At 73.5% G+C, this 57441-nt stretch carries 50 protein-coding genes and 1 pseudogene (1 of these 51 running past the window's edge); 29 read left to right on the top strand and 22 right to left on the bottom strand.

Annotation, left to right across the window (positions count from 1 at the left end; translation table 11 throughout):
* From Q6348_RS14475 to Q6348_RS14495, 5 genes are all read right to left on the bottom strand, one after another.
* On the bottom strand, positions 1 to 376 hold a 376-nt coding region (locus Q6348_RS14475; RefSeq protein WP_491535521.1), incomplete at its 3' end, for an ABC transporter permease family protein.
* Between the two features lies 1 nt (position 377).
* A complete protein-coding gene (locus Q6348_RS14480) occupies positions 378 to 1346 on the bottom strand; it encodes a carbohydrate ABC transporter permease (RefSeq protein WP_304602104.1) in 969 nt (322 codons plus the stop codon).
* Positions 1347 to 1402: 56 nt separating this feature from the next.
* On the bottom strand, positions 1403 to 2731 hold the full coding sequence (locus tag Q6348_RS14485) for an ABC transporter substrate-binding protein (protein ID WP_304602105.1): 1329 nt from the start codon (positions 2729 to 2731) through the stop codon (positions 1403 to 1405).
* Positions 2732 to 2847: 116 nt separating this feature from the next.
* Complete coding sequence (locus tag Q6348_RS14490; protein ID WP_304602106.1) at positions 2848 to 3876, bottom strand: LacI family DNA-binding transcriptional regulator; 1029 nt, start codon at positions 3874 to 3876, stop codon at positions 2848 to 2850.
* Positions 3877 to 3987: 111 nt separating this feature from the next.
* The gene (locus Q6348_RS14495; RefSeq protein WP_304602107.1) at positions 3988 to 4824 is read right to left on the bottom strand and encodes a phosphatase PAP2 family protein; all 837 of its coding nucleotides are present in this window, start codon (positions 4822 to 4824) and stop codon (positions 3988 to 3990) included.
* A gap of 1117 nt (positions 4825 to 5941) precedes the next feature.
* Between Q6348_RS14495 and Q6348_RS14500 the strand changes: the two genes are divergently transcribed.
* Positions 5942 to 6892, top strand: a complete 951-nt coding sequence (locus Q6348_RS14500; RefSeq protein WP_304602108.1) for a VldE C-terminal domain-containing protein — start codon at positions 5942 to 5944, stop codon at positions 6890 to 6892.
* Between the two features lie 101 nt (positions 6893 to 6993).
* On the opposite strand, the gene Q6348_RS14505 is transcribed toward Q6348_RS14500, so the two are convergent.
* Positions 6994 to 7926, bottom strand: coding sequence for an aldo/keto reductase (locus tag Q6348_RS14505; RefSeq protein WP_304602109.1), 933 nt, complete (start codon positions 7924 to 7926; stop codon positions 6994 to 6996).
* Positions 7927 to 7949: 23 nt separating this feature from the next.
* Positions 7950 to 8807 carry an aldo/keto reductase gene (locus Q6348_RS14510; RefSeq protein ID WP_304602330.1) on the bottom strand — a complete coding sequence of 286 codons (858 nt, stop codon included), beginning with the start codon at positions 8805 to 8807 and terminating at the stop codon, positions 7950 to 7952.
* Between the two features lie 111 nt (positions 8808 to 8918).
* Between Q6348_RS14510 and Q6348_RS14515 the strand changes: the two genes are divergently transcribed.
* From Q6348_RS14515 to Q6348_RS14540, 6 genes are all read left to right on the top strand, one after another.
* Positions 8919 to 9893 (top strand): LysR family transcriptional regulator, encoded by a 975-nt coding sequence (locus tag Q6348_RS14515; RefSeq protein ID WP_304602110.1) that lies wholly within the window; start codon positions 8919 to 8921, stop codon positions 9891 to 9893.
* A 52-nt stretch (positions 9894 to 9945) separates the two neighbouring features.
* On the top strand, positions 9946 to 10986 hold the full coding sequence (locus tag Q6348_RS14520) for an alcohol dehydrogenase catalytic domain-containing protein (RefSeq protein ID WP_304602111.1): 1041 nt from the start codon (positions 9946 to 9948) through the stop codon (positions 10984 to 10986).
* Positions 10987 to 11067: 81 nt separating this feature from the next.
* Positions 11068 to 12033, top strand: coding sequence for an alpha/beta hydrolase (locus Q6348_RS14525; RefSeq protein ID WP_304602112.1), 966 nt, complete (start codon positions 11068 to 11070; stop codon positions 12031 to 12033).
* A 13-nt stretch (positions 12034 to 12046) separates the two neighbouring features.
* The gene (locus Q6348_RS14530; protein ID WP_304602113.1) at positions 12047 to 12817 is read left to right on the top strand and encodes a (Fe-S)-binding protein; all 771 of its coding nucleotides are present in this window, start codon (positions 12047 to 12049) and stop codon (positions 12815 to 12817) included.
* 14 nt (positions 12818 to 12831) lie between these two features.
* The gene (locus Q6348_RS14535; RefSeq protein WP_304602331.1) at positions 12832 to 14316 is read left to right on the top strand and encodes a lactate utilization protein B; all 1485 of its coding nucleotides are present in this window, start codon (positions 12832 to 12834) and stop codon (positions 14314 to 14316) included.
* Complete coding sequence (locus Q6348_RS14540; RefSeq protein WP_304602114.1) at positions 14313 to 14942, top strand: LutC/YkgG family protein; 630 nt, start codon at positions 14313 to 14315, stop codon at positions 14940 to 14942. The genes Q6348_RS14535 and Q6348_RS14540 overlap by 4 nt, the downstream gene beginning before the upstream one ends.
* Before the next feature lie 44 nt (positions 14943 to 14986).
* Here Q6348_RS14540 and moaC read toward each other — a convergent pair whose 3' ends face one another.
* Positions 14987 to 16048, bottom strand: a complete 1062-nt coding sequence (moaC, locus tag Q6348_RS15720) for a cyclic pyranopterin monophosphate synthase MoaC (RefSeq protein ID WP_434061968.1) — start codon at positions 16046 to 16048, stop codon at positions 14987 to 14989.
* Between the two features lie 130 nt (positions 16049 to 16178).
* Here moaC and Q6348_RS14555 point away from each other — a divergent pair, with 130 nt between their 5' ends.
* The 4 genes from Q6348_RS14555 (at position 16179) to Q6348_RS14570 (ending at position 22218) form a co-directional block, all read left to right on the top strand.
* Positions 16179 to 18419 carry a putative bifunctional diguanylate cyclase/phosphodiesterase gene (locus tag Q6348_RS14555; protein ID WP_304602115.1) on the top strand — a complete coding sequence of 747 codons (2241 nt, stop codon included), beginning with the start codon at positions 16179 to 16181 and terminating at the stop codon, positions 18417 to 18419.
* A 73-nt stretch (positions 18420 to 18492) separates the two neighbouring features.
* Positions 18493 to 19743: a glycosyltransferase gene (locus Q6348_RS14560; protein ID WP_304602116.1), complete on the top strand. Its 1251-nt coding sequence runs from the start codon at positions 18493 to 18495 to the stop codon at positions 19741 to 19743.
* On the top strand, positions 19740 to 21728 hold the full coding sequence (locus Q6348_RS14565) for a glycosyltransferase family 39 protein (protein WP_304602117.1): 1989 nt from the start codon (positions 19740 to 19742) through the stop codon (positions 21726 to 21728). Before Q6348_RS14560 ends, Q6348_RS14565 begins: the two co-directional genes overlap by 4 nt.
* A gap of 28 nt (positions 21729 to 21756) precedes the next feature.
* Entirely contained in the window at positions 21757 to 22218 is a 462-nt protein-coding gene (locus Q6348_RS14570) for a PPOX class F420-dependent oxidoreductase (protein ID WP_304602118.1), read from the top strand.
* Between the two features lie 432 nt (positions 22219 to 22650).
* Here Q6348_RS14570 and Q6348_RS15705 read toward each other — a convergent pair.
* A pseudogene (locus Q6348_RS15705) lies at positions 22651 to 23775 on the bottom strand (DUF222 domain-containing protein); the annotation flags it as partial.
* A gap of 250 nt (positions 23776 to 24025) precedes the next feature.
* Here Q6348_RS15705 and Q6348_RS14575 point away from each other — a divergent pair.
* The 7 genes from Q6348_RS14575 (at position 24026) to Q6348_RS14605 (ending at position 34903) form a co-directional block, all read left to right on the top strand.
* Positions 24026 to 24697, top strand: a complete 672-nt coding sequence (locus tag Q6348_RS14575; RefSeq protein ID WP_304602119.1) for a TetR/AcrR family transcriptional regulator — start codon at positions 24026 to 24028, stop codon at positions 24695 to 24697.
* A gap of 115 nt (positions 24698 to 24812) precedes the next feature.
* Positions 24813 to 26300, top strand: coding sequence for an APC family permease (locus tag Q6348_RS14580; protein ID WP_304602120.1), 1488 nt, complete (start codon positions 24813 to 24815; stop codon positions 26298 to 26300).
* Positions 26301 to 26311: 11 nt separating this feature from the next.
* Positions 26312 to 27409, top strand: a complete 1098-nt coding sequence (gene aguA / locus Q6348_RS14585; RefSeq protein WP_304602121.1) for an agmatine deiminase — start codon at positions 26312 to 26314, stop codon at positions 27407 to 27409.
* Positions 27410 to 27545: 136 nt separating this feature from the next.
* Complete coding sequence (gene ptcA, locus Q6348_RS14590) at positions 27546 to 28553, top strand: putrescine carbamoyltransferase (protein WP_304602122.1); 1008 nt, start codon at positions 27546 to 27548, stop codon at positions 28551 to 28553.
* 9 nt (positions 28554 to 28562) lie between these two features.
* Positions 28563 to 29549: a carbamate kinase gene (gene arcC / locus Q6348_RS14595; RefSeq protein ID WP_304602123.1), complete on the top strand. Its 987-nt coding sequence runs from the start codon at positions 28563 to 28565 to the stop codon at positions 29547 to 29549.
* Between the two features lie 57 nt (positions 29550 to 29606).
* Positions 29607 to 31094: a sucrose phosphorylase gene (gtfA, locus tag Q6348_RS14600; protein ID WP_304602124.1), complete on the top strand. Its 1488-nt coding sequence runs from the start codon at positions 29607 to 29609 to the stop codon at positions 31092 to 31094.
* A 113-nt stretch (positions 31095 to 31207) separates the two neighbouring features.
* Positions 31208 to 34903: an nSTAND1 domain-containing NTPase gene (locus Q6348_RS14605; protein WP_304602125.1), complete on the top strand. Its 3696-nt coding sequence runs from the start codon at positions 31208 to 31210 to the stop codon at positions 34901 to 34903.
* Positions 34904 to 34917: 14 nt separating this feature from the next.
* Here the strand turns inward: Q6348_RS14605 and Q6348_RS14610 are convergent, their stop codons facing one another.
* Positions 34918 to 35466, bottom strand: coding sequence for a hypothetical protein (locus tag Q6348_RS14610; RefSeq protein ID WP_304602126.1), 549 nt, complete (start codon positions 35464 to 35466; stop codon positions 34918 to 34920).
* Positions 35467 to 35821: 355 nt separating this feature from the next.
* Between Q6348_RS14610 and Q6348_RS14615 the strand changes: the two genes are divergently transcribed.
* From Q6348_RS14615 to Q6348_RS14625, 3 genes are all read left to right on the top strand, one after another.
* Entirely contained in the window at positions 35822 to 36472 is a 651-nt protein-coding gene (locus tag Q6348_RS14615; RefSeq protein ID WP_304602127.1) for a response regulator transcription factor, read from the top strand.
* 5 nt (positions 36473 to 36477) lie between these two features.
* Positions 36478 to 38664: a sensor histidine kinase gene (locus Q6348_RS14620; RefSeq protein WP_304602128.1), complete on the top strand. Its 2187-nt coding sequence runs from the start codon at positions 36478 to 36480 to the stop codon at positions 38662 to 38664.
* 64 nt (positions 38665 to 38728) lie between these two features.
* A complete protein-coding gene (locus Q6348_RS14625; RefSeq protein WP_304602129.1) occupies positions 38729 to 39682 on the top strand; it encodes an aldo/keto reductase in 954 nt (317 codons plus the stop codon).
* Between the two features lie 40 nt (positions 39683 to 39722).
* Here the strand turns inward: Q6348_RS14625 and Q6348_RS14630 are convergent, their stop codons facing one another.
* The 4 genes from Q6348_RS14630 to Q6348_RS14645 form a co-directional block, all read right to left on the bottom strand.
* Positions 39723 to 40268, bottom strand: coding sequence for a signal peptidase I (locus Q6348_RS14630; protein ID WP_304602130.1), 546 nt, complete (start codon positions 40266 to 40268; stop codon positions 39723 to 39725).
* Positions 40269 to 40330: 62 nt separating this feature from the next.
* Positions 40331 to 41020: a hypothetical protein gene (locus tag Q6348_RS14635; protein WP_304602131.1), complete on the bottom strand. Its 690-nt coding sequence runs from the start codon at positions 41018 to 41020 to the stop codon at positions 40331 to 40333.
* 256 nt (positions 41021 to 41276) lie between these two features.
* Positions 41277 to 42098 (bottom strand): phosphoenolpyruvate hydrolase family protein, encoded by an 822-nt coding sequence (locus Q6348_RS14640; protein WP_304602132.1) that lies wholly within the window; start codon positions 42096 to 42098, stop codon positions 41277 to 41279.
* 1 nt (position 42099) lies between these two features.
* Complete coding sequence (locus tag Q6348_RS14645) at positions 42100 to 43329, bottom strand: Tm-1-like ATP-binding domain-containing protein (protein ID WP_304602133.1); 1230 nt, start codon at positions 43327 to 43329, stop codon at positions 42100 to 42102.
* Between the two features lie 144 nt (positions 43330 to 43473).
* Between Q6348_RS14645 and Q6348_RS14650 the strand changes: the two genes are divergently transcribed.
* The 4 genes from Q6348_RS14650 to Q6348_RS14665 all read left to right on the top strand — a co-directional run bounded on the left by Q6348_RS14650 (position 43474) and on the right by Q6348_RS14665 (position 48848).
* Positions 43474 to 44859, top strand: coding sequence for an aminotransferase-like domain-containing protein (locus tag Q6348_RS14650; RefSeq protein WP_304602134.1), 1386 nt, complete (start codon positions 43474 to 43476; stop codon positions 44857 to 44859).
* An 82-nt stretch (positions 44860 to 44941) separates the two neighbouring features.
* The gene (locus Q6348_RS14655) at positions 44942 to 46936 is read left to right on the top strand and encodes a S9 family peptidase (RefSeq protein WP_304602135.1); all 1995 of its coding nucleotides are present in this window, start codon (positions 44942 to 44944) and stop codon (positions 46934 to 46936) included.
* Complete coding sequence (locus Q6348_RS14660) at positions 46933 to 47634, top strand: winged helix-turn-helix domain-containing protein (RefSeq protein ID WP_304602136.1); 702 nt, start codon at positions 46933 to 46935, stop codon at positions 47632 to 47634. Before Q6348_RS14655 ends, Q6348_RS14660 begins: the two co-directional genes overlap by 4 nt.
* Positions 47631 to 48848, top strand: a complete 1218-nt coding sequence (locus Q6348_RS14665) for a sensor histidine kinase (protein ID WP_304602137.1) — start codon at positions 47631 to 47633, stop codon at positions 48846 to 48848. The genes Q6348_RS14660 and Q6348_RS14665 overlap by 4 nt, the downstream gene beginning before the upstream one ends.
* A 31-nt stretch (positions 48849 to 48879) precedes the next feature.
* Here Q6348_RS14665 and Q6348_RS14670 read toward each other — a convergent pair whose 3' ends face one another.
* Entirely contained in the window at positions 48880 to 49161 is a 282-nt protein-coding gene (locus Q6348_RS14670; RefSeq protein ID WP_304602138.1) for a hypothetical protein, read from the bottom strand.
* On the opposite strand from Q6348_RS14670, the gene Q6348_RS14675 reads away from it, so the two are divergent.
* From Q6348_RS14675 to Q6348_RS14685, 3 genes are all read left to right on the top strand, one after another.
* On the top strand, positions 49151 to 49591 hold the full coding sequence (locus tag Q6348_RS14675) for a DUF4232 domain-containing protein (protein WP_304602139.1): 441 nt from the start codon (positions 49151 to 49153) through the stop codon (positions 49589 to 49591). The two genes, Q6348_RS14670 and Q6348_RS14675, sit on opposite strands and share 11 nt — an antisense overlap.
* Before the next feature lie 144 nt (positions 49592 to 49735).
* Positions 49736 to 51082, top strand: a complete 1347-nt coding sequence (locus tag Q6348_RS14680; protein ID WP_304602140.1) for an MFS transporter — start codon at positions 49736 to 49738, stop codon at positions 51080 to 51082.
* 32 nt (positions 51083 to 51114) lie between these two features.
* A complete protein-coding gene (locus Q6348_RS14685; RefSeq protein WP_304602141.1) occupies positions 51115 to 52035 on the top strand; it encodes an NAD(P)-dependent oxidoreductase in 921 nt (306 codons plus the stop codon).
* A 40-nt stretch (positions 52036 to 52075) separates the two neighbouring features.
* Here Q6348_RS14685 and Q6348_RS14690 read toward each other — a convergent pair whose 3' ends face one another.
* Together Q6348_RS14690 and arsM are read right to left on the bottom strand one after the other, a co-directional pair.
* Positions 52076 to 52264 (bottom strand): hypothetical protein, encoded by a 189-nt coding sequence (locus Q6348_RS14690; protein WP_304602142.1) that lies wholly within the window; start codon positions 52262 to 52264, stop codon positions 52076 to 52078.
* 29 nt (positions 52265 to 52293) lie between these two features.
* Positions 52294 to 53094: an arsenite methyltransferase gene (gene arsM, locus Q6348_RS14695; protein ID WP_304602143.1), complete on the bottom strand. Its 801-nt coding sequence runs from the start codon at positions 53092 to 53094 to the stop codon at positions 52294 to 52296.
* Positions 53095 to 53196: 102 nt separating this feature from the next.
* Between arsM and Q6348_RS14700 the strand changes: the two genes are divergently transcribed.
* Complete coding sequence (locus Q6348_RS14700; RefSeq protein WP_304602144.1) at positions 53197 to 53553, top strand: ArsR/SmtB family transcription factor; 357 nt, start codon at positions 53197 to 53199, stop codon at positions 53551 to 53553.
* Between the two features lie 112 nt (positions 53554 to 53665).
* Here Q6348_RS14700 and Q6348_RS14705 read toward each other — a convergent pair whose 3' ends face one another.
* The 5 genes from Q6348_RS14705 to Q6348_RS14725 all read right to left on the bottom strand — a co-directional run.
* Positions 53666 to 54403, bottom strand: coding sequence for a GntR family transcriptional regulator (locus Q6348_RS14705; protein ID WP_304602145.1), 738 nt, complete (start codon positions 54401 to 54403; stop codon positions 53666 to 53668).
* Positions 54404 to 54542: 139 nt separating this feature from the next.
* Positions 54543 to 55538, bottom strand: coding sequence for a dihydroxyacetone kinase subunit DhaK (gene dhaK, locus Q6348_RS14710; RefSeq protein WP_304602146.1), 996 nt, complete (start codon positions 55536 to 55538; stop codon positions 54543 to 54545).
* A gap of 102 nt (positions 55539 to 55640) precedes the next feature.
* On the bottom strand, positions 55641 to 56270 hold the full coding sequence (gene dhaL / locus Q6348_RS14715; RefSeq protein ID WP_304602147.1) for a dihydroxyacetone kinase subunit DhaL: 630 nt from the start codon (positions 56268 to 56270) through the stop codon (positions 55641 to 55643).
* Positions 56271 to 56274: 4 nt separating this feature from the next.
* Positions 56275 to 57057: an HAD-IA family hydrolase gene (locus Q6348_RS14720; RefSeq protein WP_304602148.1), complete on the bottom strand. Its 783-nt coding sequence runs from the start codon at positions 57055 to 57057 to the stop codon at positions 56275 to 56277.
* Positions 57054 to 57441: the 3' portion of a class II fructose-bisphosphate aldolase gene (locus Q6348_RS14725; protein ID WP_304602149.1), read on the bottom strand. Its footprint extends 482 nt past the window's final position; only the last 388 of its 870 coding nucleotides appear in the window; its start codon lies off the right edge, out of view — the gene reads right to left on this strand; the stop codon is at positions 57054 to 57056. The genes Q6348_RS14720 and Q6348_RS14725 overlap by 4 nt, the downstream gene beginning before the upstream one ends.

Below are 57441 nucleotides of genomic sequence, written 5' to 3' on the forward strand. Positions count from 1 at the left end.
TCAGCCACGTGCGGCCCTTGACGCGGCCGATGCCGATCGCGAAGGCGTTCAGCACGGAGACGACCACGCCGAGGATCGCCACCATCGCGGAGATGAAGAACGAGTTCCACAGCGCGCGGGGGAAGTCCTTCTCGACCCAGAAGTTCACGATGCCATCGGTGTAGAACGACCGGGGGAAGTCCAGAGGACCGGAGGTCGAGTAGTCCGCGGGTGACTTGAACGCGTTCAGCAGGAGCATGAGCAGCGGGAAGGCGATGATCACGGCCAGCACGACCGCGAGGATCACGAGCACCCACTCACCGGTGGAGCGCCTGCGACGACGCTGCTGGACGGGGGCGGCCTGGGTCGTGGTCGGCGTCAGGGTGGTGGTCGCCATCTCAGGCCTCCCTCTGCTCGGCACGGCGCTGAGCGCGCAGGAACAGCAGGGCCACGACCGACACGACGATGGTGACCGAGGTGGCGATGGTCGCCGCGTAGCCCTTGTTCGTCGCGTTGCCGAAGAACTCGATGTAGGCGTAGTAGGACGGCACGTAGGTCGCCTTGTTCGGGCCGCCCTGGGTCATGATGAACACCGGCGCGAACACCTTCAGGGCCGCGATCGTCGTGGTGAGGGTGACGACGAAGACCTCGGGCCTGATCATCGGTCGGGTGATCGCCCCGAAGCGCCGGAACCACCCGGCGCCGTCCAGCTCCGCGGCCTCGTAGAGCTCGGGATCCACGCGCTGCAGGGCGGCCATGAAGATCACCACGGGGTAGCCGATCTGGATCCAGACCATCAGCAGCATGACCGAGAACAGCGCGGTCGCCCCGGTCCCGCCCACCCAGTTCACCGCGACGGCGTGCCCCGTGAGCGTGGAGAGGAACTGGTTGAGCACGCCGCTGGAGTCCGGGTAGAGCACCCACCCGAACAGCACGCCGGCCACCGCGATCGGGATCACCTGCGGCAGGTAGAACGTCGCACGCAGGAAGCTCGCCAGCCGTCCCGAGAACCGGCGCCCGATCACGTCGAAGAGCACCGCCGCGAGCACCAGGCCGACGAGCGTCGGGATGATCACCATCGCGACGATCATGTAGATGATGTTGCGGAACGACATCCAGAAGGCGGCGTCGTGCGCGAGCGCCACCCAGTTGTCCAGCCCGACGAACGTCGGGGTCGTGAAGCCGCCGCGCCAGGACGCGAAGCTGAGCCCGACGTTGTAGACGATCGGGTACACCACGACGAGGAGGGTGAGCAGGATGCCCGGGATGAAGTACAGCCAGTAGCCGAGGGAGCTCTTGCCCGGTTCGGGCATCCGGGGCAGGTCCTCGGGGGACCTGGTGCGGGGCGCGCGGGTTCTGGCGCTCATGGGGGTCTCCGTCCGTCCGGCGCCCGGACCCCGCTGGGTCCGGGCGCCGGCGCGTGTCAGCGGTACTGCGCGGTGCCGGTGTCGTAGTCGGACTGGAGCTGCTGCTCCGTCTGCTTGACGGTGAGCGAGCCGTTGATCAGCCCCTGCAGGCCGGCGTTGAGGTCGTCGTAGAACGTCGACGTCGGCCAGTCGGGGTAGAACGCCAGACCGTCACGGTCCAGCACCTTGTTGAACAGCGAGATGAGGTCCTGCGCCTTGGGGTCGGTGATGTCACCGGGGTTGGCCGCCACGGGGAGGCCACCGGCGTTGCCGAGGATCGCCTGGATCTCCGGGCGCATCGTGATGTCGATGAAGTACGCCGCCATGGCGGAGTGCTGGGAGTCGGTCACGGTGGGGATGACCCACAGGTTCCCGGAGCTGCCCGGCACCAGGGTCGAGCCGGGGAAGTCGGTGATCCCGAACGTGAAGTCCTTGATGTCCGTGAGGAACCGGCCGTACCACCACGAGCCCGAGAAGAAGAACGGCGACTTGCCGTTGATGAACGCCAGGCCGGCGTCCTCAGCGGTCATGCCGGTCGACGCCTTGTCGACGTAGCCCTTGGACACCCAGTCCGCGAGCGTCTGCGTGCCCGAGGCGATCGGGTCCTTGGTGAAGTCCACCGGGTTGTCGTACAGCTGGTAGTCGTTGACGAACTGACGGTCGGCGTTGTTGAGGACCAGCTGGTACCAGAGCTGGCCGGCCGGGTACTCCTGGGCGGCGGTGCTCAGCGGGGTGACGCCCTTGTCGACGAACGTCTGCATCTCGGACTCGAGCTCGGCCATCGTCGTGGGCGGCTTCAGGCCGTACTGGTCGAGCATGTCCTTGTTGTAGTAGAGGAACACGAACTCGCCGTAGTTGGGGACGCCGAAGTGGCTCCCGCTGCCCATGATGCCCTTGTCGCTGTACATGGTCGTGGTCTGCAGCGACGGCGCGAGCTTGTCGCCCCAGCCGTACTGGCTGTAGTAGCTGTCCAGGTTCTGCAGCACGCCCAGCGTCGACAGCGCGCCCGCGGTGCCGTTGCCCTTGTTGTACTCGGACAGGTCCGGGGCGTCGGAGGACGTGAACAGCTGACTCGCGGTGTTGCTGAGGTCCTCGAAGGCGGTGGTCTGGTAGTCGACCTTGGCGCCGGTCTCCTGCTCGAAGGTCTTGGCTGCGGCACGCCAGGCCTTGCCCATCGCCGACGTGTCGTTCTCGTAGACGAGGACGGACAGCGTCTGGCCGGAGAAGTCGTGGCCGGTGGGGGCTGCGGTGCTGCCGCTCTGGCCGGAGCCGCCGCCCGAGCACGCGGCGATCGACAGTGCCCCGACGGCGAGGACCGCCGCGAGACCGTGCTTGCGGTACTTCATGGTTCCTACCTCCTCGTAGTCGGCCCGAGGGCCTGTGGTGGTCGTGCTCGTCGGCCCTGTCGAAACGCTTCGTCGAAGCGCTTCGACAATGGGCGCGACGATGTGCCGATGACGCATCACACGACCTCGGTGGGGTGCGGCACGGGCGCGGGAGCGACCGAGCCGCGGGAGACGTGGGTGGGCGGCACGAGCGTGACGCCCCCCGGGCTTGTGGCACCCTCGATGAGGCCGACGAGCGTGTCGACGGCCACGGGGCAGGTCAGGGCCGGATCCAGCGGCAGGGAGTCGAACGGGAGCGGTGGCCGGCTCGGGTCGGCGGTCATGCCGACCGTGACCACGGAGAGGTCGTCGGGCACGCGCAGCCCGCGCCGGGACAGGCTCTCCGTCAGCGCCACGGCGACGGAGGTGGGCGTGCTCAGCACGATCGCCGTCACCTCGGGGAGCAGGCGAAGCAGGTCGTCGAGGACCGCGTGCGGCGCATCGAGATCCGGCCGCACCAGGGCATGGGTGAGGCCGAGCTCGTCGGCGCGCTCGGCGAAGGCCTGCTCGATGCGCAGCGGGTAGTTCGCCTCGCGGGCGATGACGTCCGCGGGTTGCGAGACCAGGCCGACGGTCCGGTGCCCGGCGGCGTGCAGGGTGTCGACCGCTTCGTGCGCTGCGGCGCGGAAGTCCAGGTCCACGCAGGTCAGGCCTCCGGTGTCGGCCGGCAGCCCGATGAACACCACCGGGCAGCCCAGGCTGCGCGCCAGGTCGGCGCGCTCGTCGTGCGCGGCCACGTCGAGCACGACGATCCCGTCCGCCAGCGACGTGGCGGCGGACCGGCGCATCCCCTCGAGCGCGTCGTCCTGGACCAGCAGCAGAGTGTCGTAGTCGTGGTCGCGCGCGGCGGTCGTGACTGCCATCGCGAAGGCCATGTGCGCGCTGTGGTCGGTGTCCGGGTGCAGGGGCGTGGTGACGGCGATGATCTGCGAGCGCCGGGCGGCCAGCGCTCGGGCCGCCGCCTTGGGCGCGTAGCCGAGGCGAGCGGCCGCGGCGAGCACCCGCACCCTGGTGTCCTCGGTGATGGAGCGCTTGCCGGACAGGGCGTACGACACGGTCGAGATCGAGACGCCTGCCTCGCGGGCGACATCTGCGATGGTTGCCATGTCCAGACCTCGTCGTGATGAACCGATGTCGAAGCGCTTCGACGTTTTCCAGGACGATAGGTGCCGACCCCGGTGGCGCGCAAGACCGCGTTACGGGATCGTGACCCGCGGTCAGCCGGCGGGCAGGACCTGGTCCGTCTCGGCGGGGGAGGAGGTCGGCTCCGACTCGTCGGCGCGGGGGTGGGGAACGGCCAGGCGCAACGACGCCCACGTCACCACCGCGACGAGCGCCCACCCGGCAAGGACGTCCAGGACCCAGTGGTTCCCGGTGACCACGACCACCACGGCGGTGATCACGGCATAGCTCCACGCTGCGACCCGCAGCGCGGTCGAGCTCGTCGCGGCCCAGGTGGCGAGCGCCACCCACAGCGCCCAGCCGCAGTGCATCGAGGGGAAGGCCGCCAGGTCGTTGGTCAGCGACGCCATCGCGGGCGGGACCGAGGCGTGACCGCCCCACCAGCCGTAGTCCGACGTCGTGGCGAGCACGTCGACGAACGGTGGCCCGACGAGCCGTGGCGGAGCAGTGGGCATCAGCAGGAAGCCGACCAGCGCCGCGCACGTCGCGACCAGCAGCCCCCGGCGGACCGGGGCGTACAGGTGGGGCCTGTGCCGGTAGATCGCCACCAGCACCAGGGGCGTGACGATGTAGTGCGCGGCGGAGTACCACACGCTCGCCGCGACGGCGGCGAGCTCCGAGTGCAGCAGGAGGTGGATCGCACCGGCCTCGACGTCCAGGCCGAGGCGTCGTTCGATCCCCAGCAGGTTCCCCGCCGCGTGTTGCGCCGGGGACAGGTCGGAGTCCGCGAACGAGCGCACGACGGTGTAGGCGACGTAGACGCCCACCAGCAGGCACAGCTCGCGCAGACCGCGGCGGGGCTGTCGCGCCGGCCCGCGACCGGCCTCCGGGAGCGCTGCCTGGAGATCGGTCTGTCCTGGAGCGGAGCTCATGCGCGATTCGTCCTCGTCGTTCCCAGCCGCCGACGATCACCCCCTCGTGTCGGGCGCCGTTCCATGGCGGAGCCGGCTGCAGCGCCGACGGTCGACCACTTGGTGTACCAGGTCAGGGTCGGCTGCGCACGCAAACGCCCCCCACGGCTCAAGATCGGGACCAACGTCCTCGCCGGCCGCCACGCCCACTCGCCTCGAACCGGCGGTCCGGGCCTTCCCGGGCACGGCCCGGAGGCGTAACGTCGCAGGAGATCGGCCGGGCCGAGGACCGGCACCTCCGGTGGACATCGGGGCGGACATGCGTCGAACCCTCAGGGCGGTTGGCGTGTCGCTGGCGACTGCCATGGTGCTGGCGAGTCCGATGGCAGCCGCCGCGCAGGAAGCGCCCAGCCCCGACGCGAGCCCCAGCGCTGCGCCGACAGGCGACGAGCAGACGGTCGAGACTCCGGGGCCGGACGCGGTCGACGAAGAGCTCGGGGATGCCGGCGGGTCCGAAACTTCCGACGGCACCGAACCCGCCGATGTGCCCGAGGCCGCTGAGGAGGGCGTCGAGTCCCCCGACGGTGCCGAGGAGGCTGACCCGACCGCGGAGGCTGACCCGACCGCCGGGGCTGAGCCGGTCGCGGAGGCTGGGCCGACCGCGGAGGGTGAGCCGGTCGCGGAGCCGGAGCCGACAACGGACGCCACGGGCGAGGTGGCCGAGCCTTCCCCGGGGTCTGAGGAGGCGGGGACGGATCAGGCTCCGGCGGACGAGCCCGGGGCTGGCGCCGAGCCGGCGGATGAGCCGACTGCACCGGAGCCTGGCGCCGAGCCGGCGGGCGAGCCGAGTGCACCGGAGCCTGGCGCCGAGCCGGCGGGCGAGCCGAGTGCACCGGAGCCTGGCGCCGAGCCGGCGGGCGAGCCCGGGGCGCCGGGGCACTCGCCGGGGGATGCCGGGGTGCCGGTGGACGAGCCGACGACGGAGCTCCCGGGGCCGCCCGCCAGCGATCCGGTGCCCGATCCCGCGGTTCCGGTGCCCGATCCTGCGGTTCCGGTGCCCGATCCGGGTTCTCCGCGGCGCGTACCGCCGTCCACGCCCGCACCTGCTTCGACACGGGTCGCCCCCAATGCGCCGGCGGTGCTCAGCACGATCCCGCACGGGCCCTCGCCGCTCGCGGTCGGGGCCGCCGCGCTGGGCTTCTTCCCCTCCTACCAGCCCCAGCTGTTCTGTGACCCGACCCCGAAGCCCGGGACGGCCTACCTGGCGCACCTCGCGCTCAGCTACTTCGGCCAGGGACACCTGGCGGGGATCAGCAGGGCGTGCACGGTGGGCGGCCGGAGCGAGCACAAGGAGGGTCGGGCGTTCGACTGGGCCGTGAGCGTCGACGTGCCGGCCCAGAAGGCGGCCGGGGACGCGTTCGTGCAGTGGCTGACCGCCGTCGGACCGGACGGGAAGGTCGGGTACAACGCCCGGCAGCTCGGCGTGATGTACATCATCTGGAACCGACACATCTGGCTCAACACCAGCGCGGACGCGGCGTGGCGGGACTACCACGGGCCGAGCCCGCACACGGATCACGTGCACGTCTCGTTGACCTGGGCCGGCGCGTACGAGCGGACGCCGTGGTACGGGAGCGACCCGGGTGCCTCCCGGGACCTGCCCGGCTACCTCGCGCGGGTCTGGGCGGGACTCGTCGCCGGCCGGCTGGACGAGACCAGGCTGGACGAGGGGTGGCCGGACGAGACGTGGCTCGGCGGGCCCGGGCGGAACGGGGCGTGGCTCGTCAGTGCCGGCTGGGACGGCTCGTGGCTCGCCCGGGCCGGGCAGGACGCGGCCTGGCTGGGCGGCGCTGGCTGGGACGGGCCCTGGCTCGGCGGAGCGGGCGGGGATGGGGCCTGGCTCAGCGCCTGGCTTGGCAGCCTGGTCGGCCCCGAGGGGTCGCCCCCGGTCGCCACCGAGACCGTGCTGGTCCACCGGGCCGCCGTCGCCGCGCGGGTGTACCGAGACCTCCGGGACCGGCTGGCCCAAGTCGCGCAGATGGAGTCCGCACCCCTCGACACTGGGGCAGGAGCTCCGAGCCTCCTCTGACAGCGCCCCCGCCGGCCGAAAGGCGCACCCGCAGGCGAGAGGCGCACCCCGGGGTACACCTCTCGCCTGGATGTGCACCCCTCACGCGGGTGCGGGTGTCGCTACGGCACGGCGTAACCGGCGGTGCGGAACAGCTCGTACCACTCGGCCCTGGTCAGCGGCACGTCGGACCCGGCGGCCGCGTCCGCGACCCGCTGCGGCGTCGTGGTGCCGAGCACGACCTGCATCTGCGCCGGGTGGCGGGTGATCCAGGCGATGGCGACGGCCAGCCGGGTGACGTCGTACTTCGCCGCGAGACGGTCGAGGACGGTGTTCAGCTCGGGGAACTGCGGCGAGTCGAGGAACGTGCCGGTGAAGAACCCGGCCTGGATGGGCGACCACGCCTGCAGCGTGATGTCGTGCAGCCGGCAGTAGTCGAGCGTGCCGGTGTCCCGGGCGACCGACTGGTCCAGGTCGGCCATGTTCGCGGCGACGCCCTGCGCCACCAGAGGGGCGTGCGTGATCGACAGCTGGACCTGGTTCGCCACGATCGGTTGGCGCACGTACCGGCGCAGCAGCTCGATCTGGCCCGGCGTGTGGTTGGACACCCCGAAGGCCCGGACCTTTCCGGCGCTGTGCAGCGCGTCGAAGGCCTCGGCGACCTCCTCGGGCTCGACCAGGGCGTCCGGGCGGTGCAGCAGCAGGATGTCCAGGTAGTCCGTGCCGAGGGCGGCCAGCGTGCCGTCGACCGCCTCGGTGAGATGGTCCGCGGAGAAGTCGAAGTACGGCCCCTCGCGCACGATGCCCGCCTTGGACTGCAGGGTCACCTTCTCGCGCTGCGAGGGGGTGAGCTGCATCGCCTCACCGAACCGGCTCTCGCAGCCGTGCAGGGACGAGCCGTACACGTCGGCGTGGTCGAAGAAGTCGATCCCGTGGTCCAGGGCGGTGCCGACCAGGGTGCGTACCTCCTGGTCGGACATCTCCTGGATCCGCATGAGGCCGAGGACGACGTTGGGGACGGTCGTCCCCGTGGTGGACAGCGGTACGCGGCGCACGGTGCGCTCCTTCGTGGTCGGGTTCAGGCCTGGGACAGGGTGGCGATCTCGTCGGCGGTCAGCACGAGGTCGGCCGCACCCGCGGAGTCGCGGATGCTCTCCGGGCGGGAGGCACCCGGGATCGGGATCACGACCGGTGCGAGTGCGAGCTCCCACGCGAGCGTCACCTGGTACACGCTGACGTCGTGGTCGGCCGCTACCCGGGCGAACGCCTCGTGGTTGGCCGCCAGGTCGCCGGACCGGGCGATGCCGCCGAGCGGGCTCCACGGCAGGAACGCGATGCCCCGCTGCGCGCAGTGCTCGAGCTCGCCCAGGCTGGAGCGGAACCGGGGGGAGAACTGGTTCTGCACGGAGACCAGCCGCCCGGACAGGATCTCGTGCGCCTGGTCGATCTGATCGACGTTCGCGTTGGAGATGCCAGCGCGGACGATGACTCCCTCGTCGAGCAGCTCGACCAGGGCGCCGATCGAGTCGGCGTACGGCACCTTCGGGTCGGGCCGGTGGAACTGGTAGAGCCCGATCGCCTCGACGCCGAGGCGCTTCGCCGAGGCCTTCGCGGCCTCCTTGAGGTAGGTCGGGTCGCCGTTCTGCGTCCAGCTGCCGTCGCCCGGACGCAGGTGGCCGCCCTTGGTCGCGACGATCACCTCGGAGGTGTCGCCGTACTCGCGCAGGGCGCGCGCGATGAGCTCCTCGTTGTGCCCGACCTCGCCCGCGTCGCGGTGGTAGGCGTCCGCGGTGTCGATCAGGGTGACACCCGCGTCCAGCGCGGCGTGGATAGTGGCGATCGAGCGAGCGGCGTCCGGCCGTCCCTCGATCGACATCGGCATGCCGCCGAGGCCGATCGCCGAGACCGTGCGGTCGCCAAGGGTGCGCTGCTGCATGGTGGTCCTCACGTCGGTGTTCCCCCGGTCGGGGCCGATCTCGACCCTAGGGAGCGTTAATCTACAAGTCCAACAACTGTCTGCGATGAAATTCAGAAGCGGGGCCGATCAATGGATCTGCGGCAGATGGAGTACCTCGTCGCGCTGTTCGAGGAGCGCCAGTTCACCCGGGCCGCGGCCCTGGCGGGAGTCTCGCAGTCCGGGCTGTCCGCCGCGATCCGGAGCCTCGAGGACGAGCTCGGCACGTCGCTGTTCACCCGGACCACCCGCCGGGTGGAGCCCACCGCCGCCGGCCAAGCCCTGCTGCCGCATGCCCTGGCCATGCTCGAGCAGGCGACCGCCGCGCGGGACGCGGTGGTGCGGGCGTCCCGCGAGCTGGCCGGCACGCTGCGGATCGGCGCCGAGCAGTGCCTGGGGATCGTCGACGTCGCGGCCCTGCTCGAGCGCTTCGGGCGGCGCTTCCCGCACGTGCGGGTCGAGTTCACCCAGGCCGGGTCGCACTCGTTGGTGGCGATGGTGCGCGACGACGAGCTGGACGTCGCGCTGGTCGCCACGACCGACCACCTCGGCGGGTTGGTCCAGACCGAGCTCGGCCGTGAGCCCCTCGTCGTCCTGCTGCCGCCCGAGCACCCGCTGGCGGGCCGCCCCCGGCTGGGGTGGCACGACCTGGCCGGCGAGTCGTTCATCGACGTCCACCCGTCCTGGGCGCTGCGGCCCCTCAACGACGGGGCGTGCACCGCTGCCGGGGTGCACCGCCGCGTCGCGCTGAGCGTCAACGACGTGCACACCCTGCTCGAGCTCGTCGACCGCGGGCTGGGCGTCGCGGTGGTCCCTCATCACGTCGCGGCCAAGCCCCAGGCCGCGCGCCTGGTGCGGGTGAGCCTGCCGGACCAGGCTGCGCCGGAGTGGGTGGTGTCCGCCGTCACTGCCGCGTGGGACCGGGCCGCGTCGCCTGCCCCGTACCTGCTCGAGCTCCTCGCCGATGCGCCGGCCTGCCCGACCCCCGCCACCCACCGCAGGGAGGTGGCGGCAGAGGTGTCCCTGGCCGATCGGTGCGCGCCGGGCTCTACTGGTGGGGTTGCCTGACGTGAGGTCCCGATCCACCCGTCGACCAGAACCCCAAGGAGACAGCACCCCGATGCGTGCCACAGTGATGTACGGCGCGGGCGACGTCCGCGTCGAGACCCTGCCCGACCCGGTGATCGTCGAGCCGACCGACGCGATCGTGCGCTCGGTGCGCGCCTGCATCTGCGGGTCGGACCTGCACCCGTACCACTCGCTGCCGCCCTTCCCGGCCGGCGCCCCGATGGGCCACGAGCTCATCGGCGTGGTCGAGGAGGTCGGCACGGACGTGACGACCGTCGCCGCGGGCGACTTCGTCGTCGTCCCGTTCGCGTTCTCGGACAACACCTGCCCGTACTGCCGGGAGGGTTTCCACACCGCCTGCCTGCACGGCGGGTTCTTCGGGCCCGGCATCGGTGGGCTCCAGGCGGAGCTCGCCCGGGTGCCGCAGGCCGACGGGACGCTCGTGAAGGTTCCCGACCTCGGTGACGCCGACGACGCGACGCTCGCCTCGCTGCTGGCCTTGTCCGACGTCTACCTCACCGGCTACCACGCGGCGCACATGGCCGACGTGCAGCCCGGCCAGATCGTCACGGTCATCGGCGACGGTGCTGTGGGTCTGTCCGCGGTGCTCGCCGCCAAGCGGAGGGGCGCCGAGCAGATCATCCTCATGGGTCGCCACGAGTCCCGGACCGACCTGGGCCGCGAGTGGGGTGCGACCGACGTCGTCGCCGAGCGCGGGGACGAGGGCGTGGCCAAGGTCGTCGAGCTCACCGGTGGGCTGGGCGCGCACGCGGTGCTCGAGGCCGTCGGGCACATGCCGGCCTACCAGCAGGCCTACGGCGTGGTGCGCCCCGGGGGGATCATCTCCCGCGTCGGCGTGCCGCAGTACGAGGAGGCGCCGGTGGGCTTCGGCTCGCTGTTCGCCAAGAACGCGCGCCTGGCCGGCGGTCCCGCGCCCGTGCGCGCCTACCTCGAGGAGGCCGTGGCCCAGGTCGTGGCAGGCGAGCTCGCCCCGGGCAAGGTCTTCGACCGCACGATCGGCATCGAGGACGTCCCGGACGGGTACCGCGCGATGGACGACCGTGAGGCGCTCAAGGTCATGATCGCGTTCTGACATCCTGGGCCCCTGCCGTCCCTGCGCGGGAGGGCCCCAGCCGACCCGCGGACGGCCCGTGGCCGGCGCGAAGGAGGACCGATGCCCCTCGAGCCCACGCTCGCCGCCCGCCTGCCCCTGCTCGATGACCTCACGACCTGGGATCCGCAGGACCCGAAGGACGTGGCGCGGATCCGCCAGTGGGAGCGCGACACCGAGCCCTACGAAGGGCCCGACGTCCCCACGCGCGACGTGCAGCTCACGGCCGGCGCATCGCACTTCCGCGTGCGGGTCTACGGCGCCGGGGCGGGCACCGACCCGTGCCTGGTCTGGGTGCACGGCGGGGCCTTCGCGTTCGGGGACCTCGAGATGAACGAGGCGGACCTGGTGTCCCGTGAGCTCGTCGCGCGGACCGGCGGCGTCGTCGTGTCCGTGGACTACTCGCTCGTCCCGCACGTGACCTACCCGGTCCCGCACCGGCAGGTCGCCGCCGCGGTCCGCTGGGCGGTCGAGCACGCCGCCGAGCTCGGGGTGGACCCGCGGCGGGTGTCGCTCGGTGGAGCGAGTGCGGGTGGTGCGCTGAGCCTGGCGGCTGCGCGCGAGCTGCATGCTGCCGGTGGTGTCGAGCCCGCCTGCCTGGTCCTGGCCTACCCGGTCGCCCACCACCGCTGGCGCACGGACCCCGAGCAGGAGCGCCTGATGACCGGGCTGCCGCCCCTGGTGCGGTTCCCGCCCGAGGCGATCGCCGGAATCAATGACGACTACGTCGCGTCGCACGACGACCCGCGGTGGGCGTTCGTAGACCTCGACCCCGACGGTCCTGTGGCCGCGGTCACGGGCCTGCCGCCGGCCCTGGTCCTGGTGTGCGAGTACGACGACCTGCGAACCAGCGCCGAGCTCCTGGTCGAGCAGGCGGCCGACGCCGGGTGGCCGGTCGAGCGCCGGCTCTGCGCCGGGATGCTGCACGGCCACCTCAACAGGACGCCGGTGCTCGACGAGGTCGCGGCGAGCCTGGACGCCATCGCCCGGGTGGTCCGCGAGGGCACGATCGACTCGCGTCGGGTCTGAGCCGGAGAGCGGCATGCGGATCGCGGTCTTCGCCACGTGCCTGGTCGGCACGGTCGCCCCGCGCGCGGCCACGGCGACCGTGCGGCTGCTCGAGCGGCTCGGCCACACCGTCGACATGCCCGCCGACCAGGCGTGCTGCGGCCAGATGCACGTCAACACCGGCTACGGGCCGGAGGCGATGGGCGTGATCCGCAACCACGTCCGCACGTTCGCCCCGGTCCTGGACGGGCGGTGGGACGCGATCGTGGCACCGTCCGGGTCCTGCGTGGGCTCGATCCGCCACCAGCAGGCGGACGTGGCACGCCGCAACGGTGACGACCGGCTCGCCCGCACCGCCGAGCAGGTGTCCGCGCGCACGTACGAGCTGTCCGAGCTGCTGGTCGACGTGCTCGGGGTCACCGATGTGGGCGCCTGGTTCCCGCACACCGTGACCTACCACCCGACCTGCCACTCGCTGCGGGTGCTGCGCGTGGGGGACCGGCCCCGGCAGCTGCTCGAGGCCGTGGAGGGGATCGAGCTGCGCGAGCTCGGTGAAGCCGAGCAGTGCTGCGGGTTCGGGGGGACCTTCTCGCTGAAGAACTCCGAGACGTCGGCAGCGATGGTGACGGACAAGGCCGACGAGGTGGTCGCGACGGGGGCCGAGGTGGTGGCCGCTGGGGACTGGTCCTGCCTGCTGAACATCTCCGGCGCGCTGGACCGGCGCCGTACCGGGGTCCGGGCCGCGCACCTCGCGGAGATCCTGGCGTCGACGCGCGACGAGCCGTGGCAGGGGGCTGACCTGTGAGCACGTTCCTGGGGATGCCCACCGTGCGCCCGCAGCCGTCCCGGCCGCCGCGGGACCCGCTGCGCTGGGGGGCGTCCTTCCCGCACGCCGCGCACGAGACGTTGGCTGACGGTCAGCTGCGCGCGAACCTGCGCACCGCCACCCGGACGATCCGCGACAAGCGGCGCCGGGTGACAGCCGAGCTGGACGACTGGGAGCAGCTGCGCGACGCGGGCGCGGCGATCAAGGCGTCGGCGATGGCACGGCTCCCGGACCTGCTGACCCAGCTCGAGGAGTCCGTCACGGCGCGCGGCGGCGTGGTGCACTGGGCGCGCGACGCCGCCGAGGCGAACGAGGTCGTCACGGGCATCGTGCGCGAGGCCGGGGCGCGCGAGGTCGTCAAGGTCAAGTCGATGGCCACCCAGGAGATCGGCCTCAACGAGGCGCTCGCCGAGGCGGGGATCGACGCCATCGAGACCGACCTGGCCGAGCGCATCGTGCAGCTCGCCGGCGACCAGCCGAGCCACATCCTGGTGCCCGCGATCCACCGCAACCGGGAGGAGATTCGGGAGATCTTCACCCATCGGATGGGCGACGCGCCGGAGGGGCTGTCCTCGGAACCACGCGAGCTCGCAATGGCCGCGCGGGCGCACCTGCGGGCCCGGTTCCTGCGTGCCGAGGTCGCGATCAGCGGCGCGAACATGGCGATCGCCGAGACCGGCACGGTCGCCGTCGTGGAGTCCGAGGGCAACGGCCGGATGTGCCTGACGCTGCCGCGCCTGCTGGTCACCGTGATGGGCATCGAGAAGGTGCTGCCCACGGCCCGCGACCTCGAGGTGTTCCTGCAGCTGCTGCCGCGGTCCTCGACGGGCGAGCGCATGAACCCTTACACGTCGATGTGGACCGGGGTCACGCCGGGTGACGGCCCCCAGGAGTTCCACCTGGTGCTGCTGGACAACGGCCGCACGCGGGCGTTGGCCGACGAGCTCGGCCGCCAGGCGCTGCACTGCATCCGGTGCTCGGCGTGCCTGAACGTGTGTCCCGTGTACGAGCACACCGGCGGGCACGCGTACGGGTCGGTGTACCCGGGGCCGATCGGCGCGATCCTCACCCCGCAGCTGCTCGGGGTGGGCGAACCGGGTGGCCCGGCAGGCGCGCACGACCCGACCGGGTCCCTGCCGTTCGCCTCGACGCTGTGCGGCGCATGCTTCGACGCCTGCCCGGTGAAGATCGACATCCCGGCGGCGCTGGTGCACCTGCGGGAGCGCTCGCTGCACCCGCCGGGCCCGCACGCGCCGTCGGCGACGGACGTCTCGATGCGGGTGGCCGCCCGGGTGCTGTCCTCGGGGCGCGCGCTGCGCTGGGCGGGGCGTGCCGTCGCCCTGGTGGGTCGGCTGACCGGCGGCCGGGCGATCCGGTGGCTGCCGTGGCCGGGTTCGTTGTGGACCCGGGTGCGCGACGCTCCGGTGCTGCCGGTGCGGTCCCTGGCGGCCTGGTGGGCAAGGAGGTCACTGCGATGACGGCACCGTCCACCGCGCGAGCGGAGATGCTCGGCCGGATCCGCCGCGCACTCGGGCAGAGCCGGTCCGTCGAGGTGGAGCGGCACTACCACCGCACGGGCGCACTGGTGGCGGGTTCCGGGGAGGTCCTCGACCTGCTCGCCGAGCGGCTCGAGGACTACCGGGCCACGGTGGTCCGCACGGACGCGTCGGCGGTGCCGCGCGTGGTGGCCGACCTGCTCGACGTGCCGAGCGTGGCGGTGCCGGACGGTGTACCGGCGCCATGGCTGGCCGAGCTGACCGCCGAGGTCCGTCGGGACGAGCCGGCGCTGACGCACGCGGAGCTCGACGACACGGCTGCGGTGCTGACCACCTGCCGGGTGGCGATCGCCGAGACCGGGACCGTGGTGCTCGACGGTGGCCCGGGGCAGGGGCGCCGTGCGCTGACGCTGCTGCCGGATCGGCACGTGGTGGTGGTCGAGGCGGACCAGGTCGTGCACAGCGTGCCGGATGCCATCGCGAGGCTGGACGTCACGAGGCCGCTGACCTGGATCTCCGGGCCGAGCGCGACGAGCGACGTCGAGCTGGTCCGGGTCGAGGGTGTGCACGGTCCTCGGGACCTGAGAGTGGTCCTCGTCGACGGCTGACGTTCGGCGCGCGGGTCCTCGGGCGTCCCGCGTCGGAGCCGCCGTCAGGCGGGAGCGTCCTCGGCCCGCCAGGTGCCCGACCGGCCCCCCGACTTGGCCACCACCCGCACGTCGGTCAGGGTGGCCCCGCGGTGCACGGCCTTGACCATGTCGATCAGGGCCAGGCCCGCGGCCGTGACGCTCGTGAGCGCCTCCATCTCGACCCCGGTGCGGTCGGCGGTCCGCACGGTCGCGGTGATCCCGACGGAGTCGGTACCGACCTCGAGGTCCACCACGACGCCGTGCACGGCGACCGGGTGGCACAGCGGCACGAGGTCGGGGGTGCGCTTGGCGGCAGCGATGCCGGCGATCCTCGCCACACCGAGGGCGTCGCCCTTGGGCAGCGCCCCGTCGGCGAGCAGCCGGATCACGTCGGGGGTCACGACGACGCGCCCGCTCGCCGTGGCGGTCCGCACGGTGACCTCCTTGTCCGCGACGTCCACCATGCGCGCGGCGCCGTGCTCGTCGACGTGCGTGAGGCGCGCACCGGTCGGGCGCGCCTCGTCCGCGGTCCCGGGGTGCGGGGCGTGGTGGCCGGCGTGCGCAGCGGCTGGGGTCTCGGCGGTGTCGGCGCGGTGGCCGCTGTGGTCCCCTCCGGTGTGGTCGCCTCCGGCCACCTGGTCGAGCAGGTGGCCGAGCAGCGGCACGACCACCTCGAGCCCGTCCCGGACCCCTCCGGTGCTGCCGGGCAGGTTCACCACGACCGCGCCTTCGGGCGTGACGCCGGCCAGTCCGCGGGACAGCACCGCCGTCGCGGGGCCGCCGGACCGTCGGATGGCCTCGGCCAGGCCGGGCAGCTCCCGGGCGAGGAGCGCGCGGGTGCCCTCCGGTGTGCGGTCCCGGGGCCCGACACCGGTGCCGCCGCTGGTGAGCACGACGCGGGCGCCGCGTGCGACGGCCGCGCTGATGGCCCCGCGGACGTTCTCGGCGCCGTCGGCCACGACCACCGCGTCGGGGGTGGAGAACCCGGCGTCGCGGAGCGCACGGACGGCGAACGGACCGGAACGGTCCTCGGCAAGCCCCTGGGCGCAACGGTCCGAGGCGACGATCACGGCAGCATCCGGCACGCCCACACGGTAGCGCCCCGGGACGACGGAGCCGCGCGGGTGAATCTGGGACGCCACCGCCGACTCGTCGGGCGTCAGACCGGGACCTTCGACCCAGAGGCGGATAGTGTCCGACGCGGGGGGTGGTTCGGTGGATCGGCGGCACGCGACGGCGCGGGAGTCGGACGATCAGGGTCGGTCCGAGCAGGGCAGCGGGCCCGCGCGAGGGGCGGAGGCGCCCGCGGCGCTCGGCGCGTCGGCATGGGACGAGCTCGCGGAGATGGAGCAACGCTGGGCGGCGCTGCTCGACTTCTCCCCGCACCCGGTCATGGTGGTGCGGGTGCCGGACGGGACCGTGCTGCTGGCGAACCCGGAGGCTCAGCGCTCCTTCGGGGCGTCGCAGGACCCCGTCGGTCGGCGGCTCGCCTCCCTGCTCGGCATCGAGTCCGCGCCCTCGCTCCAGGCCCGCCTCGAGGCGGTCGACGAGTCGGGCGAGGCCGAGGTCGTCCTCAAGCAGGCGGCCTGGCCGGGGCGGGGGAGCGTCCCGGTGGAGCTGCGCCTCGCCTCGGTCCGCTGGCACGGCGAACCGGCGGTGCTGGCCAAGGTCCGCGACCTGTCCGACCGGATGACCGTCGAGTACCAGGCCGAGCAGCTCCTGGCCGTCGAGCAGAAGTTCCGTCAGGCGTTCGAGGGGGCGGCGATCGGGATGGCGCTCGTGGCGGTGGGCCCGGTGCCCGCGGCCGGCGCGTTCCTCGAGGTCAACGAGGCTCTGTGCACCCTGCTCGGTCGCGACGCCGATGACCTCGTGGCCTGCACGTTCGCAGAGGTGTCCCACCCGGACGACGCCGGGATGGGCTACGAGGTGCTCCGGAGCGTGAGTGAGGGTGAGCTGGCGCGCGGGGTCGTGGAGCAGCGCTACCTGAGGCCCGACGGTCGCGTGGTCTGGGCGCGGGTGACGACCTCCGCCGTCCGGGGCAGCGACGGACAGGTCAGGCACCTGGTCTCCCAGGCGGAGGACATCACCGCACGCAAGGACGCCGAGGCACAGCTCGCGCACCAGGCGCTGCACGACTCGCTGACCTCGCTGCCCAACCGCGCCCACCTCATGGAGCACCTCCAGTCGGCCATCGCGCGTGCGACCCGCACCGCCCGTGTCGTCGGTGTGCTCCACCTGGACATCGACGACTTCAAGGACGTCAACGACTCGCTCGGGCACACGGCGGGGGACGCGGTGCTCGTCGAGATCGCCCGGCGGGTCACCGACCTGCTCCGCGACGGCGACGTGGCCGCCCGCCTCGGCGGCGACGAGCTCGTCGTCGTGTGCGATGACCTGACGGACCCGTCCGAGATCCAGGTGCTCGCCCAGCGTGTCGTGGACGCGGTCACCAGACCGATCGAGGCCGCCGGTCATGTGCTGCACCTCACGGCGAGCGTGGGCGTCGCCACGGGAGGGGTCGGGGCGACGCCCGTCCGGTTGGTCCGGGACGCCGACGCGGCGATGTACCGCGCCAAGCGGAGCGGCAAGGCACGTTACGAGATGGGCGACGACTCGCTCGCGGCGCTGGCCATCCGCCAGATCGAGATCTACGACGGCCTGCACCGCGCCCTGGAGCGCCACGAGCTACGGCTCGTCTACCAGCCGATCCTCGACCTGTCCGAGGACCGCGTCACCGGCGTCGAGGCCCTGCTGCGATGGGACCACCCCGAGCGCGGGGTGGTCGGGCCGGCCGAGTTCATCGACGTCGCCGAGAGCCGCGAGCTCATCGTGCCGATCGGGCGCTGGGTCCTGCACGAGGCGGTCCGGCAGGCCACCCTCTGGTTCAGTGAGTTCGGTGCCGACGCCCCCAGGATGTGGGTGAACATCTCCGACCGTCAGGTCGGCCGGCACGACCTCGCGGGCCTGGTCCGCGGTGCGCTGGACGACACGGGACTTCCGGTCGAGCTGCTCGGCCTCGAGCTCACGGAGCGGCAGGTGGTGCGCACCGGGCACTCGGTCCGCTCGGACCTCGCGGCGATCCGCGGCCTCGGCGTGGGGCTGGCGATCGACGACTTCGGGACGGGTCGGACCGGGATCGACTACCTGCGCGAGCTTCCGGTCTCGCACCTCAAGATCGACCGGACGTTCGTCTCGGGCCTGGGCCAGGACCGGACCAACACGGCGCTCACCGACGCGATCATCACGCTCGGTCGCGGGCTGGGTCTGACGGTCACCGCCGAGGGCGTGGAGACCTCCGACCAGCTCGGGCGGCTGCGCCAGGCGGGCTGCCACCGGGTGCAGGGCTACCTGCTCGGCCGCCCGCAGCCGCCCTCGGCCGTCGCGGCGACGTTCGGTGCTGGGTTCGGGGCGCCCACGGGCGCCGGCCCCGAGCAGGAGCAGCCGCCGGGCCCCTGAGCCGCGGGCGCGCCCCAGCAAACGTCCAGGTCGTCGTCGGCTTGCGCTCAGGTGATCGGATCACGATCCCGCCATGACAGTGGTCGCTGCACGGCGGACGGCGTCGCAGACGCACGCCCAGGACTCGACACCCGCACCGGTGGTGCTGGACCTCGTGATCCCGGTCTACAACGAGGTCCGAGGCCTGGAGGCGTCGGTGCGTCGGACCCGGGAGTTCCTGGACGCCGAGCTCGGGTACCCGACCCGGATCGTCATCGCGGACAACGCCTCGACGGACGGCACGGGCGAGCTCGCGACCCGGCTGGCGGCAGAGATCGCCGGTGTCACAGCCGTGCACCTGGACGCGAAGGGTCGGGGCCGCGCCCTGCGAGCCGCGTGGCAGGCCTCCGAGGCGCCCGTGCTGGCGTACATGGACGTCGACCTGTCCACCGACCTCGCCGCGCTGCTGCCACTGATCGCGCCGCTGCTGTCCGGCCACTCGCACGTCTCGATCGGCACGAGGCTCGCCCGGTCCTCCCGCGTGGTGCGCGGGCCGCGGCGGGAGCTGATCTCGCGGGCGTACAACCTGCTGCTGCACGCCGCGCTCGGGGTCGGCTTCTCCGACGCGCAGTGCGGGTTCAAGGCCGTGCGTTCCGACGTCGCGCACGAGCTCCTGCCCCTGGTGGCGGACGAGGAGTGGTTCTTCGACACCGAGCTGCTGGTGCTCGCGGAGCGCGCCGGGCTGCGCATCCACGAGGTGCCCGTGGACTGGGTGGACGACCCGGACAGCCGGGTGGACGTGGTGCGAACCGCGGCCGCGGACCTGCGGGGCATCGCGCGGCTGACCCGTGACCTCGCCCGGCGGCGTGTCCCGCTGGACGAGGTGGCGGCCCGGCTCAGCACCCGCGCCACGGTTCCCCAGGTCGGACTCGTGGGTCAGCTCCTGCGGTTCGCGCTGGTGGGTGGCCTGTCCACGGTGGCGTACGCCATCCTCTACCTGCTGCTCGCCGGCCCCATCGGACCGCAGCCGGCGAACCTGGTCGCGCTGCTGCTGACCGCGATCGGCAACACCGCGGCGAACCGCCGCCTCACCTTCGGGGTGCGCGGCTCCGCCGGGCTGGCACGCCATCACGGGCAGGGGCTCGCGGTGTTCCTGCTCGGGTGGGCCCTGACGGCCGGGGCGCTGGCATGGGTGCACGCGGCGGGCACGACGAGCCGGGCAGTCGAGCTGGCCGTGCTGGTGGGTGCGAACCTGCTGGCCACCGGCGTGCGGTTCGTCCTGCTGCGGCAGTGGGTCTTCCGGCGGGGGCGCGCGCGGGAGACCGTTCCCGCGATCGGCTCGTGACAGCGGCGCTCGGCAGGGCGGCCGGCGGAGCTCCCGTCGCCGCGGCCAGCGCCCCGAGGGCGCCGGCCCGAGCGCCGTGGGAGCGCTGGGCGACCGCGGGACTCCTCGTCGCGACCGCGGCGCTGTACCTGTGGGGCCTGGACCGGTCAGGTTGGGCGAACAGCTTCTACGCGGCAGCCGCCCAGGCGGGCGCCGCGAGCTGGAAGGCGTTCTGGTACGGCGCCTCCGATGCGGGCGCGTCGATCACGGTGGACAAGCCGCCCTTCTCGTTGTGGCCGATGGCGTTGTCGGTGCGGGCGTTCGGCCTGACGCCGTGGTCGATCCTGGTGCCCGAGGCGCTGATGGGGGTGGCGTCGGTCGCCGCGCTGCACGCCTCGGTGCGGCGGGTCGCCTCAGCGGGCGCCGCTCTCCTGGCCGGCGCGGTGCTGGCGGTGACTCCTGTGGCGGTGCTGATGTTCCGCTACGACAACCCGGACGCGATGCTCGTCCTGCTGCTGACGTTGGCGGCCGGAGCAGTGCTGCGTGGCGTCGAGGACGGCCGGACGCGCTGGATGCTGCTGGCCGGGGCGCTCGTGGGACTGGCGTTCCTCACCAAGCAGCTCGAGGCCTTCCTGGCGGTGCCCGCGATGGGTTCGGCCTGGCTGATGGCCGCTCCGGTCCCGCTGCGCCGGCGGTTGCGGGACGGTGCGCTCGCCGTCCTCGCGGTGGTCGCCGCGGCCGGGTGGTGGGTCGCCCTGGTGGAGCTCGTCCCGGCGTCGGCCCGGCCGTGGATCGGCGGGACGAGCAACAACTCGTTCCTCGACCTGACCTTCGGGTACAACGGCGTGGGCAGGCTCACGGGGAACACGATCGGTCGGACGCACGTCGTCACCGCGGGTGCCGTGGGGAGGATCCTGGTGGGCAGCACCGCCGTGCAGTTCTCCTGGCTGGTGCCTGCGGCGGTGGTCCTCGCGGCGGCCACGTGGTGGTTGCGCCGCGGTGCTCCGCGGACTGACCCGGTTCGCGCCGCCCTGGTGCTGTGGGCCGGGTGGCTGCTGGTGACCGGGGCAACGTTCAGTGTCATGCACGGGGTTTCCCACTCGTACTACACGGTGGCGCTCGCGCCTGCGACCGCGGCGATGGTGGGCATCGGGGCGGGCGCGGTCTGGAGGCGGCGCGACCGGCCGTGGGCACGTGCGCTGCTGGCCGGGGTGGTGGCCCTCACGGGTGCGTGGTCGGTGCTGCTGCTCACGCACAGCCCGGCCTGGAACCCGTGGCTGCGGCCCCTGGTGGCGGGGCTGACGGCGCTCGGTGCGGTGGGGTTGCTGGTCCCCGGTCGTGCCGGCCTGGGTCGCATGCGGCAGGTCCTGGCGGCACGGCGGTCCGCACCCGTGCGACGCGCCGCCGTCGTGGTGTCCCTCGCAGCTGTTCTCCTGGGTCCGGTGGCGTACTCCCTGCAGACCGTGGGGGCGGTGCACACCGGGTCGGTGCCGGTCGCCGGCCCGCGCGCCGACGCCGGCCGCGCGGCGTCGGCCGGGTTCGCGGCAAGCATGCTCGGACGTGCGAGCGGGGGGCCCGCCGGGCGCCTTCGCGCGGGAGGGGCGTCCGGGACGCGCCTTCGCCCCGGGGTGGCGCCGGGCAGGCGGAGCGGCCCCGGTGGCGTGAGCCCGGCGGTCCGCGACCTGCTGCTCCGGGACTCGGCGCGATACACCTGGGCCGGGGCCGCCGTGTCGTCCCCGCTCGCAGCGTGGTACCAGCTCGGGGTCCGCCAGGCGGTCATGCCGGTCGGCGGTTTCAACGGCACCGATCCGTCCCCCACGCTGCGCCAGTTCCGGGCGGACGTGGCCGCCGGGCGGATCCACTGGTTCATCGGCGGTGGGCGGATCTACGGGAGCCAGCCGAGCGGCACGCTCGAGGCGCAGCGCATCGCGGCGTGGGTCCGCGCCACCTACCCGGTCCAGGTCGTCGACGGGGTGCGGTTGTACGACCTGAGCCCCACGCGGTAGGGATGGCATCGACCGAGACGGAGGACGCATGCCACGCACCATCGCGACGACCACGACCGTCGACCTGGACGGGCTCCTGGAGTTCGTCCGCCCACGCCACCGGATGATCCTGCTCACGCGGCGAGCCGATGGCGGCCCGCAGGCCTCCCCGGTGACGGGTGGCGTCGACGACTCCGGTCGCCTCGTCGTGTCGACGTACCCGGAGCGCGCCAAGACCCGCAACGTCCGCCGCCGCCCCGAGGCGAGCCTCGTGGTGCTGTCCGACGACTGGAGCGGGGCCTGGGTGCAGGTCGACGGGCCGGCGGACGTGGTGGACGCGACTCAGGACGTCGAGCCCTTCGTGGAGTACTTCCGCAACATCTCCGGTGAGCACCCGGACTGGGACGAGTACCGTCGGGCGATGCTCGACCAGGGCAAGTCGCTGATCCGGGTCACCCCGCGTCGGTGGAGCCCGATCTCGACAGGCGGGTTCCCAGCCAGGCTGGCCTGACCCGGCGGTCTTCCCGTCCGGCCAGGCTGGCCTCACCCGGCGGGGTCGCACCTCTCTGGCCACGCGTCCACGCCCCCGGAACCCGCGCGCGGTTGCGCCTCTACGCCCCCGGAACCCGCGCGCGGTTGCGCCTCTACGCCGCCGGACCCCGCGCGCGGGGTGGAGGTGGAGGCAGCAGCGGGTCGGGGCTGACGATGTGGACCCGGCCCGTCGGGGAACGCCAGAACGTCGCGCCGGAGACGGATCGCGACTGGCGTACCAGCCGCCGTGGGTCTTGAGACGGTGGTGGTGGCGGCACAGGACCTGAAGGTTCGGCTCGACGGTCTGCCACCGGGCCGGCCTGTCGGGGTCGAAGGGGGTGACGTGGTCGATGTCGCACCGGTGGGCCGGCACTCGGCAGCCGGGGAATCGGCATGTCCGGTCCCGGTCGATGACGGCCCTGGCCAGCTCCGCGCTCGGCCGGTAGCCGTCGGTCCCCGGTGGGCACGTGAGGGGGAGGCCCTCGTCGTCGACCCGCACGACCCGTGGCACCGCGTCTCCGAGCAGGTGGGCGACGGCGGTCAGGGGAACCAGGCCGTAGCCGTCGAGGTGGGCGACGTCCCGGAGGTTCGCGAGGTCGGCCGAGGTGGGGGAGGGCCCGGTGGTGGACGGATCGGTGCGGGAGGGACCGGTGCGGGCGGGTGCGGGGGCGCCCACGCCCGGTGCGCCGGCACCGGCCGCGACCGTCACGAGCAGGTGCGGACGGCGGTGCTGGCGCACCGGCAGGGGCACGCCGTCCGGCCCGAGACCGCTGTCCAGGAGCCGTCGAGCCATCGCGGTCAGGGCGTCCGCGCGGCGCTGGTCGACGTCGCGCTCGTCGCCGGTCTCGCGATGCGCGGCCGCAGCCTCCAGGGCGGTCATCACGGTCGTGGCGTCGGCGGCAGGCAGCAGGGCGGTGATCCAGGCCATCGCGTCCGGTGGCGGTGTCATGCGGACGCACCGCTCGCGGCGTGCGGCCTCGTGGCGGGCCGCGGCCGCCTCGGCGTCCAGCGCGAGCTCGGCAGCGCGCACGTCCGAGCGCAGCTGCGGCACCGTACGCTCGTCGGCGGTGTCGAGCACGGCCTCCAGCACGGCGTTGGCGTCGGGACGTGCCAGGTGGTCGGTCTCGCGGATGAGGACCTCGGCCTTGCGGACCGAGATCAGCCCGTCGTGAAGGGCCCGGGCGAGGCGTGGATACCGCGCCAGCCCGACGGACAGCTCCGCCTTCCCCTGCCCGACCCGACGGGTGACCCCGAGGCGCGTGGCGATCTCGTCGGGGACCCTCTCGAGGGCGATGCCGGAGCTCGCGCGTGCGAGGAGCTCGTCGACCCACCGTGCCTGCTCCGCGGCCGCCCACGCGCCGACACGCTCCCAGCCGGCCACGCCCTCGAGCGTCTCCTCGTCGCTCAGGGCCGCGGGGTCGATCTCCAGGAGTCGTGCCACCAGGCCCACAGAGGGCAGGCGGGACTCGAGCTCCGCGGCGACCGGGTGGCGCTCCACCCAGGTCCGCGGCGCTGGAGACCCCACGCGCTGCGACATCGGCACTCCTTCGAGTCGAACACCTGTACGATACCGATGCCCTCCGACACGCGGACCCCCGGGGGCGCAGCGTGGCCCGGCCCCCGTGAGACGACCTGGCAGCGTGGGCCGGGTCGACGCCGTGGGGCCGCACTCCGCGGCTCTGCCGCCGTGCGGTCAGAGCGTCGGCGGTAGTCTGCGCCTGCGCGGCCCGGGCGAGCGGGTGTCGGTACACGGGCCAGAGGTCGCGGCGTCCGAAAGGTGCACGGGGATGTCAGAGCAGGGTCCGGCGAGGGGGCAGCGTCGGGCTCGTCGTCCGAAGACCTCGAGCGGCGCACGCAAGCGTGAGCAGATCCTGGACGCATCGGTGCAGGTCTTCGGGACCGGGGGTTCGGCGGCGGTGACGCACCGTGCGGTCGCCGAGGCCGCACAGGTGCCCCTGGGGTCGACGACGTACTACTTCGCCGACCGCGACGACCTGCTGCTGCAGACGATGGCGCACGCGCGGGAGGCCGAGGCCAAGCGGCTGGCGGGCATCGTCGAGGCGCTGGACGGCCCCCTCTCGGTGGGTCAGGCGGTGGACGTCCTGACGGAGATGTTCTTCGACAAGACCGTCGCGGACCCGCTGTACGACCTCGCGCTCTTCGAGATGTTCATGGAGGCCACCCGGCAGGCGGCGCTGCGCCCCGTGACGCGCGACTGGTCGGCGATGATCGCCGCGCTGGTCGACCGCGTGCTGCCTGCGAGCGACCCGGCACTCCCGCGTGACCAGGTGGTCCAGATCGTTGCGTGCCTCATCGACGGGCTGATGCTCGAGGCGGTGTCGAACGCTGAGCTCGAGGTCGCCGACCTGTCCGCCCGGCTGCGGGTGGTCGTCGCCCGGTTGTGCACGGCTGAACCCGGCTCGCGGTGGGCGGCCGAGAACCGAGGACATAGGTCCTGACGGCGCGAGGCGAGGAGTTGTACATTCGTACACGTCAAGTTGTACGAATGTACACATCTGGACGATCCCGGTCGTCCCGATGTGTCCATGAGCGGCACCACGCAAAGGAGCTCCCATGGCCGCGCACACCGATCGACCCCCGGCGGCGGACGGCGCCAAGACCCGCCCCGCTTTCCGCATGTTCGACATGGTGCTGTTCTCGGTGGCAGCGATGCTGCTGCTGTCCCAGCTCACGCTGACCGCCTCGGTGGGTCCCTCGGCGATCTTCTGGACCGTCGCGATCATCATCGTGTTCTTCGTGCCGTACGGCCTGGTCACGGCCGAGCTCGGGTCGGCCTACCCCGACGCCGGCGGCATCTACGCGTGGGTCGTGCGAGCCTTCGGCAACCGGTGGGGCAGCCGGGTGTCGTGGTGGTACTGGGTCAACGTCGGTCTGTGGGTGCCCAGCGTGTACCTGATGTTCTCCGGCGCCATCTCGTCGATGTTCTTCGACGGGGAGCTCAACTTCTGGATCCAGGTCGCGATCACGGTCGTGCTCATCTGGGTCAACTACTGGGTGAACGCGCGCAGCCTGGAGACCGGCACGTGGGTGTCGAACCTCGGCGCCGGCATCACCCTCGCGGTGATCGCCGCCCTCGCCGTCGCGGGCGGCATGTACGCCTCGGCGCACGGCTCGGCGACCGAGTGGTCGTTCTCCGCGCTCCTCCCGACCGACGCGCTGCCGGCCCTCGCGCTCGCGCTGCCGATCATCATCTACAACTTCCTCGGCTTCGAGCTGATGTCCTCGGCCTCGACCCAGATGGAGAACCCGCGACGCGACGTGCCGCGGACCATCCTGGTCGCCGGCGCCCTGATCGGCGGCTTCTACCTGATCGCGACCATCGGCATGCAGCTGATCTTCCCCGCCGAGGAGATCTCCGAGACCACGGGCCTGCTCGACGCGCTGCAGCGCGGCTTCGGCGACTCGGGGGCCGCGCACGTCGTGGTGACCGTGCTCGGCATCGGCGCACTGTTCTGCTTCTTCGCGAGCCTCGTGCCCTGGACCATCGGGGCCAACCTCGCGGCCGCGGAGTCGGCCCAGCACGGTGACCTGCCCAAGGTCTTCGCCCGCAAGCACCCGGTGCGGGGCACGCCCACCGGTGCAGCGATGCTGACCTCGGTGGTCGGCACCGTGTTCACGGTGGGCTACGCCGCGCTCTTCTCCCTCACCGACGGCGCGATCGACGACGTGTTCTGGAACCTCTTCGCGTTCTCCTCGGTGATCTTCCTGCTGCCGTACATCGTGATGATGCTCGCGTTCGGCAGGCTGCGCCGCATCGACGCGGCGGCGACCCGTCCCTACCGCGTCCCCGGCGGCGCCGCGCTGACCCGGCTGATCACCTGGGTGCCGACCGTGCTGCTCGCGGCCGCCGCGGTGTTCTTCGTCTGGAACCCGTTCGACTTCTCATGGCCCGTGACGGGGTCGATCCTCATCGGCCTGGCGGTGACCGTCGTGCTCCAGGAGTGGTTCTGCTTCAAGTCGCCGCAGTGGGCCCGTGACCGGGCTCTCGAGCGCGGCGAGGACCCTGACGCCGAGCCACAGCTCGCCGACGCCTCCCTCTGAAAGGTCGCACGATGACCCGCACCCTCGGCTCCACCCCGCTCGCCGACGGCTACCGCATGCCGGCCGAGTGGGCCCACCACAGCGGCTGCTGGCTGGTCTGGCCCGAACGGCCGGACAACTGGCGGCTCGGCGCCAAGCCCGCGCAGGCAGCGTTCACGACGGTCGCCGAGGCGATCGCCCAGGGCGAGCCGGTGACCGTCGCGGTCTCCGCCCGGCAGTACGACAACGCCCGCAGCCAGCTGCCCGAGCATGTCCGGGTGGTCGAGATGTCCAACGACGACTCGTGGATGCGCGACATCGGCCCCACGTTCGTCGTGGACGGCGCCGGAGACGTGCGCGGCGTCGACTGGGACTTCAACGCCTGGGGCGGCCTGGTCGACGGGCTGTACTTCCCGTGGGCGGCCGACGACGCCGTCGCGCGCAAGGTCTGCGAGATCGAGGGCCGTGACCGCTACAAGGCGCCGCTGGTGCTGGAGGGCGGCTCGATCGACGTCGATGGCGAGGGCACGGTCCTGGTCACCGAGGAGTGCCTGCTGTCCGAGGGCCGCAACCCCGACCTGAGCCGCGAGGAGATCGAGCAGCACCTGCGCGACTACCTAGGCGTCGAGGTCGTGGTGTGGCTGCCGTACGGCGTCTACCTCGACGAGACCAACGGCCACGTGGACAACTTCTGCCGCTTCGCGCGACCCGGCACCGTGATGCTCACCTGGACCGACGACGAGACCGACCCGCAGTACGAGCGGTCGGCCGCGGCGCTGAAGGTCCTCGAGACGTCGACCGACGCGCGCGGGCGCACCTTCGACGTCGTGAAGATCCACCAGCCGGGGCCGATCCACATCACCGCCGAGGAGGCCGCCGGCGTGGACTCGGTCGAGGGCACGCTCCCGCGCGAGGCGGGGGACCGGCTCGCGGGCTCGTACGTCAACTCCTACCTCGGCAACGACGTGGTCGTGCTGCCGGTGTTCGACGACCCGCACGACGACGCCGCGGTGGCCGCCTACACCGAGCTGTTCGCTCCGCGCCGGGTGGTGACCGTCCCCGGGCGGGAGATCCTGCTCGGCGGCGGCAACGTGCACTGCATCACCCAGCAGGTGCCCTCCGGGCACTGAGCTCTCGCTGCGGCCCGGGTGCGACGGCCTCGGGCCGCAGCGCCCCACACCCATCGGCCGGGCGCCCGACGCGCCCGACCGCAGCCCGTTCTGCCCGGCAGCGGGCCGGACCGACCCACGAAGCAGGAGATCGACCATGGCCGTCCGCCACTTCATCGACACCACCGAGCTCACCAAGGACGAGGTCCTCGACATCGTCAGGCTCGGCCTGAGCCTCAAGCGGTGCGTGCAGGTGGGGTACTACCCGCCGCTGCTCGCCGGCAAGACCCTCGGGATGATCTTCGAGCAGTCCTCGACCCGCACCCGGGTGTCCTTCGAGACCGCGATGACCCAGCTCGGCGGCCACGCGCAGTACCTCGCCCCCGGGCAGATCCAGCTGGGCGGCCACGAGACCATGGAGGACACTGCACGTGTGCTGTCCCGGCTCGTCGACGTGATCATGGCGCGCGTCGCCCGGCACCGGACGGTCGTGGGCCTCGCGGCGCACGCCACCGTCCCGGTGCTCAACGGCATGTCGGACTACAACCACCCCACGCAGGAGATCGGCGACCTCATCACGATGGTCGAGCACCTGCCGGCCGGCAAGCGCCTGGAGGACTGCACGGTCGTGTTCGTCGGCGACGCCACCCAGGTGTGCGCCTCGCTCATGATGATCACCACCAAGGTCGGGATGGACTTCGTCCAGTACGGCCCGCGGGGCTTCCAGCTCAAGCCGGAGATGCAGGAGATCGGGCGGCGCAACGCGGCCGCGTCCGGCGGCTCGGTCACCGTCACGGACGACCCGGCCGTGATCGAGGGCGCGGACTTCGTCTACACCGACGTCTGGTACGGCGACTACGAGGCCGAGCTCGGCGAGGCCGAGCGGCTCGCGGTCTTCATGCCGACCTACCAGGTCGACGCCGCGATGATGGCCAAGGCCGGTCCGGGCGCGCGGTTCATGCACTGCCTGCCGGCGACCCGCGGCGAGGAGGTCACCGACGAGGTGCTCGACTCGGCGGCGTCGATCGCGTTCGAGGAGGCCGGCAACCGCCTGACCGCCCAGCGCGCGCTCCTGGTGTACTTCCTGCGGCCCGAGCCGGCGGACCCGCACAAGGTCGCCGCCGCCAAGGCCGAGCTCGACGGCGTGCTCGCCGGGATCCTCTGAGAGGCCCCGATGTCCCGCATCGTCATCGCGCTCGGGGGCAACGCCCTGGGTGACACCCCGGCGGAGCAGCGCGAGCGCATCGACGGCGCCGCCCCGGCGCTCGTGGGGCTGATCGCCCAGGGGCACGAGATCATCGTCTCGCACGGCAACGGGCCGCAGGTCGGCGCCATCCACCTTGCGTTCGACGTCGCCTCGAGCAGCACCGACCGCGTGCCGAGCATGCCGCTGCCGGAGTGCACGGCCATGAGCCAGGGCTACATCGGCTACCACCTGCAGCAGGGCATCCTCGCCGAGCTGCGCCGGGTGGGCATGCCGTGGCACGTCGCCACCGTCGTCACGCAGGTCGAGGTCGACCCGCACGACCCGGCGTTCGACCGGCCCTCCAAGCCGATCGGCGGGTTCTACGACGAGCCGACCGCGCGCGAGCTCATGGCACGCGACCCGCAGCTGCGGATGGTCGAGGACGCCGGGCGCGGCTGGCGCGTCGTGGTGCCCTCGCCGCAGCCGGTCGACATCGTCGAGCGGGACTCGATCCTCAACCTGCTCGACCACGAGTTCGTCGTGATCGCGTGCGGCGGTGGGGGAGTGCCGGTCGTGCGCGGTGCGGACGGTTCGCTGCAGGGCGTGCCCGCGGTGATCGACAAGGACTTCGCATCCGCGGCGCTCGCCGAGGCGGTCGGGGCCGACTACCTCTTCATCCTCACCGCGGTCGACCGGGTCGCGATCGGGTTCGGCACCCCGGACCAGCGCGACCTGGACGAGCTGGACCTGGCCACCGCGCAGCGGTACGTCGACGAGGGTCAGTTCGGCGCCGGGTCGATGCTGCCCAAGGTGCAGGCCGCGATGCGGTTCGCGGCCAGCGGGCCTGGGCGGCGGGCCGTGATCTGCTCGCTCGACAAGGCCCCGCTCGCGATGCAAGGGCTCAGCGGCACCGTGGTGCGAGGGGTCGAGGTACCCGCAGCCGCGCTGCGGTTCAAGGTCGCCTCCCCCCACTGATCCGGCCGTGGTCGCACGACGCGGGGCACACGCCTAGCCTGGGGGTGGAGGAATCCGATGTCCGACCACCCGCCCACCATCGCCGACGGCCCGCAGCTGATCGCCTACGCCGACCGGCTGGGCGGTGACCTGGCCGGGCTGCGGGAGCTGCTCGACGGGCCGCTCGCCGGGGCGTTCGACGGGGTGCACGTCCTACCGTTCTTCGACCCCTACGACGGGGCGGACGCGGGCTTCGATCCCAGGGACCACACCACGGTCGACCCGCGCCTCGGGGACTGGGACGCCGTCCGCCGGCTCAGCGAGGGCCGCCTCGTGATGGCCGACGTCATCGTCAACCACGTCTCGGCGGACTCGCCCCGGTTCGCCGACGTGCGCGAACGGGGCGACGCCTCGCCCTGGGCGCCGATGTTCCTCACCCTGTCCTCGGTGTTCCCCGAGGGCGCGACCGAGGAGGACCTGGCGGGGATCTACCGGCCACGGCCGGGCCTGCCGTTCACCCTGATGACGCTCGGCGGCCGGCGCCGGCTCGTGTGGACCACGTTCACCTCGGAGCAGATCGACCTGGACCTGCGCCAGCCCCAGGCCTGGGACTACGTGGCGTCGGTCATCGACACCATGACGCGCGCCGGTGTCCGGCTGCTCCGGCTGGATGCCGTGGGGTACACGGGCAAGGAGCCCGGGACCTCGTGCTTCATGACGCCGTCCACCTACGCGCTGACCGACCGGATCGCCCGGTACGCGCACGAGCGGGACGCGCGCGTCCTGGTCGAGGTGCACGGGCACTACCTGCAGCAGGTGGAGATCGCGCAGGCCGTGGACCTGGTCTACGACTTCGCACTGCCACCGATCGTGCTGCACGCCCTGACCGCGGGTGACCTCGCCCCGCTCGAGCGGTGGCTCGCGGTCCGACCGTCGAACACCGTGACGGTGCTGGACACGCACGACGGGATCGGCGTGGTCGACGTCGGGGAGAGCGACCTGCGGCCCGGTGAGCCCGGTCTGCTCGCACCCGCGCAGATCGACGCGCTCGTCGAACGCATCCACGCGAACAGCGAGGGGACGAGCCGGCGGGCCACCGGTGCCGCCGCGTCGAACCTCGACCTGTACCAGGTGAACTGCACGTTCTACGACGCGCTGGGCGGCGACGACCGGCGCTTCCTGCTGGCCCGGCTGATCCAGCTGTTCGTCCCCGGGATCCCGCAGGTGTACTACGTGGGGCTGCTGGCGGGGAACAACGACATGGACCTGCTGGCGGCGACCGGCGTGGGGCGCGACGTCAACCGGCACCGCTACGTCGCCGGCGAGGTGGAGGAGGCGCTCGAGCGCCCGGTGGTCCGGGCCCAGCTCGAGGCCTTGCGGCTGCGCCGGACGCACCCGGCGTTCGGCGGCGAGTGCCGGTGGGTCACGGACGGCACCCGAGGGACCGCGACGTGGCGCGCGGGAACCGGGTCCGTCGAGCTCTCGTTCGACGTCTCGGACGCGACCTTCCAGGTCCGGGAGGGTGACCGGGTGCTGATGAGCGACGTGTCGCCCGCGGAGGCCTGACCGGTTGCCGCGCACCGGAGACCGTCCTGCGTCGGCCCCGTTCGATACCGTGTGCGACCAACGGCGGGGCTGGGGCACCTCGCCGCGCAGGCACGCCGGCGGAGGGGGGAGCCGTGGCCGAGTCGACCATCCGGACCGAGGAGATCGCGACCCGGGAGGACCTGGCCCGGGCCCTGACCGCCGTCCGCGAGTCGCGCGGCATGACCGTGCGGGAGGTCGCCGCCGCTGCGCACACGCCGGCAGCGACCGTCGGCGGCTACCTCACGGGCCGGCACCTGCCGCCGTTGGCGGCGATGGACTCGTTCAGGCGTGTCCTGGACGCGCTCGGCGTCGCGCCGCAGGAGCAGGAGGCCTGGGCCGACGTCGTCGGCCGGCTGCGGCGCGCGCCCGGTCGGCGCCCCGCGAACAGCCCGGCGCCGTACCGCGGCCTGGTCCCCTACGAGCCCGAGGACGCGGCGGTGTTCGTCGGCAGGGAGGCTCTCACGGCCTCGCTGCTCGGGCGTGTGGTCGAGGCTCGCCGACCCGTCGTGGTGCTGGGGCCGTCCGGGTGCGGGAAGTCGTCCCTGCTCCGCGCCGGGCTGGTCGCCGAGCTCCGCGGCGCGGGGTACACGGCCGTCGTGGTGACGCCGACCGGTCTGCGGGAGGAGGCCCGCGAGCTGCCCACGGGTGCCGTGCTCGTCGTGGACCAGCTCGAGGAGGCGTTCGGGACGGGCCGCGGGCACCCGCAGGAGCTCGTCGAGGAGCTCGCCCGGGCCGCCGAGCGCGGCGTGCGCGTCGTCGTCGCCCTGCGGGCCGACTTCTTCGACCGCGCCCTCGAGGTCGAGCCGATGCCGGGTTGGCTGGCACACGGTCCGGTGATCGTCGAGCCCCTGACCGCCGCCGACCTGCGCAGGGTCGTGCTCGAGCCAGCGCGGGCCATGGGGATCGAGGTCGAGGAGGCCCTCGTCGACGTGCTCCTGGCGGAGGCGACCGCCGGGATCGCGGCCGGCCGGTTCCTGGACGCGGGAGCGCTGCCGCTGGTCTCGCACGCGCTGTACGTCACCTGGGCGACGTCGCCCGGCCACCGCCTGACCCTCGCGCACTACCGCGAGGCGGGCGGGTTCTCCGGGGCGATCGCCAAGACGGCCGAGGACGTCTTCGCGGATCTCAGCCCGGCTCAGCAGGAGCTCGCACGCCGCATCCTGCTCCGCCTGGTCCAGGTGCGCGACGGGGCCCCCGACACCCGCCGGGCTGCCGACCGCCGCGAGCTCGCGTCCCCCGACGCCATCGAGGTGCTGGACGCTTGCATCGCCGCCCGGCTCGTGACCTCCGACCTCGGCCGCGTGCAGCTCGCCCATGAGGTGCTCCTCACGGCGTGGCCACGGCTGCAGGAGTGGCTGGAGGCGGACCGTGACCGGCTGCGCGTGCGCGGACGGCTCAGCGAGTCCGTCGAGCACTGGGTCGCCGCCGACCGGAACCCGGACCTGCTCTACCGGGGCTCCGCGCTGGACTCCGTGCAGGCCCTGACCGCGACCGGTGACGACGTCCCCGAGCTCACCGAGCCCGAGCGCGCATTCGTGGCGGCGTCCCTGGAGGCCCGGCGCCTGCGGGAGGTCCGCAGGCGGCGCTCGGCCCGGCGCCTGCGTGTGCTGGCCGGCAGCCTCGCCATCGCCACCGTCGCGGTCGCGGCGCTCGCGGTCGTCGGATGGCTGCAGAACGCGACGTTGCACCGCGAGCGCGACCTCGCTGTCTCCCGCCAGCTCGCGGTCACGTCGCGGACCCTCGCCCAGACGGACCCGGCGACCGCCGCACAGGTGGCACTCGCCGCCCTGGACGCGACGAACTCCGTCGAGGCACGCTCCGCACTGCTGAGCGCGTCGGGGAGGACGCCGGTGGCCCGGCTCGCGCAGCTCGACGGCATCGTCAACTCCCTCGCTGCGGGCCCGGGCGGCGGAGCGCTGGCCGTGGGGACGCAGAACCACACGGTCCAGCTGTGGTCCACCGCGGACCCCGCCCGGCGGTTGGCGGACCTGGTGGTGGGGGACCAGCCGATCTACGCCGTGACCTTCGCGGGCTCGGTGCTGCTGGCCGGGGGCGGCGACGGGGTGCTGCGCGCGTGGGACACGAGCGACCCGGGCGCCCCGAGAGCGATGAGGGTGCAGGGCGCGGACGTCGGCACCACGATCTACGGCCTCGCGGTGGACACCACTGATCGGCTGGTCGCGGCGGGCGTCAACGACGGGACCGTCCGCCTGTGGCGGCTGGCCGGCACGACCCTGCTGCCGCTGTCGACCATCGCCGCCTTCGACGGCACGGTCCAGAGCGTGGTCTTCGACGCATCGACGCTCATGGCTGCCGGCTCCGACGGGCTGCTGGGCCGGTGGGACGTCACCGACCCGACCTCGCCGGTGTCGCTCGGCGCACCCGTCACCGCGGCCGACGGTCACATCGCCTCGCTCGACGTGTCGCCGGACGGGACGACGGTCGCGGTCGGCTCGTGGGACCAGACGGTGCACCTGTGGGACGTGTCCGACCCCGCCTCCCCGGTTGCCGGTGCCACGCTGCGGGGCCCCGCGTCGTGGGTCAACGGCGTCCGGTTCAGCCCGGACGGGCGTGAGGTGGCGGCGGCGAGCTCGGACAAGCACCTGTGGACCTGGGACGTGTCGACGGGTGTCGCCACCCACGTGCTGCCCAGCCCGGCCCTGCAGATCGCGACGGCGTGGGCCCCGGACGGGTCCGAGCTGTACGGCGCCGGTGGTGACGGGGCGCTGAGTGCGTGGTCCTATCCCGGGCCCGCGTTGACCGGGCTGGGCTCCGTGGTCGCCCAGCCCACGACGGTCGGTGACGTGACCGTGACCGCGACCGCGGACGGCCTGCGGCTCTGGGACGTGTCCGACCCGGAGAACCCGAGGACGATCAGCCTGACCCCCGCCCCGGAAGGCGTCCGGCTGGACGGCGCCCTGGACGTGTCGCCCGAGCTCGGCCTCGTGGTTGCCGGCGACCGGGACGGGGCGCTGGTCGTCTGGGACATCAGCGACCCGAGGGCGCCTGTGCTGCTCGGCACCCGGCACGCGCACACGTCCTGGGTGGAGACCGTGGACGTCGACCCGACGGGCACGCGAGTGGCGCTGTCCGACGACGACGGAACGGTCAGCCTGTGGGACCTCTCCTCGGGGCTGCCCGAGGCGCCCACCGCCGTCATCGACGCGGGCGGCATGGTGTACTCCGCGTACTTCTCACCGGACGGCAGGACGCTGGTCACCGCGATCCTCACGCTCGGGACCGTGCAGCTGTACGACGTCCGCGACCTCGCCGACCCGCGGCCGCTCGGGCCCGCGCTGACCGGCCCCGACGGCTACGTCTACCATGCGGTCTTCAGCCCCGACGGTCGCACGGTGGCCGCGAGCGGCAACGACGGCACGGTGTGGTTGTGGGACGTCACGGACCCCACCGCGCCGGTGCAGCTCGGCACGCCGCTGCGCTGGGGGGACGGCTACGCGATGGTGCTCGCGTTCTCGCCGGACGGCACCCGGCTCGCCGGGGCGATGACGGACGGCACGCTCCGGCTCTGGGACGTGACCTCCCTGGAGCACCCCACGCGGTTCGCGACGCTGGAAGGTGGCACCGGCACGGTCTACGGGGTCGTCTACTCGCCGGACGGCTCGCACGTCAGCTCGGCCGGCTCGGACCGTACGGTGCGCATCTACGCCACGTCGCTCCGGGCGGCTTCGGCCGAGATCTGCAGGCAGGTGCGGCGCGGAGTCGCGATGACGCCCACGGAGTGGGAGCAGCTGGCCGGGGACCTGCCCCTCCCGCAGCTGTGCTCGTGACCCGCCGGAAGCCGTCAGCGGCCGGCGTCGGGCAGGCAGTAGCGCACGAAGGACCCGGAGACCTGGGCTGTCGGTGACGCCACGAACTCCTCGAGCGGCCTCGCCCTCGTCGAGCACACGGACGCCTGGTGGCGAGCGGAGACGACGGCGATGTCACGCGCGAGGAGCGCGCCCGCCGCGCCCGCCCTGAGGGTCAGGGTCACGGAACCGAAGTCGCGTCCGGCGGCGGCACGGAAGACCACGACGAGCGTGCTCGGGGTCAGCCAGCCCGCGCCGCGCTTGGCGTGCGTGCTCGTGACCTGGTCGTAGGGGACGCAGACCAGACCCTCCGGCGTCCCCGGGTCCGGCGCGTGCCGCCACGGCACGAGCCCGGGCCGCGCTGCGCGGTGGGGCGGGCCCAGGACCGTGATCCCGACCCGACCCAGCCGCAGGGTGGCGGCGACGTCCGACGATCGCGGTCGCCCGCCGTCGGTGACCGTGACGCTGGTGACCCGCACGGTCCGGACCGGGCCGTGCGGCGCTGACCCGCCGGCCCGCAGGTCGGCGTGCTCCTCGACACGCATGGACGTCTCCTTCGCCGGTCCTCCCGCCGCGGCGGGAGGCGCTCGTCCCATGACACCGGACGGACGCACCGAGGAGGGCGTCCACGCTGTCCGGGCTTGTCCGGACATTGGCGTCCCCTGGCCGGGGGACTTGCCGCACCCTGCCCTGCCGGGGAAGGTGGCCCGCGGACCGGGAGTCGTCCCCGCCCGGATGTGACGGGCATGGGTCCGGCGCGTGGCACCTCCCGCTGACCGGAGGTGTGATGGGCGAGTCACGACGCGCGGCCCGGGTGGTCGGCGGTGGCCGCGAGCTGGGGGCGCTGCCACCGTCGGGTACCCACCACGGCTCGCGCCGTAACCTGACACCATGTCCGGTATGAGCAGGGGGTTCCGGGTCGGCGTCGTGGACGACCATCCCGCGATCGCCGCCGGTGTGCCGGTCGGTCTGCGTGACCACCTGCCGCTGGACGGCGAGTGTCCGGTCGCTTCGACGGTGCGCGGGCTGCTGGAGACCGCGCACGAGCTGGACGTGGTGCTGCTGGACATCCGGTTGCAGGACCGCAGCGCGCCGGCCGACAACGTGCGTCGGCTCGTGGCGAGGGGATGGCCGGTGCTGCTGTTCACCCAGGTCCGCCAGCCTGCCGTCGTGGCCGCGTGCCTGCAGGCCGGCGCCGCCGGCGTGGTGGGCAAGCACGAGGGATGGACGACCTTGGCGGCTGCGGTGCGGACGGTGGCCGGCGGTGAGGACCACGTGAACGCCGACTGGGCCGCCGCGCTGCGGGTGCTGGTCGAGGGCAGGGCTCCGGCGCTGGCTCCTCGTGAGGCCCAGGTCGTGAACCTGTACTCGACCGGCCTCCCGATGAAGTCCGTCGCGCGTCGCCTCGGGGTGGGGGAGGAGACGGCGAAGGAGTACCTCGCACGCGTCAAGCGCAAGTACCTCGAGGCCGGCCGTCCGGTGCACACCCGGAGCGAGCTCTACCTCCGGGCCCTGGAGGACGGTCTGCTCGACCCTCCGGGCGGCGTCTGAGGACGATGCGCACCGACGAGGTCGTCGTCCGGGAGACCTTCCACCGGGTGGCGGCCGGCGTGGTCGCCATCAACCTGGTGGTGTCCGCCGTGGACGTGGTGGCGGGACCTGGCGTGTACCGCCCCGGGTTCGCCCCGGCCGTGCTCGCCGTGCTGGCCCTGCTCGTGGTGTCGACGGTGCACCGTTCCTTCGCCGGGCGCGGCGCCCAGGAACCGCTGCGCGGAGCGGTGGCTGTGGCCGTACTCGCCCTGGCGCTGCACCCGTGGGCCGTGCTGCGTCCTGTCCCGTACCCCCCGTTGCTGCACGCGCTCGGTGCGGTGATCACGATCTCGGCGATCGCGTCCGTGCGGCTCTCGCTCGCGGTCGTCCCGGCCTTCGCCCTCGCGGTCGCAGTCCTTCGGGCGCCGTTCCTGGGGTCGTTCCAGGCGGCTGCGGAGGCCACCCTGCTGGCGCTCGACGGCCTGGTCGTGACCGCCACGGTGCACGTGCTCGCCCGGGCTGCCCGGTCGGTGCACGAGGCCGTGGGACATGCGTGGGAGCTCGCCGAGGAACGCACCCGGGTCTGGCAGCGCACCCGGACCCGCGAGCAGTGGGACGGCCTGGTGCACGACAAGGTGCTGGGCGCGCTCGACCTGGCCTCTCGCTCGGTGCACGAGCGCGGTCCGGCGGGCGCCGCCCGCGCGCTCGCGGCCGAGGCGCTGTCCGCGCTGCGCGGCGAAGGCCTGCCTTCCTCGCCGGCGGTGGAGCGCTGGGCGGCGCACGCGGGTCGGCTGGGGCTGGACGCCCGGTTCCGGGTGCACGGCCGACTCGAGAACGCCGAGGTGCGGGACGCCTTCGTCGGGGCCGTCAACGAGGTGCTGTCCAACGTCGAGCGGCACTCCGGGCAGCGGTCGGTCACGGTGTCCGGCTTCCTGCGGGCCGGGAACGCGCGGATCGTCGTCACGGACCCGGGACGGGGCTTCGACCCGGCATCGGTCGGTCCCGGGGTGGGGCTGCGCACGTCCGTGGCGGCGCGCATCCGGGCGGTGGGCGGCGACGTCGAGGTGCGGTCCGGGCCCGGTGACGGGACTGCTGTCGTGCTGACCTGGAAGCCGCTCGAGGCTCCCGCCCGGTCGTCCGCGCTCCAGTGGCAGCTGCGGAGCTTCACCCCGCTCGTCGCCTTGGCGTGGGCCGTCCTCGCGGTCGTGCTGGCGGTCAGCCGCGGTCGATGGGCCACGACGCCCTCGCCCGTCGCCGCCGCCGCGGTGATCCTCGGCCTCGTCGCCCTCACCGCGGGCGCGACCGCGCTGCCACCCACCCGGCGGCACGGCGCCCTCGTCGCAGCCGGCGCCCTGGTGGTGGCCCTGACCGGCGCGCTCGACACCGCGCTCGCTGCACCCACGGACTGGAGGTACTGGTACGTCAGCGCCATGACGCCGGCCCTGGCCGGTGTGGCGTACCGGTTCGGCCACTGGCTGGGACTGTGGACGGCCACGGCGCTGACCGCGGCCGTGATGCTCGTGGACGGTGTGGGGGGACGCCCCTTCTGGGACGTCCTGACGGGGCCGGCCCCCGTGCTGCTCGCCGTGGTCGTCGCGTCCGAGCTGATCCGCGCGGCGCTCTCCGACGCGTGGACGACGGTCGAGGAAGCCGGCCGGCAGGCGGCCGAGCTGCGCCTCGCCCTCGCCGCCGAGGCGGAGCGCGAGAGCGAGGCGGAGTCGCGGATCGCGGCGCTCGAGGGCACCGTCGCTCCGGCCCTCGTCCGCATCGTCTCCGATGAGCCCCTGTCCGCCGCGGACGCCGAGGAGCTCGAGCTGCTGGAGTCCGCCGTCCGTGACCAGCTCGTGGCCGCCAGGTTGTTCGACGAGGAGCTGGCCGCCGCGGTGCGACGGGCGAGGGGGCGCGGGGTGGACGTCGACGTGGTCGCCGCGGCCGCGCCCGGCAGGCATGCGTCGGGCGACTGCGCGGGCTGCCGGCCCGCAGTGCGAGCCCTCCTCGACCACGTGCCCGGCGGGACGCGGGTGCGGATCTCCTGGGCGGGGCCCGACGTGACGGCAGCGACCGTGACCGCTGTCGGCGCGGGCCTGGCCCCGGCTGCTGCGGCGGTTCGCGCGGCGGGAGCCGGGCAGGGGGGTGCGCTGCAGGTGAGTGAGGACGAGGACGCCGTGCTCGTCACGTTCCTGCCGCGGGACGTCTCCGAGGAGCCGGGCTGAGAGCCGGGGCGGTTCCCCCGCCACGTGGCGGGCGGCGCCCGGCGTGGTGCGCAACGATGGTGCGATGTCCACCTCACGCCTGGGGATCGGCCTGGCCGCCGTCGGCCGGCCCGCCTACATCACCGGCCACCGGTCCGCCGACCTCGGCGACGGTCGTACGCCCGAGCAGCTCGAGGCCCGCACGCACGCCCTGCTCGACGCCGCGTACACGTCAGGGATCCGGTACGTGGACGTGGCTCGGTCCTACGGGCGTGCGGAGGAGTTCGCGGCCCACTGGCTCGACGAGCGTGGGCTCTCGGACGTCGAGGTCGGCTCCAAGTGGGGATACCGGTACGTCGGCGACTGGGACATGGCGGCCACGGTGCACGAGGTCAAGGACCACTCACTGGCCGCGTTCCGCGAGCAGTGGCCGGCGACCCGTGCACTGCTGGGCCAGCACCTGGGCAGGTACCTGGTCCACTCGGCGACCCTGGACACGGGTGTGCTCGCGGACGCCGCCCTGCACCGCGAGCTGGCGGCCCTGCGCGAGCGGGGTGTTCGGGTCGGCATCTCCACGTCCGGCCCCCGGCAGGCAGACGCGGTTCGGGCGGCGCTGGACGTCATGGTGGACGGCGAACCGCTGTTCACCGCGTTCCAGGTGACCTGGAACCTGCTGGAGCCGAGCGCCGGACGCGCGCTCGCCGAGGCGGCCGACCGGGGAGCCCAGGTCGTGGTCAAGGAGTCGGTCGCCAACGGACGGCTCGCCCCGGGGGGCTCCGACGGTACGGCTGGGGTCGACCTCGTCGCCGCGCTCGCGGCCGCCCAGGGCCTGAGCCCCGACCAGCTGGCCGTCGCCGCGGCGCTGGCGCAGCCGTGGGCCTGGCGTGTGCTGTCCGGCGCGGCCACGCCCGCGCAGCTCGCGTCGCACGTCGCGGCGGCGGACGTCGCCCTCGACCCCGGCCTGCTCGAGGCGGCCATGGCTGCGGCCGAGGACTCGAGCGCCTACTGGGCGGCGCGCTCGGCCCGTCCCTGGACCTGAGCACGCCACCGCGGCGCGCCACCGCACGTCAGGACGCGGCTCAGTGGGCCGGAGCGCTCACGGTCGCCGACGCGGTGCCGGGTGCGGGTCCGTGGGTCCGGTCGCGCCGCGCCGCCGGCGGCCTGCCCGGCACGTCGGGCGGGAAGAACAGGCCCCACAGCAGCCAGAGCCCGACGAACGCGCTCATCAACGATGCGGCACCCGTGGGCTGCCGGAAGAAGACCAGCACGTATCCCAGGGCGCCGGTGCCCGCGACGACGCGGCCGAGCACGGCGTGGTGCGGGATCGTCCACGCGTCGGGCTCGGGGTTGGCGTCGCCCTTCGTGGAGTAGCCCGCGCCGCTGACCGCGTGCACGCGGTGCGTCACCATGCCACCGCCGGCGTGGAACGTGATCACGTCGCCGACCTCCGCATCGTCGGCAGGACCGTCGACCACGAGGGCTCCCGTCGGGTACGTCGGCGCCATGGACCCGGTGCGGACCGCGTAGAGCCGGTACCCCTCGTGCCAGGCCACCGCGGCCCCCACTGCCAGGCCCACGACGAGGACGACCAGTGCGCTCACGAGCACACGGCGAACGCGCGTCATGCCCGCCTCCCGAGGTGTGGTGCGGCGGGGTCCTGCGGGCAGGACCCCGCCGCGACGGCCGATCAGTAGTTCTGCGCGTCGGGCCGCACGCCCGCCTGGGTGGCGACGATCTTGTACGGCACGGTCCACTCGACCTGGTTCTGCTGGGTCTGCCGACCGGTGAGACCGAACGTGACGTGCACGGTGGCGCCCTGGCCCGTGGTCAGGTTGGAGGACAGCTTGATCGCCGTGGGCACGCCGCAGTACGGCGGCGTGTCGCTCGGGCTGGTGGCCTGCTGGGCGCTGCCGCCGTGGCCGTTCGCGTCGACAGGACACCCGCCCGACTCGCCGGCGGGCGCCGAGGCCAGGTTGTAGGACTGGAAGAGCGGCCCGTCGCTGCCGACCGAGACCGCGAAGTGGCCGTAGCGCCCGAGGCCGCCGTCAGGGACCAGCGCGCCCTCGTCCTTGGGCCCGGTGAAGCCCTGGTAGCCGGCGGTCTCGGGGTCGAAGACGAGCCAGACGTCTGCCGGTCCTGTGGTGTCGACGTGGTAGGTGACGTCCTGGGTCTTGTCCGTGCCGGGCACCAGGTCGGCGAACGACAGGTTCGTCTCTGTCGTGCTCAGGGTCAGGTGACCCGAGCTCGAGCTGATGGTGCCGTCGGCGCTGTCCGTGAAGTAGGCGCCGGTCCCGGAGACCGCGAAACCCACCAGAGCGGCCGTGAGGCCGGCCGTTCCGACGAACCCGCCAAGTCGTAGTGCCGTGAACGTGCTCACAAGTGTCCCTCCGCGATCCGCATGGGAGCGTCGGTCTCGCCACTGGCTCGTCCCCCGGGATCGGCGACCGGACTCGGCGGGGGCTTCGTCGCCTCGCTCACGGCCCGTCGGCCGGGCCGCGTTCCGCACCGTATTGGTGGGCGTTTCGACCCGGATAGCACCCATTTGTGGGACATGGGCCCGCCTGGGTGCCGTGTGGGCAGGAGCACGGCACGCGGGGGCGCTCAGGGGGCGTGGCACCCCCGCGTGCCGTGGGTCAGAACGTGATCGCCTTGAAGTCCTCGGTCTGCTTGCGGATGGCGACCTCGGTGGGCAACCGCTCGATCGACGAGGCGCCGTAGAACCCGACGATCCCCTCCGTGTGGTCGAGGATGTACTGCGCGTCGGGCGGCTCGGCGATCGGGCCGCCGTGGCACAGGCACAGGATGTCGGGGTTGACCTTCTTCGCCGCGTCGGCGAGCTCCTGGACCTTGGCCGCGGCCTGCTCGAGGGTGAGCGCGGTCTGGGCACCGATGGTCCCGGCCGTGGTCAGGCCCATGTGCGGCACGAGGATGTCGGCCCCGGCCCTGGCCAGCTCGGCGGCCTGCTCGGCGTCGAACGCGTACGGCGTGGTGAGCAGGTCCATCTCGTGGGCCATCCGGATCATGTCGATCTCGGGGCCGAAGCCCATCCCGGTCTCCTCCAGGTTGGCCCGGAAGACCCCGTCGATCAGGCCCACGGTCGGGAAGTTCTGCACGCCCGCGAACCCGGCCTCCTTGACTTCCCGCAGGAACACGGGCATCAGCCGGAACGGGTCGGTGCCGTTCACACCCGCGAGCACCGGGGTGTGCTGGACGACCGGCAGCACCTCCCGCGCCATGTCCATGACGATCGCGTTCGCATCGCCGTAGGCGAGCAGCCCGGACAGCGACCCGCGGCCGGCCATCCGGAACCGCCCCGAGTTGTAGATCACCAGCAGGTCGATGCCACCGGCCTCGGCCGACTTCGCGGTGATCCCGGTGCCCGCCCCGCCGCCGATGATCGGCTTGCCGGCCGCCACCTGGGCGCGGAACCGCGCGAGGATCTCTTCCCTGCTCATGTCAGCTCTCCTTCTGGATGTGGTGGTCGAGGGCCTCGGCCATCGCTGCCCCGAAGCCCTGGTCGTTGATCGCCTGGTCCAGCTCGTGCACCGTCACGGCGCTGCCGGCCAGGCCTTCGCGCAGCGCGGCGAACAGCGCCGCATCCGCGTCGGCGTCCCGGAACGGGGCGCCGTCCACGTCGATCGCGCTCACCCCGCGCAGCGGCACGAACAGCTCCGTCGGACCCGTCGCGGCGGCGAGCTTGCGCGCGATGCGGCGTCCCAGCTCGGCCATCTCCTGCGTCGTGGTGCGCATCAGCGTGACCGTGGGGTTGTGCACGAACAGGTTCCGGCTCTCGAACTGCGGCGGCACGGTGTCGCGCGGGCCGAAGTTCACCATGTCGAGCGCACCGAGACTCACCACCTGGGGCAGGCCGAGCGCCCCGGCGATCTCCAGCCGGTCGGGCCCGGCGGACAGCACGCCGCCCACCAGGTCGTCGCACAGCTCCGTGGTGGTCAGGTCGCAGACGCCGGCGAGCATGCCGGAGGCGACCAGCTTCTCCATCGCGCGTCCGCCGGTGCCCGTGGCGTGGAACACCAGGACCTCGTAGCCCAGGTCGGTGAGGCGCTCGCGGGCCTCGTTGGCGGCCGGCGTGGTGACGCCGAACATCGTCAGGCCGATGAGGGGCTTGTGCTCGGCAGCGCCGCCCGCCGCGGCGCGGGCCTCGTAGGCCTTGGCCATCCCGGCGGCGGCCGCCGCCGCGTTGCCCAGCACGGCCTCGGAGACGGAGTTGATGCCGGCCACGTCGACCACGGAGTACATCAGCGTCGCGTCGACCTCGCCGACGTACGGCTTGACGTCCCCGCTGGCCATCGTGGAGACCAGCACCTTGGGCACGCCGATCGGCAGGGCCTGCATCGCGGGCGCGGCGACGGACGAGCCGCCCGACCCGCCCACGGCGAGCATGCCGTGCACGCGGCCCTCGTCGAACAGGCGGCGGATCACCACTGCGGCGCCCGAGCCCATCACCGCCATCATCTCGCCGCGGTCGCGCCGCTCCCGCAGGGCGCCGGCGTCCGCGCCCGCGGCTGCGATGACCGCGTCGGAGGAGACGTCCGCCATGGGGCTCGTGGAGAACGAGCCGACGTCCACGGCCAGCACGTCCACGCCGTTCTCGACGAGCCGGTCCTTGAGCCAGCCGTACTCGACACCCTTGGTGTCGAGCGTGCCGAGGAGAGCCACTGTCGCCATCGACCTCACCCTTGTCTGGTCGCGCCTCGCCCCCGAGCGGGGGCCCGGATGCTTCGACGTTAGGCGCGCGCCCCGGGACCCGTCTGTGCCAATCCGGGCCGGGTGGCCCTTCTCCGGGGCCGGTTGCGCTGACATGGTGAGACCGTGGCCCCGACGACGATCGCCGCGAGCGAGCTCAGCCGCCTCCTGGGGGCGTGGGCCACGGGGGATGGCACACTCTCGCGCGATCTCGCCGCGTCGCTCGTCGAGCTGATCCGTGCGGGCCTGATCCCGCCTGGAGCGGGGTTGCCCGCCCAGCGTGCGCTGGCTGGCGCTCTGACCGTCTCGCGGGGCACCGTCACCGCCGCGTACGAGGCGCTCGCCGCCGAGGGGTATCTGGCGACCGACCGGGGGTCGGGCTCGCGCGTGCGCTCGGCGCACCACTGGTTGCACCGCGAGCTCAGCGGGCGGTTCTTCTCCTTCACGAACGCCCCGGGCGACGTCGTCGACCTGTCCACCGGGGCGCTGCCGGCCTCGCCGGTCACCTACGACGTGCTGGCCAGGCCGGTCACCGACCGGATCGGCAGCTATCTGGTGACCGACGGCTACTTCCCCGCCGGGCTGCCCGCGTTGCGCCAGGCGATCGCCGACCGGTTCACCGCGGACGGCACGCCGACCTCACCAGAGGAGATCCTGGTGACCTCCGGTGCGCAGGAGGCCACCTGGCTCGCGATCACCGGCTTGGCAGGTCCTGGAGACCTGGTGCTGACCGAGGAGCCCACGTACCGGGGGGCGCTGGAGGCCCTGCGGGGTGCCGGCGCGCGCGTCGAGGGCATGCCCATGGTCGACGGCGGGCTGGACCCCACCCGGGTGCGACGGGCCGCCGCACGGAGCCCGGAGCTGCTGTACTGCCAGACGTCGATCCACAACCCCACCGGGCAGACGATGACCGCGGCGGCGCGCCACGCCCTGGCCGACGTCATCAACAGCACCGGCCTGGCAACCATCGAGGACGCATGCTCGGCCGACCTCACGCTCGCGGGGCACGGCGCCGCACCGACCTTGGCACGCCTGGTGGACCCCGCGCTCCTGGTCACGATCGGCAGCGCGTCCAAGCTGTTCTGGGGCGGCATCCGGATCGGCTGGATCCGGGCCGCCCCCGAGCGGATCCACGGGCTGGTCGAGCTGCGCAAGCCCGTCGACCTCGCCACCTCGGTCGTGGACCAGCTGCTCGCCGTGGACCTCATCGGGCACACCGAGGTCGCTCGGCACCAGCGGCGCGCGATGCTCACCGAGGCCCTCGCCGGCGCGACCGCCACGCTCCACGAGGTGGCGCCCGACTGGACCTGGGAGCCGATCGCGGGTGGGTCGGGGCTGTGGGTGGACACCGGCGACGACGCGGTCGCTCTGGTCGAACGCGCCAAGCGCGCGGGCGTCAAGCTCGTGGCCGGCCCGGGGTTCTCCACCTACGGCGGCTACGGCGACCACCTGCGCCTGCCGGTCTGGCACGACCCGGACGTGCTGCGCACGGCCCTGGCGTCCGTGGTGTGAGCACGCCGAACGGCACGTGCGCGGCACGCCGGTACCCGGGGCGCAGCGGGGTCGCAAGCCCGAGGGCGTAGCGTCACGGGTCGTGACTCCTGACGACCTTCCTCTGCTGCGCACCCCTGGTACCCCGGCCATCTCCCCCGACGGCAGGAGCGTCGTCGCCTCGGTGATCCGCCCCGACCTCGAGTCCGACGAGTACGTCGGCCACCTGTGGCGGGTCCCGACCGACGGCTCTGCCCCGCCGCACGCGTTCACCCGCGGACACCGCGACACGGCACCGGTCTGGTCGCCTGACGGGCGGTGGGTGGCCTTCCTGCGCGCCGAGCCCAAGGGCCGCCCCCAGCTGTGCGTGGTGGATGCCGACGGCGGCGAGCCCGTGCGCCTCACCGACGCGCCGCTCGGCGTGAGCGAGGCCGCGTGGTCCCCGGACTCGCGCCGCCTGGTCTACGTCGCCCGCGTGCCGGACGAGGGTCGCTACGTCGCCGACGGGGACCCGTCCGCCGAGGCTCCGCGCCTGATCACCGAGTACCAGTACCGGCACGACGGCGTCGGCTTCACCCGCGACCGCCGCAACCACCTGTTCCTGGTCGAGCTGCCCGGCGCGCCCGACCAGCGGGACGCCGTACCGCCCGCACCGCCCGAGCCGCGCCGGCTCACGTCCGGCGACGTGGACGTCACGGGCGCCCGGTGGATGCCGGACGGGACCCGGCTGGTCGCGGTGGCCGCCGTGCACGCCGGTCGCGAGGACGACCTGCGCAGCGACGCCGTGCTGGTCGACGTCGCGACGGGCGAGCTGCGGCCGCTCACCGACGCCGGGTCCGGCTCGACGCTCGGCGTGGTGACGGTCGCCCCGGGCGCCGACGGCAGCGTGTGGCTCCTGGCGCAGGACCTCGGTGCGACGGGGCGGGCCTTCGTCGCGGCGCAGACCGCGCTGTACCGGCTGGACCCCGCCGACGGGTCCGAGGACGGCGGGCCGCGGCGGTTCACCGATCCGGAGGACATGGACCTGCTGCCCGGCGTCCTGGTGCCCGCCGGCGACCAGGTGCTGGTGGCCGACCAGCGCCGCGGGGACGTGCTGCTGCTCGCCGTGCCCGCTGCCGGCGGACCGCCCCGGGTGCTGGTCGACGGGCCGGCCGTGCTGCGCGGAGCGGACGCCGCGGGCGGCACCGTCGTGGCCGCCGTGGCCGACCCGACGTCGTCCGGCGAGCTCGTGGCGCTCGACGCCGACGGGCGCCGCACGCTGACCGCGTGGTCGGACCCGGTCCGGCCGACGGTGCGGGTGCCGCGTGAGCTGGTCGCGGCCGCCCCCGACGGCTACCCGGTGCACGGCTGGCTGACGCTGCCCGACGCCGAGCGGCACGGTCCCGGCCCCTACCCGACCGTGCTCATGATCCACGGCGGGCCGTTCGCGCAGTACGCCACGGGCCTGTTCGACGAGGTCCAGGTGCTGGCCGGGGCCGGGTACGCCGTGGTGCACGGGAACCCGCGCGGGTCCGCCGGCTACGGCGCCGAGCACGGACGGGCCATCCACGGCGCGTTCGGCACCGTCGACACCGACGACGTGCTCGCACTGCTGGACGCCGCGCTCGCCGACCCGGCGCTGGACGCGGACCGGGTGGGCGTCATGGGCGGCTCCTACGGCGGGTACCTCACGGCGTGGCTCACCACGAGGACCCACCGGTTCGCCGGGGCGATCGTGGAACGTGGCTTCCTCGACCCCGTGAGCTTCGTGGGGTCCAGCGACATCGGGTGGTTCTTCGGGCTGGAGTACCTGGGGGACCAGGCGACGGAGCACGGCGCCGCGTCGGTGGCCGCGCAGTCCCCGATGGCGCACGTCGGTCAGGTGCGCACCCCCACGCTGGTGATCCACTCCGAGCAGGACTGGCGGTGCCCGGTCGAGCAGGGACAGCGCTGGTTCGTCGAGCTCAAGCGGCGCGGCGTGCCGGTCGAGCTGCTGCTGTTCCCCGGTGAGGGGCACGAGCTGAGCCGGTCCGGCCGCCCGAGCCACCGCAAGGCCCGGTTCGAGCACGTGCTGCGCTGGTGGTCGGCCCGGCTCGCGGAGCCCGCGGTCACGCCGTGAAGGTGCTGCTCCTGGAGGACGATGCCGAGCTCGCGCCCGAGGTGGTCGCCGGGCTGCGCCGGAACGGCTTCGTGGTCGATCACGTGACCACGTGCGCCGACACCGACCTGCAGGTCGCGGTGACGCACTACGACTGCCTCGTCCTGGACCGCCGGGTGCCCGACGGGGACGCACTGGACTGGTTGGCGGCGGCGCGGGCGGACGGTCTGCGGGTACCGGCGCTCATGCTCACCGCTCGTGCAGAGGTGGGTGACCGGGTGGACGGGTTCGAGCGCGGCGCCGACGACTACCTGGTCAAGCCGTTCGCGTTCCCCGAGCTCGTGGTGCGGGTGCGCGCCCTGGCGCAGCGGACACCGGGCGCGCGTCCGCGGCTGCTGACCGCGGGCGGCCTGACCCTCGACGTTCCGCGCCATCGGGTCACCCTCGACGGGGTGCTGCTCACCCTGACCGCCAAGGAGTTCGCGGTGCTCGAGGTGCTCATGGAACACGCGGGAGAGGTGGTGACCCGCGCCGAGCTCGTCGAGCGGTGCTGGGACGAGATGAGCGAGCCGTCCTCCAACGTCGTGGACGTGCTCATGGGGCAGCTGCGCCGCCGGCTCGGCGTGCCCGGCCTCATCGAGACAGTGCGTGGGGTGGGCTACCGCCTCGGGACGGACGGTGACCAGGACGGCGACCGGGACGGCGCAGGGACGCGGTGAGCCCGGCGCTGCGCCGCATCCGGGTGATCCGATGGACCACCACCGGGGTGTTCGCCATCACCACCGCCGCCTGCCTGACGGTGCTCGTGGTTCTCGCGCTGCGGGTGGACTCGACCTCCCGGCTCCGGTCCCTGACCGACGGGTTGGCCAACCAGGCGAGCATCCTCGGTGAGGTCATCACGTACACCGACGGGTCGCTCGACCTGTCCCGCCTGCAGCAGACCCAGGACCTGCGCATCGCCCCCGTCGTCGGAGTGGTCACCTCGGACGCCATCGCGTACGCCGCACCGGACCAGTCCGCGCTCCCGGCCGACGCCGAGCTGCGCCGCGTGCTCCGGCAGGTCACGGACAGCCCCGGCGTGACCTCGTTCACGGCCCCCCAGGCGTCCGGCGCCGAGCTGCACTGGGCCGCGGCTCCGGTGATCGGGGTGAGCCCGCAGGGCGTCGGCGTGCAGGGGGCCGTGCTGGTCGGAGGTCCGGTGCCGGGTGCGGCCGAGCACGCCAGGCTGGCACTCGCCCTCGCCCTGACGGCCGTGGCGCTCGTGGCGCTCGCCGCCGCGCTCGGGCACGTGATCTCCGGCTTCGCGATGCGCCCGGCGGTCCGGGGCCTCGCGGACCAGGAACGCTTCCTGGTGGAGGCCTCGCACGAGCTGCGCACCCCGCTCGCGGTGCTCGCGGTGCAGCTCGACGAGGCGCGCGCCGGTGGCGAGGATGCGCTGGGCCGAGCGCGCCGGCAGGTCGACCGGCTCGCGGCGATCACGTCCGCGCTGCTGCTGCGCGCCCGCGCGAGTGCGGGCACCACGCGGGTGACCCGCGAGCCGCTCCGGCTCGACCAGCTGGTCGAGTCCGTGCTGGGCGAGGCCGTGCCCGAGGCACTCGCCGACGGCCGGGTCGTGCTGGACGCACCCCCCGTCGTGGTCGAGGCGAACCCGGAGCTGGTGTCCCACGCGGTCCGCAACCTCGTGGACAACGCGCTGCGGCACGGCGCGCCACCCGTCACCGTCGCCCTCCGGCCAGGCGAGATCGAGGTGAGCGACACGGGCCCGGGCATCCCCGTCGCACAGCGCCGTCGGATGCAGCGCCCCGGCGTCGGCCGCGGCGAGGGTACCGGCACCGGTCTGGCGATCGTCGCCTGGGTCGCGCGCGTGCACGGCGGGCGGCTGGTGCTCGACAGTGCACCCGGCGGCGGTCTGCGGGCCGTGCTGCGCTGGTGAACCGGGCTCGCACAGCCGCTTCATCGTCCGCTCATGGGACCAGCGCCACACTCGTCGGCATGAGAACACCGCACCGCCTCCGCTGGCTCGCGGGATCGGCGGCGGCTCTGAGCCTCGTCCTGGCGGGGTGCTCGGCCGGATCCGGGTCCCCGGCTTCCCCGAGCAGCTCGAACCCGCCGGCGTCGAGCAGCGCCTCGTCGACGCCCACGTCGCCGACCACCGCCTCGCCGACCACGTCGCCGACGCCCACCGCTGCGCCTACCGCTGTACCCAGCGGGAGCCCGTCCTCGTCACCGACCTCGATGCGGTCCACCCGGTGCGCGTCGGCGCACCTGACGGCGTCGCTCGCGCCCGGCGGAGGGGGCGCGGCCGGCAGCGCGCTGCCCTACCTGGTCCTGACGAACACCGGGAGCACCCGCTGCACGCTCCAGGGCTGGCCGGGGGTGTCCTTCGTCGGCGAGGGCGACGGGACGCAGCTCGGCGCGGCCGGAGACTTCGACAGGTCGAGCCCGCACGGGGCCGTCACGCTGGAGCCGGGCGGCTCCGCGCACGCACCGCTGCGGATCGCCCAGGCCAGGAACTACCCGACGGCCGACTGCCACCCGGAGGCCGCCGACGGTCTGCGGGTCTACCCGCCGGGTGAGACCCATGCGCTGTTCGTCGCGTCCGGCGACTTCACGGCGTGCCGCAGCGACTCCGTGCCCCTCATCACGGTGCAGGCGCTGCTCCCCGGCGCCTCCTGAGGCGCCCCTCGGCCGGTCCTGCGGGGGAGGGCCCGCAGGATCGACGGCGGCGGCGAGCCGTCGGACGCAGGCCCGGACCGTGACGGTCCGGGCCTGCGCACGCCACTAGGCTCGTGCGGTGCCGGGCGCCCGAAGGAGCGGACGTTGACCGAACCCGAACCACCCGCGCCGGCCCGCGTCGCCAGGGGCCGGCGCACCCTGATCGACCTCGCGCCACTGCGTGAGTCCCCGGCGTTCGCGCGCATGTGGGCCGGCAACGCCGTCTCCGCCGTCGGTGCCCAGCTCACCGTCGTCGCGGTCGGGCTGCAGGTCTACGACCTGACCTCCTCGACCTTCGCGGTGTCGTTGGTAGGCCTGTCCGCCCTGGTGCCCACCGTGGTAGCGGGCCTGTACGGCGGCGTGCTGGCCGACGTGCTGGACCGTCGCCTGCTGCTGCTGGCTGCGGCGATCGTCGCCTGGCTGTCCACGGCAAGCATCGCCGCGCTCGCCTGGGCGGGCCGGGAGACGGTGCTGAGCCTGTACGTGCTCACGGCCCTGAACGCAACGGCCGCCACGGTGATCGGTGCGACCCGCAACGCGGTGGTCCCGCGCCTCCTGCCGATGCGGCTGCTGCCCGCCGCGGCCGCGCTCGAGGGCCTCGTGTTCGGGCTGGCCGTCACGGTGGGGCCCGCGCTCGCGGGGGTCGTCGTCGCGGCGGCAGGCTTCGCGCCCGCGTACACCGTCGACGCGGTCCTCTTCGTCGGGGCGTTCCTGGGGATCGTGTCCCTGCCGGCCGTGCGCCCCGAGGGTGAGGTGACCCGGGCCGGGCTGCGGTCCCTGCTGGACGGCGTGCGGTTCCTCGGCACGGCCCCCAACGTGCGCGCCTCGTTCGCGGCGGACATCGCCGCGATGGTGCTGGGTCAGCCGCGCGTGCTCTTCCCGGCGGCCGGTGCCGTCGTGCTGGGCGGCGGTGCGGTGACGGTCGGCGTGCTGACGGCCGCCGGCGCGGTGGGCGCGATGCTCAGCGGGCTGCTGTCCGGGCGGTTCACCGGGATCCGGCGGCAGGGCGTCGCGATCGCACGGGCCGTGCAGGTCTACGGCGGCGCGGTCGCCGTGTTCGGGGGCGTCCTGGCGATCACGGCGCTCACCCGATCCGGGCCCGCCGCGGGCTCGGTGACCTCGGTGACCGGCGCGCACCTGCCGGCCATCACGGCGGCGGCGGTGGTCCTGGCGGTCGCGGGCGCCGCGGACAACGTCTCGGTGATCTTCCGGCAGGCGGTCCTCCAGTCCGCGGTGCCGGACGTGATGCGCGGGCGGCTGCAGGGCATCTTCATGGTGGTCGTCACAGGCGGCCCGCGCGTCGGTGACCTGTACGCCGGGGCGCTCGCCACCGCGGTCGCGCTGTGGTTCCCGCCGCTGCTGGGTGGGCTGGTGATCGTCGGCGTGCTGGCGGCCCTGCTGCGCTGGCAGCCCACCTTCCGGCACTACGACGCGCGGCACCCCGAGCCCTGACCGGCCCCGCCCGGACGCGGGAGGATGGCCGCATGCTCACCGTCACCGTGCCCGACCAGACCCTGCGCGACCGCCTCGCCGACCTTCCGGTCGACCTGCACACCTGGGACCTGGCGTCCGCCGACGGGGCCCCGGACGGAGCTGTCGACCTGGTCGTGATGCCGTTCATGGCGCCGGCGTCGACGCTCGGGGTGCTCGACGGGCTGCCCGTGCGTGCCGTGCAGAGCCAGGCGCTCGGCTACGACCACGTGGCCGACGTGCTGGCGCCGGACGTGGCGTTCGCCAACGCCGCCGGGGTGCACGAGGCGGCGACGGCAGAGCACACCCTCGCCCTGGTCCTGGCCGCGCAGCGCGACCTGCCACGCTTCGTCGGCGAGCAGGTCACCGGCGACTGGGACCAGCGGTTCGCCCCGGGGCTCGTCGGCCGGACGGTGGTGCTCGTCGGCGTCGGCGGGGTGGGGGAGGAGATCCGCCGCCGGCTCGTGCCGTTCGACGTCGAGGTGGTCCGGGTCGCGTCGCATGCCCGCACCGACGGCCTCGGCCCGGTGCACGGCGTCGACGAGCTCGCGGACCTCGTGCCGGGCGCCGACGTCCTGGTGCTCGCGGTGCCGCTCAACGGGGGGACACGGCACCTGGCGGACGGGCGGCTGCTGGCCGCGATGCGTCCCGGCGCGCTCGTCGTGAACGTGGGGCGTGGTCCCGTGGTGGACACCGACGCGCTGCTCGCGGCGGTCCGGGACGGTCGGGTGCGCGCCGCGCTCGACGTGGTCGACCCGGAGCCGCTGCCCGCCGACCACCCGCTGCGGACCACGCCCGGCGTGCTGCTCACCCCGCACGTCGCCGGCCGCACCACGACCATGACGGACCGCGTCGTCGCCCTGCTGCGCACCCAGATCGAGCACCTGGCCGCCGGTGACCCCCTCGACCACCTGGTGGACCTCCGCCGCGCCTGAGGATCGGCGCCGCCCGGCGCACGGCCCGCGCGCGGCGGCGTCACGCCGGGCAGCAGGCCACGGCCGTCGCCCGCGGCAGTCCCTGGCGCGCGGCCCGTACGGGCTCGCGGCGATGGGGCGTGACCGCCGACGCGGCAGCCCTGGTTCGGGCGGCGAGCTGGTGGGCCAGGCGTTGCTCGAGCTCGCGCTCCATCTGGCGGTAGACCACGAGGTACAGGTCGGGGTACACGGTTCCTCCTCGGTTGGTGTCGTGACGTGTCAGTGGCCGGTGTGGGCGGCGTCGCCGGCGCAGCAGGTCGCCTCCGCGGCGGCCGGTGCGGTGGCGCGGATGATCGCCGAGTGCAGACCGTCGGCGACCGGGTGCGTGAACGTGACGGACGCGTCCACGAAACCCGCTGCGGCGAGCTGCTCGAGGTACTCGCTGCGGGACAGCGCCCCGGCGATGCAGCCGACGTAGCTGCCGCGCTCGGCACGGTCGTCGGGGGACAGGTGGTCCTCGGCGACGACGTCGGACACCCCGAGCCGCCCGCCAGGTGCGAGCACGCGGAACGCCTCACGGAGCACCGCCGGCTTGTCCACGGACAGGTTGATCACGCAGTTGGAGATCACCACGTCCACCGCGTCGTCGGGCAGCGGCAGGTCCTCGATCGTCCCCTCGCGAAACTCGACGTTCGTCGCCCCGGCCTCGGCGGCGTTTCGCCGGGCCAGGTCGAGCATCTCGGGGGTCATGTCGACGCCGTAGACGAAGCCGGCGGGGCCCACGCGCCGCGCCGACAGCAGCACGTCGATGCCGCCGCCGGAGCCGAGGTCCAGCACGCGCTCGCCCTCCGCCAGCTCCGCGACGAGCAGCGGGTTGCCGCACCCGAGGGAGGCCTGGACGGCGGCGACCGGGAGGGCGGAGATGTCAGCGGCGCCGTAGAAGGACGACCCGAACGGGGTGTCCTCGCTCGGCCGGCAGCAGTCGGTGGAGCGGCGGGCCGACGCCGTCGCGGCCTCGGCGTAGCGGGCGCGCACGTCGGCCCTCAGCTGGATCTGGGTCTGGGTGTGGGTCTCGGTCACGGTCGCCTCCATGCATGAACATTGATGAGTGTCGATGTGCGCTACCGTGGCACACGTATCGACCGCTGTCAATATGGACATAGATCGATATATGCTGCCGACATGGTCACCAAGCTCCCGCTCGATGTCGCGGCTGCCGGCGAGGCGTGCTGCGCGCCGCTCGTCACGGAGACGATCACCGCCGAGCAGGCCGAGGTCCTCGCCGCCAGGATCAAGGCCCTCGCCGACCCGGCCCGCCTCCGGCTGGTCTCGCTGCTCGCCGCCAGCCCCGGCGGTGAGGCGTGCCAGTGCGACCTGACCGAGCCACTCGGACTCTCGCAGCCCACGGTCTCCCATCACCTCAAGGTGCTGTACCAGGCGGGTCTGGTGGCCAAGGAGAAGCGCTCGACCTGGGTGTACTACTCCGTGGTGCCCGAGGCGTTGGCCACGATCGCCGACGTGCTGACGCCGGGGCGGTGACCACCGTCGGGCCCTCCGGCGTGCACGAGCAGGGGCGGGGCCCTGCGGCCTGGCCCTCGGCCGTCTGCGAGGTTGCGGCGATCGTGCAGGCCGCACCGCCCGACCGCCCCCGTCAGAGGTGGTAGTCGAAGCCCAGCCGGATCTTGTCGCCGCGGAACACGATCATCGAGTACTCGAACGGCGTGCCCGTGGCGTCGGAGATCACGTCCTCCAGGCGCAGCACCGGACGTCCGCGCCGGGTGCCGAGCAGCTGGGCCTCCTCGGTGCCGGCCGCGCTGGCCTCGAGGTGCTCGACGACGTGCTTCATGGACAACCCGTAGTGCTTCTCGAGGATGACGCAGAGCTGCTCCCCGGCGGCGTCGTGCCGGCCCAGGTCGGGGGCCAGGGAGGCCGGGACGTAGGAGTGGTGCAGGCTCAGCGGCTCGTCCTGCGCCGAGCGCAGCCGGTGGATCGCGTGCACGGTCGCGCCGTCCGGGAGGCCGAGCTTCTCGCGCACGAGCGGCGAGGCCTCCTCGATGCCGCTGGACAGCACCACGGTGGACGTGTGGTAGCCGGCCGCCTCGAGCTGTTCCCGGACACCCTGGTAGGCGGGGGACACTGCGTCGAAGCGCTGGGGCGCGACGAACGTGCCCTTGCCCTGCACCCTGAACAGCAGCCCCTCTGCCACCAGGGTGTTGAGCACGCCGCGCGTGGTCATCCGGCTGAGGCCGTAGATCTTCGTCAGCTCGTTCTCCGACGGGATGCGCTGGTTCGGGCGCCACTCGCCGTCGGCGATCCGGGCCCGCAGCTCGGCGTCGAGCTGGGCGTACAGCGGCACGGCGGACTCGCGGTCCAGCACGGGACTCGACACCGCTCAGCCTCCCTCGCGTGCACGCCGGGCGTGGCGGGCCAGTCTACTGGCGGGCTGGGCCGGTCCCACGCCGGGCTGGGTCCCACGCCGGGCCAGGTGGGGGCGGGGCGCGGACTCCCCACCCCCACCCGCGGTCCGCTCAGAACACCCGGTAGGCGATCTCCGCGGGGGCCTCGAGCAGGCGCTCGATCTCGTCGTCCAGCTTCACCAGGGTCAGCGACGCGCCCGCCATCTCCAGCGACGTGCAGTACTCGCCGACGTAGCTGCGTGCCACGGTGATGCCCTGGTCGGCCAGCTTGCGGTGGGCGATCCCGAAGAGCAGGTACAGCTCGCTGATCGGGGTGCCGCCGAGGCCGTTGATCATCAGCGCGACCCGGTCGCCCGAGGCGTACGGCAGGTCAGGGACCACCGCGCCGAGCAGCTCGTCGACGATCTCGTCCGCGGTGACGAGCGTCGCGCGGCGCCGGCCCGGCTCGCCGTGGATGCCGACGCCGACCTCCATCTCGTCCTCGCCCAGCTCGAACAGCGGGGAACCCTTGGCGGGCGGGGTGCACGCGGTCAGGGCGATGCCCATCGACCGCGTCACCGAGTTGACCTTCTCGCCGATCCGCACGACCTCGTCGAGCTCGGCGCCCTCCTCGGCGGCCGCACCGACGCACTTCATCACGAAGAAGTTCCCGGCCACGCCGCGGCGGCCCACGGTGTAGGTCGAGTCCTGGACGGCGACGTCGTCGTTGATGAAGAGCGTCGCGACCTTGATGCCCTCGGCCTCGCTCATCTCCTTGGCCATGTCGAACGCCATCCGGTCGCCCGTGTAGTTGTTGACCAGAAGCAGCACGCCCTTGTCGGACCTGAGCAGCTTGACGGTCTCGTAGACGTAGTCCATCGGCGGCGCTGCGAACACGTCACCGGGGCAGGCGCCGTCGAGCATGCCCTTGCCGACCACCATGACGTGGGCCGGCTCATGGCCCGAGCCCGAGCCCTGGACGATCGACACCTTGTCGGCGCGGGGGGCGTCCGCCCGCATGATGAGGTTGTACTTGGGCTCGTACTTCAGGGTGTCCGGGTTGGCCAGGGCGATGCCCGTGAGCATCTCGGGGACGAACTGCTTGGGGTCGTTGACGAACTTCTTCACCACTGCCTCCACGCAACTCAGATCGACTTCCGGTGGCCGGCCGCATCCGGGCGACCGGTCGGCCCCGCGCGGCGGCGGGGAGACTGGCTGGGCCGGGGCCCGCTAGGACCACTGCTCGGCGATCGCGGTCGCGATCACCCCGATCGCCGTGGCACCCGCGTCCACCGAGCCGATCGAGCGCTCGCCGGTGTAGGCCGCACGGCCCCGCATCGCCTGCATGGTCTGGGTGGCCTGGGCCGCCTCACGCGCGGTCGCGGCCGCAGCGTCGGCGATCTCCTTCGTGCTCGCGCCGTCGGCGAGCCTGGCGGCGATCGTGTCCCGCATCGGCACGATCGCGTCCAGGAGGGTCTTGTCGCCGACGTCCGCGCCGCCGCGGGCCTTGATGCCCTCGACCGCGGCGTCCAGCATCGCCAGGACCGTGTCCCCGTCCAGCGTCTCGCGTGACTTGACCGCCATCGCGGCGCGCAGGAACGCGGTGCCCCAGATCGGGCCCGACGTCCCGCCGATCCGCCCGGTGATGATGAGGGCGATCTTCTGCAGGAACGTCGCGGCGTCGGTGCGGTCCAGGTCGTCCCAGTCGGCCAGCACGATCTCGAAGCCGCGCGCCAGGGAGTACCCGAAGTCGCCGTCACCGACCACCGAGTCCAGCTCGCCGAAGTAGGTCTCGTTGTCGACGGCGGTCCGGGCGATGATCTTCACGACGCGCTCGATGCCTGCCAGGTCCACGGCCATGGCCTCACTCCTTCGTGATCTCGACGAGCTGTGCCAGGTCGGCGAGCGTGACCTCGTCGCCGATCCCGAGGTGGTGGGGGTCCGCGAGGACCTCCGTCGGGGTGCCGGGGGCGTCCCCGAGGCTGCTGACCACCAGCGCGGCGCCGGTGAAGTCCTCGTCGTGGGTGTACGTGCTCACGGTCACGACGGTGGTCAGCCCGGCCGCGAGCGCCGCCTGCAGCCCGTTGGCGCTGTCCTCCACGACGATCACGTCTGCCGGGTCGAGCCCCATCCCCTCCAGGGCGAGCAGGTAGATGTCCGGCGCGGGCTTCTTGTGCGCGACCACGTCGCCGGCGAACACCGCGAACCGTGCGGCGAGCTCGGGTCCCACGGCGTGCTCGAGCACGGCACGGACGGAACGCTCCGCCGAGGTCGAGGCGACCCCAAGGGCCCACCCCGCCTCGGCGGCTGCCGCGACGACCCGGGCGATCCCCGGGCGGCCCGGCAGCGCACCGGCCTCGACCAGGGCGATGTAGGTGTCGGTCTTGCGGCGGTGCCAGTCGGCGAGCATGGCGCGCTGCTCCGCCGGGTCGCTCGGCAGCCCGGCCTGCGCGACCAGCTCGGGGGTGAGCAGGGCGGCCATGCGCTCCTTGCCGCCCCCGATGAGCACGTACCGGCCGTACTCCTCCTCGCTCCACCGGACCGGGAGGCCCACGGCCTCGAACGTCGCGTTGAACGCGGGACGGTGACCGTCGCGCTCGGTGTCCGCCAGGACGCCGTCGCAGTCGAAGACCAGCGCGGGGCTCATCGGGCCGCGTCCTGGGCGTGACCGGTGGACCCGAACCGGTCCAGGTGGCCCGCGACCTCGGCCTGCACCGCGTCGGAGATGTCCCGGAACATCGACGGCGGGTCCCATCTCCCGGTCTGCTCGGCCTTGGCGGTGTGTGCCTGCGCGGACTTCATGTAGGCGAGCTTCAGCCCGGTCGAGATGTTGATCTTCGAGACACCGGCCTCGATGAACGCGCGGAACGCCTCGTCCGTGAGCCCGGTGCCCCCGTGCAGCACGATCGGCAGGTCCGTGAGCCCGGTGAGCTCGCGCACCCGCTCGGGCAGGAGGACCGGAGAGCGGGTGTACAGCCCGTGGGCCGTGCCCAGCTGCGGGGCCAGCAGGTCGACACCCGTGCGCGTCGCC

Origin of the sequence: Actinotalea lenta (assembly GCF_030586465.1) — a bacterium.
GTDB classification, from domain to species: Bacteria; Actinomycetota; Actinomycetes; order Actinomycetales; family Cellulomonadaceae; genus Actinotalea; species Actinotalea lenta.

Excerpts from the sequence above, each read along its gene's own strand:
- Q6348_RS14575 (WP_304602119.1), top strand. The coding sequence starts at position 24,026 with ATGTCAGAGCAGGGTCCGGCGAGGGGGCAGCGTCGGGCTCGTCGTCCG.
- Q6348_RS14485 (WP_304602105.1), bottom strand. The coding sequence starts at position 2,731 with ATGAAGTACCGCAAGCACGGTCTCGCGGCGGTCCTCGCCGTCGGGGCA.
- Q6348_RS14625 (WP_304602129.1), top strand. The coding sequence starts at position 38,729 with ATGTCCACCTCACGCCTGGGGATCGGCCTGGCCGCCGTCGGCCGGCCC.
- Q6348_RS14490 (WP_304602106.1), bottom strand. The coding sequence starts at position 3,876 with ATGGCAACCATCGCAGATGTCGCCCGCGAGGCAGGCGTCTCGATCTCG.
- Q6348_RS14495 (WP_304602107.1), bottom strand. The coding sequence starts at position 4,824 with ATGAGCTCCGCTCCAGGACAGACCGATCTCCAGGCAGCGCTCCCGGAG.
- Q6348_RS14510 (WP_304602330.1), bottom strand. The coding sequence starts at position 8,807 with ATGCAGCAGCGCACCCTTGGCGACCGCACGGTCTCGGCGATCGGCCTC.
- Q6348_RS14610 (WP_304602126.1), bottom strand. The coding sequence starts at position 35,466 with ATGCGTGTCGAGGAGCACGCCGACCTGCGGGCCGGCGGGTCAGCGCCG.
- Q6348_RS14580 (WP_304602120.1), top strand. The coding sequence starts at position 24,813 with ATGGCCGCGCACACCGATCGACCCCCGGCGGCGGACGGCGCCAAGACC.
- Q6348_RS14640 (WP_304602132.1), bottom strand. The coding sequence starts at position 42,098 with ATGAGCAGGGAAGAGATCCTCGCGCGGTTCCGCGCCCAGGTGGCGGCC.
- Q6348_RS14685 (WP_304602141.1), top strand. The coding sequence starts at position 51,115 with ATGCTCACCGTCACCGTGCCCGACCAGACCCTGCGCGACCGCCTCGCC.
- Q6348_RS14615 (WP_304602127.1), top strand. The coding sequence starts at position 35,822 with ATGAGCAGGGGGTTCCGGGTCGGCGTCGTGGACGACCATCCCGCGATC.
- Q6348_RS14645 (WP_304602133.1), bottom strand. The coding sequence starts at position 43,329 with ATGGCGACAGTGGCTCTCCTCGGCACGCTCGACACCAAGGGTGTCGAG.
- Q6348_RS14560 (WP_304602116.1), top strand. The coding sequence starts at position 18,493 with ATGACAGTGGTCGCTGCACGGCGGACGGCGTCGCAGACGCACGCCCAG.
- Q6348_RS14720 (WP_304602148.1), bottom strand. The coding sequence starts at position 57,057 with ATGAGCCCCGCGCTGGTCTTCGACTGCGACGGCGTCCTGGCGGACACC.
- arcC (WP_304602123.1), top strand. The coding sequence starts at position 28,563 with ATGTCCCGCATCGTCATCGCGCTCGGGGGCAACGCCCTGGGTGACACC.
- ptcA (WP_304602122.1), top strand. The coding sequence starts at position 27,546 with ATGGCCGTCCGCCACTTCATCGACACCACCGAGCTCACCAAGGACGAG.
- Q6348_RS14515 (WP_304602110.1), top strand. The coding sequence starts at position 8,919 with ATGGATCTGCGGCAGATGGAGTACCTCGTCGCGCTGTTCGAGGAGCGC.
- Q6348_RS14630 (WP_304602130.1), bottom strand. The coding sequence starts at position 40,268 with ATGACGCGCGTTCGCCGTGTGCTCGTGAGCGCACTGGTCGTCCTCGTC.
- Q6348_RS14540 (WP_304602114.1), top strand. The coding sequence starts at position 14,313 with ATGACGGCACCGTCCACCGCGCGAGCGGAGATGCTCGGCCGGATCCGC.
- Q6348_RS14620 (WP_304602128.1), top strand. The coding sequence starts at position 36,478 with ATGCGCACCGACGAGGTCGTCGTCCGGGAGACCTTCCACCGGGTGGCG.
- aguA (WP_304602121.1), top strand. The coding sequence starts at position 26,312 with ATGACCCGCACCCTCGGCTCCACCCCGCTCGCCGACGGCTACCGCATG.
- Q6348_RS14570 (WP_304602118.1), top strand. The coding sequence starts at position 21,757 with ATGCCACGCACCATCGCGACGACCACGACCGTCGACCTGGACGGGCTC.
- Q6348_RS14700 (WP_304602144.1), top strand. The coding sequence starts at position 53,197 with ATGGTCACCAAGCTCCCGCTCGATGTCGCGGCTGCCGGCGAGGCGTGC.
- Q6348_RS14535 (WP_304602331.1), top strand. The coding sequence starts at position 12,832 with ATGCCCACCGTGCGCCCGCAGCCGTCCCGGCCGCCGCGGGACCCGCTG.
- Q6348_RS14530 (WP_304602113.1), top strand. The coding sequence starts at position 12,047 with ATGCGGATCGCGGTCTTCGCCACGTGCCTGGTCGGCACGGTCGCCCCG.
- dhaL (WP_304602147.1), bottom strand. The coding sequence starts at position 56,270 with ATGGCCGTGGACCTGGCAGGCATCGAGCGCGTCGTGAAGATCATCGCC.
- Q6348_RS14525 (WP_304602112.1), top strand. The coding sequence starts at position 11,068 with ATGCCCCTCGAGCCCACGCTCGCCGCCCGCCTGCCCCTGCTCGATGAC.
- Q6348_RS14480 (WP_304602104.1), bottom strand. The coding sequence starts at position 1,346 with ATGAGCGCCAGAACCCGCGCGCCCCGCACCAGGTCCCCCGAGGACCTG.
- gtfA (WP_304602124.1), top strand. The coding sequence starts at position 29,607 with ATGTCCGACCACCCGCCCACCATCGCCGACGGCCCGCAGCTGATCGCC.
- Q6348_RS14520 (WP_304602111.1), top strand. The coding sequence starts at position 9,946 with ATGCGTGCCACAGTGATGTACGGCGCGGGCGACGTCCGCGTCGAGACC.
- Q6348_RS14675 (WP_304602139.1), top strand. The coding sequence starts at position 49,151 with ATGCGGTCCACCCGGTGCGCGTCGGCGCACCTGACGGCGTCGCTCGCG.